The 53868-nt window shown below is 68.7% G+C and carries 59 protein-coding genes and 1 tRNA gene (2 of these 60 cut by a window edge); 18 read left to right on the forward strand and 42 right to left on the reverse strand.

The features are described from left to right. Positions 1-777 carry the final stretch of a FimV family protein gene (locus ACMV5O_RS01585; RefSeq protein WP_416161817.1) on the forward strand. Its footprint begins 882 nt before the window's first position, so the window shows 777 of its 1659 coding nt (coding positions 883-1659); the start codon falls outside the window, past its left edge; the stop codon is at positions 775-777. 30 nt (positions 778-807) lie between these two features. On the opposite strand, the gene ACMV5O_RS01590 is transcribed toward ACMV5O_RS01585, so the two are convergent. Next, positions 808-1563 carry a Nif3-like dinuclear metal center hexameric protein gene (locus ACMV5O_RS01590; RefSeq protein WP_416161818.1) on the reverse strand — a complete coding sequence of 252 codons (756 nt, stop codon included), beginning with the start codon at positions 1561-1563 and terminating at the stop codon, positions 808-810. A gap of 89 nt (positions 1564-1652) precedes the next feature. Between ACMV5O_RS01590 and ACMV5O_RS01595 the strand changes: the two genes are divergently transcribed. Continuing rightward, entirely contained in the window at positions 1653-2810 is a 1158-nt protein-coding gene (locus ACMV5O_RS01595) for a Do family serine endopeptidase (RefSeq protein ID WP_416161819.1), read from the forward strand. 49 nt (positions 2811-2859) lie between these two features. On the opposite strand, the gene tatC is transcribed toward ACMV5O_RS01595, so the two are convergent. From tatC to hisB, 10 genes are all read right to left on the reverse strand, one after another. Continuing rightward, complete coding sequence (gene tatC / locus ACMV5O_RS01600) at positions 2860-3681, reverse strand: twin-arginine translocase subunit TatC (RefSeq protein WP_416161820.1); 822 nt, start codon at positions 3679-3681, stop codon at positions 2860-2862. Continuing rightward, complete coding sequence (gene tatB, locus ACMV5O_RS01605; protein WP_416161821.1) at positions 3678-4136, reverse strand: Sec-independent protein translocase protein TatB; 459 nt, start codon at positions 4134-4136, stop codon at positions 3678-3680. The genes tatC and tatB overlap by 4 nt, the downstream gene beginning before the upstream one ends. 98 nt (positions 4137-4234) lie before the next feature. Continuing rightward, positions 4235-4471, reverse strand: a complete 237-nt coding sequence (gene tatA, locus ACMV5O_RS01610; protein WP_416161822.1) for a Sec-independent protein translocase subunit TatA — start codon at positions 4469-4471, stop codon at positions 4235-4237. A 10-nt stretch (positions 4472-4481) separates the two neighbouring features. After that, positions 4482-4829: a histidine triad nucleotide-binding protein gene (locus ACMV5O_RS01615; protein WP_416161823.1), complete on the reverse strand. Its 348-nt coding sequence runs from the start codon at positions 4827-4829 to the stop codon at positions 4482-4484. Beyond that, on the reverse strand, positions 4826-5164 hold the full coding sequence (locus tag ACMV5O_RS01620) for a phosphoribosyl-ATP diphosphatase (RefSeq protein ID WP_416161824.1): 339 nt from the start codon (positions 5162-5164) through the stop codon (positions 4826-4828). The genes ACMV5O_RS01615 and ACMV5O_RS01620 overlap by 4 nt, the downstream gene beginning before the upstream one ends. Further along, positions 5161-5556 carry a phosphoribosyl-AMP cyclohydrolase gene (hisI, locus tag ACMV5O_RS01625; RefSeq protein WP_416161825.1) on the reverse strand — a complete coding sequence of 132 codons (396 nt, stop codon included), beginning with the start codon at positions 5554-5556 and terminating at the stop codon, positions 5161-5163. Before hisI ends, ACMV5O_RS01620 begins: the two co-directional genes overlap by 4 nt. Beyond that, positions 5553-6314 (reverse strand): imidazole glycerol phosphate synthase subunit HisF, encoded by a 762-nt coding sequence (hisF, locus tag ACMV5O_RS01630; RefSeq protein WP_416161947.1) that lies wholly within the window; start codon positions 6312-6314, stop codon positions 5553-5555. Before hisF ends, hisI begins: the two co-directional genes overlap by 4 nt. Positions 6315-6333: 19 nt before the next feature. Next, positions 6334-7083 (reverse strand): 1-(5-phosphoribosyl)-5-[(5-phosphoribosylamino)methylideneamino]imidazole-4-carboxamide isomerase, encoded by a 750-nt coding sequence (gene hisA, locus ACMV5O_RS01635; protein WP_416161826.1) that lies wholly within the window; start codon positions 7081-7083, stop codon positions 6334-6336. 49 nt (positions 7084-7132) lie between these two features. After that, positions 7133-7771, reverse strand: a complete 639-nt coding sequence (gene hisH / locus ACMV5O_RS01640) for an imidazole glycerol phosphate synthase subunit HisH (protein ID WP_416161827.1) — start codon at positions 7769-7771, stop codon at positions 7133-7135. 61 nt (positions 7772-7832) lie between these two features. Beyond that, entirely contained in the window at positions 7833-8420 is a 588-nt protein-coding gene (hisB, locus tag ACMV5O_RS01645) for an imidazoleglycerol-phosphate dehydratase HisB (protein ID WP_416161828.1), read from the reverse strand. A 144-nt stretch (positions 8421-8564) separates the two neighbouring features. Here hisB and hisC point away from each other — a divergent pair, with 144 nt between their 5' ends. Further along, a complete protein-coding gene (gene hisC / locus ACMV5O_RS01650) occupies positions 8565-9638 on the forward strand; it encodes a histidinol-phosphate transaminase (protein ID WP_416161829.1) in 1074 nt (357 codons plus the stop codon). A 62-nt stretch (positions 9639-9700) separates the two neighbouring features. Here hisC and hisD read toward each other — a convergent pair whose 3' ends face one another. Together hisD and hisG are read right to left on the reverse strand one after the other, a co-directional pair. Then, positions 9701-11008: a histidinol dehydrogenase gene (gene hisD / locus ACMV5O_RS01655; RefSeq protein WP_416161830.1), complete on the reverse strand. Its 1308-nt coding sequence runs from the start codon at positions 11006-11008 to the stop codon at positions 9701-9703. 10 nt (positions 11009-11018) lie between these two features. Next, positions 11019-11663, reverse strand: a complete 645-nt coding sequence (hisG, locus tag ACMV5O_RS01660; RefSeq protein ID WP_416161831.1) for an ATP phosphoribosyltransferase — start codon at positions 11661-11663, stop codon at positions 11019-11021. A 152-nt stretch (positions 11664-11815) separates the two neighbouring features. Between hisG and rnk the strand changes: the two genes are divergently transcribed. After that, positions 11816-12223, forward strand: a complete 408-nt coding sequence (gene rnk, locus ACMV5O_RS01665) for a nucleoside diphosphate kinase regulator (RefSeq protein ID WP_416161832.1) — start codon at positions 11816-11818, stop codon at positions 12221-12223. A gap of 98 nt (positions 12224-12321) precedes the next feature. Here the strand turns inward: rnk and murA are convergent, their stop codons facing one another. From murA to ACMV5O_RS01715, 10 genes are read right to left on the reverse strand one after another with little or no spacing between them, the layout of a single operon-like run. Further along, on the reverse strand, positions 12322-13572 hold the full coding sequence (murA, locus tag ACMV5O_RS01670) for a UDP-N-acetylglucosamine 1-carboxyvinyltransferase (RefSeq protein ID WP_416161833.1): 1251 nt from the start codon (positions 13570-13572) through the stop codon (positions 12322-12324). Positions 13573-13579: 7 nt separating this feature from the next. Then, positions 13580-13837, reverse strand: coding sequence for a BolA family protein (locus ACMV5O_RS01675; protein ID WP_002928523.1), 258 nt, complete (start codon positions 13835-13837; stop codon positions 13580-13582). 12 nt (positions 13838-13849) lie between these two features. Then, positions 13850-14623: an ABC transporter permease gene (locus tag ACMV5O_RS01680; protein WP_416161948.1), complete on the reverse strand. Its 774-nt coding sequence runs from the start codon at positions 14621-14623 to the stop codon at positions 13850-13852. 37 nt (positions 14624-14660) lie between these two features. Then, entirely contained in the window at positions 14661-15557 is an 897-nt protein-coding gene (locus ACMV5O_RS01685) for an ABC transporter ATP-binding protein (RefSeq protein ID WP_416161834.1), read from the reverse strand. After that, complete coding sequence (locus tag ACMV5O_RS01690; protein ID WP_416161835.1) at positions 15554-15823, reverse strand: STAS domain-containing protein; 270 nt, start codon at positions 15821-15823, stop codon at positions 15554-15556. Before ACMV5O_RS01690 ends, ACMV5O_RS01685 begins: the two co-directional genes overlap by 4 nt. Before the next feature lie 17 nt (positions 15824-15840). After that, positions 15841-16503, reverse strand: a complete 663-nt coding sequence (locus tag ACMV5O_RS01695; protein WP_416161836.1) for an MlaC/ttg2D family ABC transporter substrate-binding protein — start codon at positions 16501-16503, stop codon at positions 15841-15843. 9 nt (positions 16504-16512) lie between these two features. Next, positions 16513-17379, reverse strand: a complete 867-nt coding sequence (locus ACMV5O_RS01700) for a VacJ family lipoprotein (protein ID WP_416161837.1) — start codon at positions 17377-17379, stop codon at positions 16513-16515. A gap of 30 nt (positions 17380-17409) precedes the next feature. After that, entirely contained in the window at positions 17410-17895 is a 486-nt protein-coding gene (gene mlaD / locus ACMV5O_RS01705) for an outer membrane lipid asymmetry maintenance protein MlaD (RefSeq protein ID WP_324541569.1), read from the reverse strand. After that, complete coding sequence (gene mlaE, locus ACMV5O_RS01710; protein WP_416161838.1) at positions 17895-18698, reverse strand: lipid asymmetry maintenance ABC transporter permease subunit MlaE; 804 nt, start codon at positions 18696-18698, stop codon at positions 17895-17897. The genes mlaD and mlaE overlap by 1 nt, the downstream gene beginning before the upstream one ends. Then, positions 18695-19516 (reverse strand): ABC transporter ATP-binding protein, encoded by an 822-nt coding sequence (locus tag ACMV5O_RS01715; protein WP_416161839.1) that lies wholly within the window; start codon positions 19514-19516, stop codon positions 18695-18697. Before ACMV5O_RS01715 ends, mlaE begins: the two co-directional genes overlap by 4 nt. 231 nt (positions 19517-19747) lie before the next feature. On the opposite strand from ACMV5O_RS01715, the gene ACMV5O_RS01720 reads away from it, so the two are divergent. The 12 genes from ACMV5O_RS01720 to ACMV5O_RS01775 all read left to right on the forward strand — a co-directional run bounded on the left by ACMV5O_RS01720 (position 19748) and on the right by ACMV5O_RS01775 (position 32572). Further along, entirely contained in the window at positions 19748-21511 is a 1764-nt protein-coding gene (locus tag ACMV5O_RS01720; protein ID WP_416161840.1) for a hypothetical protein, read from the forward strand. Further along, positions 21508-23211 carry a GspE/PulE family protein gene (locus ACMV5O_RS01725; protein WP_416161841.1) on the forward strand — a complete coding sequence of 568 codons (1704 nt, stop codon included), beginning with the start codon at positions 21508-21510 and terminating at the stop codon, positions 23209-23211. The genes ACMV5O_RS01720 and ACMV5O_RS01725 overlap by 4 nt, the downstream gene beginning before the upstream one ends. Continuing rightward, positions 23208-24407: a type II secretion system F family protein gene (locus ACMV5O_RS01730; RefSeq protein WP_416161842.1), complete on the forward strand. Its 1200-nt coding sequence runs from the start codon at positions 23208-23210 to the stop codon at positions 24405-24407. Before ACMV5O_RS01725 ends, ACMV5O_RS01730 begins: the two co-directional genes overlap by 4 nt. A 60-nt stretch (positions 24408-24467) precedes the next feature. Further along, positions 24468-25895 carry a hypothetical protein gene (locus tag ACMV5O_RS01735; protein WP_416161843.1) on the forward strand — a complete coding sequence of 476 codons (1428 nt, stop codon included), beginning with the start codon at positions 24468-24470 and terminating at the stop codon, positions 25893-25895. Next, positions 25892-27142 carry a hypothetical protein gene (locus tag ACMV5O_RS01740; RefSeq protein ID WP_416161844.1) on the forward strand — a complete coding sequence of 417 codons (1251 nt, stop codon included), beginning with the start codon at positions 25892-25894 and terminating at the stop codon, positions 27140-27142. The genes ACMV5O_RS01735 and ACMV5O_RS01740 overlap by 4 nt, the downstream gene beginning before the upstream one ends. Continuing rightward, positions 27139-27888 (forward strand): type II secretion system protein, encoded by a 750-nt coding sequence (locus ACMV5O_RS01745; RefSeq protein WP_416161845.1) that lies wholly within the window; start codon positions 27139-27141, stop codon positions 27886-27888. Before ACMV5O_RS01740 ends, ACMV5O_RS01745 begins: the two co-directional genes overlap by 4 nt. Before the next feature lie 64 nt (positions 27889-27952). Next, a complete protein-coding gene (locus tag ACMV5O_RS01750) occupies positions 27953-28591 on the forward strand; it encodes a prepilin-type N-terminal cleavage/methylation domain-containing protein (RefSeq protein ID WP_416161846.1) in 639 nt (212 codons plus the stop codon). Positions 28592-28714: 123 nt separating this feature from the next. After that, a complete protein-coding gene (locus ACMV5O_RS01755) occupies positions 28715-29704 on the forward strand; it encodes a KpsF/GutQ family sugar-phosphate isomerase (protein WP_416161847.1) in 990 nt (329 codons plus the stop codon). Further along, positions 29705-30280 (forward strand): LPS export ABC transporter periplasmic protein LptC, encoded by a 576-nt coding sequence (gene lptC / locus ACMV5O_RS01760; RefSeq protein WP_416161848.1) that lies wholly within the window; start codon positions 29705-29707, stop codon positions 30278-30280. It abuts the gene before it with no gap. After that, complete coding sequence (gene lptA, locus ACMV5O_RS01765; protein ID WP_416161849.1) at positions 30277-30858, forward strand: lipopolysaccharide transport periplasmic protein LptA; 582 nt, start codon at positions 30277-30279, stop codon at positions 30856-30858. The genes lptC and lptA overlap by 4 nt, the downstream gene beginning before the upstream one ends. 53 nt (positions 30859-30911) lie before the next feature. Then, a complete protein-coding gene (locus ACMV5O_RS01770; protein ID WP_416161850.1) occupies positions 30912-31688 on the forward strand; it encodes an enoyl-CoA hydratase in 777 nt (258 codons plus the stop codon). A gap of 317 nt (positions 31689-32005) precedes the next feature. Further along, positions 32006-32572, forward strand: a complete 567-nt coding sequence (locus ACMV5O_RS01775; RefSeq protein WP_324542371.1) for a phasin family protein — start codon at positions 32006-32008, stop codon at positions 32570-32572. Between the two features lie 89 nt (positions 32573-32661). Here ACMV5O_RS01775 and ACMV5O_RS01780 read toward each other — a convergent pair whose 3' ends face one another. The 11 genes from ACMV5O_RS01780 to ACMV5O_RS01830 all read right to left on the reverse strand — a co-directional run bounded on the left by ACMV5O_RS01780 (position 32662) and on the right by ACMV5O_RS01830 (position 43651). Further along, positions 32662-33036 carry a 4a-hydroxytetrahydrobiopterin dehydratase gene (locus tag ACMV5O_RS01780; RefSeq protein WP_416161851.1) on the reverse strand — a complete coding sequence of 125 codons (375 nt, stop codon included), beginning with the start codon at positions 33034-33036 and terminating at the stop codon, positions 32662-32664. A 94-nt stretch (positions 33037-33130) separates the two neighbouring features. Next, complete coding sequence (locus ACMV5O_RS01785) at positions 33131-33910, reverse strand: lysophospholipid acyltransferase family protein (protein WP_416161852.1); 780 nt, start codon at positions 33908-33910, stop codon at positions 33131-33133. 79 nt (positions 33911-33989) lie between these two features. Further along, positions 33990-34523 (reverse strand): D-glycero-beta-D-manno-heptose 1,7-bisphosphate 7-phosphatase, encoded by a 534-nt coding sequence (gene gmhB / locus ACMV5O_RS01790; protein ID WP_324542377.1) that lies wholly within the window; start codon positions 34521-34523, stop codon positions 33990-33992. Between the two features lie 64 nt (positions 34524-34587). Next, positions 34588-36675 carry a glycine--tRNA ligase subunit beta gene (gene glyS / locus ACMV5O_RS01795; protein ID WP_416161853.1) on the reverse strand — a complete coding sequence of 696 codons (2088 nt, stop codon included), beginning with the start codon at positions 36673-36675 and terminating at the stop codon, positions 34588-34590. Next, complete coding sequence (glyQ, locus tag ACMV5O_RS01800) at positions 36675-37601, reverse strand: glycine--tRNA ligase subunit alpha (RefSeq protein WP_416161854.1); 927 nt, start codon at positions 37599-37601, stop codon at positions 36675-36677. Before glyQ ends, glyS begins: the two co-directional genes overlap by 1 nt. A gap of 67 nt (positions 37602-37668) precedes the next feature. Continuing rightward, a complete protein-coding gene (lnt, locus tag ACMV5O_RS01805; protein WP_416161949.1) occupies positions 37669-39189 on the reverse strand; it encodes an apolipoprotein N-acyltransferase in 1521 nt (506 codons plus the stop codon). Continuing rightward, positions 39189-40028, reverse strand: coding sequence for an HlyC/CorC family transporter (locus ACMV5O_RS01810; RefSeq protein ID WP_416161855.1), 840 nt, complete (start codon positions 40026-40028; stop codon positions 39189-39191). The genes lnt and ACMV5O_RS01810 overlap by 1 nt, the downstream gene beginning before the upstream one ends. 72 nt (positions 40029-40100) lie before the next feature. Beyond that, on the reverse strand, positions 40101-40895 hold the full coding sequence (gene ybeY / locus ACMV5O_RS01815; protein ID WP_416161856.1) for an rRNA maturation RNase YbeY: 795 nt from the start codon (positions 40893-40895) through the stop codon (positions 40101-40103). After that, complete coding sequence (locus ACMV5O_RS01820; RefSeq protein ID WP_416161857.1) at positions 40885-41913, reverse strand: PhoH family protein; 1029 nt, start codon at positions 41911-41913, stop codon at positions 40885-40887. The genes ybeY and ACMV5O_RS01820 overlap by 11 nt, the downstream gene beginning before the upstream one ends. Then, positions 41914-43266, reverse strand: a complete 1353-nt coding sequence (gene miaB, locus ACMV5O_RS01825; RefSeq protein WP_416161858.1) for a tRNA (N6-isopentenyl adenosine(37)-C2)-methylthiotransferase MiaB — start codon at positions 43264-43266, stop codon at positions 41914-41916. Positions 43267-43324: 58 nt separating this feature from the next. After that, a complete protein-coding gene (locus tag ACMV5O_RS01830) occupies positions 43325-43651 on the reverse strand; it encodes a hypothetical protein (RefSeq protein WP_416161859.1) in 327 nt (108 codons plus the stop codon). Between the two features lie 236 nt (positions 43652-43887). On the opposite strand from ACMV5O_RS01830, the gene ACMV5O_RS01835 reads away from it, so the two are divergent. Further along, positions 43888-43964, forward strand: a tRNA-Met gene (locus tag ACMV5O_RS01835). 160 nt (positions 43965-44124) lie between these two features. Here ACMV5O_RS01835 and ACMV5O_RS01840 read toward each other — a convergent pair. After that, positions 44125-44772 (reverse strand): LysE family transporter, encoded by a 648-nt coding sequence (locus tag ACMV5O_RS01840; RefSeq protein ID WP_416161860.1) that lies wholly within the window; start codon positions 44770-44772, stop codon positions 44125-44127. Positions 44773-45007: 235 nt separating this feature from the next. Here ACMV5O_RS01840 and ACMV5O_RS01845 point away from each other — a divergent pair, with 235 nt between their 5' ends. Further along, entirely contained in the window at positions 45008-46036 is a 1029-nt protein-coding gene (locus tag ACMV5O_RS01845; protein ID WP_416161861.1) for a nucleoid-associated protein, read from the forward strand. A 44-nt stretch (positions 46037-46080) separates the two neighbouring features. Here ACMV5O_RS01845 and ACMV5O_RS01850 read toward each other — a convergent pair whose 3' ends face one another. The 7 genes from ACMV5O_RS01850 to ACMV5O_RS01880 form a co-directional block, all read right to left on the reverse strand. After that, positions 46081-47046, reverse strand: coding sequence for a D-2-hydroxyacid dehydrogenase (locus ACMV5O_RS01850; RefSeq protein ID WP_416161862.1), 966 nt, complete (start codon positions 47044-47046; stop codon positions 46081-46083). Between the two features lie 17 nt (positions 47047-47063). Further along, the gene (gene tkt / locus ACMV5O_RS01855) at positions 47064-49043 is read right to left on the reverse strand and encodes a transketolase (protein ID WP_416161863.1); all 1980 of its coding nucleotides are present in this window, start codon (positions 49041-49043) and stop codon (positions 47064-47066) included. Between the two features lie 88 nt (positions 49044-49131). Then, a complete protein-coding gene (locus ACMV5O_RS01860; protein WP_416161864.1) occupies positions 49132-50391 on the reverse strand; it encodes a TRAP transporter large permease in 1260 nt (419 codons plus the stop codon). Further along, on the reverse strand, positions 50388-50885 hold the full coding sequence (locus ACMV5O_RS01865) for a TRAP transporter small permease (RefSeq protein WP_416161865.1): 498 nt from the start codon (positions 50883-50885) through the stop codon (positions 50388-50390). The genes ACMV5O_RS01860 and ACMV5O_RS01865 overlap by 4 nt, the downstream gene beginning before the upstream one ends. A 68-nt stretch (positions 50886-50953) precedes the next feature. After that, the gene (locus tag ACMV5O_RS01870; protein WP_416161866.1) at positions 50954-51925 is read right to left on the reverse strand and encodes a TRAP transporter substrate-binding protein; all 972 of its coding nucleotides are present in this window, start codon (positions 51923-51925) and stop codon (positions 50954-50956) included. Positions 51926-52039: 114 nt separating this feature from the next. After that, the gene (locus tag ACMV5O_RS01875) at positions 52040-52804 is read right to left on the reverse strand and encodes an SDR family NAD(P)-dependent oxidoreductase (RefSeq protein WP_416161867.1); all 765 of its coding nucleotides are present in this window, start codon (positions 52802-52804) and stop codon (positions 52040-52042) included. A 75-nt stretch (positions 52805-52879) separates the two neighbouring features. Continuing rightward, on the reverse strand, positions 52880-53868 hold the 3' portion of the coding sequence (locus ACMV5O_RS01880; protein ID WP_416161868.1) for a transketolase family protein. It continues 13 nt past the right edge of the window; only the last 989 of its 1002 coding nucleotides appear in the window; its start codon lies beyond the right edge, outside the window; it ends in the stop codon at positions 52880-52882.

Raw genomic sequence — 53868 nt, forward strand, 5'->3', positions numbered from 1 at the left:
GACGACCGGTATCTGCTCGGCGGGCTGGCGCTGGCCGCCCTGCTGCTGACCCTGCTGTTGCTGCGTCGGCGCACCGTCAACGCCCCGCCGTCAGACCGCCAGCGCGTGACGGCGAGCACCCAGCCGACGACCGCGTCAGCCTTGTCCACGGCGGGCGTGCTGAAGTCAGGCGCCGCCGTCGCCACCCAAGCTGCGCACGCCAACGTCACAAAGTCGGTCGTCGACTGGGAGCCGCCATCGGTCGCGGCGGTCGAGACCCCGATCCTCGTCAGCGGCGACGCCGAGCGGGCGCCGAACGAAGAGCACAAGTCCGCGGTCGAGCTGGCGGACATCATGATGAGCTTCGGACGCATGCACGGTGCCGCAGAAACCCTGGCCGAATTCATCCGGGGCAATCCGAAGCAGGCGGTCACGCCCTGGCTCAAGCTGCTCGAGGTCTATCGTGCTGCCGGCTTGCGAAGCGAGTTCGACGCCATCGCACGGGAGCTGAACAAGACCTTCAACGTGAACGCAGTCAACTGGCAGAACTACGACAGCCTGCGCGCATCGCGCACCAGCCTGGAAGATCTGCCGCACATCATCGAGACCCTGCAACAATGCTGGCGCACGACCGCCTGCCAGCGCTACGTGCAGCTGCTGTTACGCGACAATCGCGAAGGCACGCGCGCCGGCTTTCCCTTCACCGTAATCGACGAGATCCTGCTGCTGTCGGCGATCCTCGAAGAGGAACTTGGCCCCTACCAGCCGGAGTCGGGCAACTACACGACGCGCCGCTGAAGCGCCCCGCTGTCCGCCCTGCGGCCCCGATCAGACCGGATTGTCGAGGTCGACGAACTCGGTCGCGAGGCCGAGCCGCTCGCGCAGGTGCGCGGCCACCGCGCGAGCACCATAGCGCTCGGTGGCGTGATGGCCGGCGGCGATGTAAGGCACGCCCGTCTCGCGCGCAAGATGCACGGTCTGCTCGGAGATCTCACCCGAGACGTAGAGGTCCGCCCCCGCCAGGATGGCCTGCTCGAAATAGCCTTGCGCGCCACCGGTGCACCAGGCGACGCGGCGCACCACGCGATCGCCGTCGCCAACCAGCAGTGGATCGCGCCCGAGGCGGGCGGCGACCGAGCGCGCAATGCATGCTGCCGTCTCCCCGTCCGCGCCCGCCGCCGGACGGCCGATCCAGCCCAGCTCCTGGTCCGCGAAGCGCGCCTCGCCCTGCCAGCCCATCAGCCTGCCGAGCTGCGCGTTGTTGCCCAGCTCCGGGTGCACGTCGAGCGGCAGATGGTAGGCAAACAGGCTGATATCGTTGGCGAGCAGCGTACGCAGGCGCTGGCGACGAAAGCCGGTGATGGTGCCATCCTCGCCTTTCCAGAAATAGCCGTGATGCACGAACACCGCGTCATAGCCGCCGGCGACCGCCCGGTCGAGCAGGGCCTGGCTGGCGGTCACGCCGCACAGCACGCGCGCCACCTCGGGGCGTCCTTCCACTTGCAGACCGTTTGGGCAATAATCCTTCAGCCGTGAAGCGTCGAGCAGAGTGTCGAGATAGTTCCTGAGCTCGATGAGTTGCATGCCGCCTCCTTCACCTCGTGCGACCGGCAGGCGTTCCTGTCGCGGCCCTGCCGGCCCTTACGAGGCCCTCGTACCTAGAGTTCAACATTATGCGCCGCTTGTGGCTCATCTTCGCGCAGGCCGTGACCGTCAGCGTGGCCGTGCTGTTCGTGCTCAACACGCTCAAGCCCGAGTGGCTGCGCAACGCCACGCCCGCAGCGGTGGTGGCGATCCTGGAAGCACCTGCCGGCGGCGAACGCGCGGCCGCCGCCGGCTCCTACGCCCCGGCGGCCCAGCAGTCCATGCCGGCGGTGGTCCATGTCTTCACCACCAAGGCTGGCCGCAGCCAGCGCCACCCGCTGTTCGATGACCCCCTGTTTCGCCACTTCTTCGGCGAGCGCCCCGACAACGGCCCGAGCCAGCGCGAATCCGGCCTCGGCTCGGGCGTCATCGTCAGCCCCGACGGCTATGTGCTGACCAACAACCACGTCATCGAGACGGCCGACGAGATCGAGGTTGCGCTCAACGATGGCCGCAAGTTTCCTGCCCAGCTCATCGGCCGCGACCCCGAGACCGATCTTGCCGTACTCCGGCTCGAGGCCGGCGACACGCTGCCGGCGATCACTTTTTCCGCCAGCGAGAGCCTGAGTGTCGGCGATGTCGTGCTCGCCATCGGCAACCCCTTCGGCGTCGGCCAGACAGTGACGATGGGCATCGTGTCGGCGCTCGGGCGCAGCCAGCTCGGCATCAACACCTTCGAGAACTACATCCAGACCGACGCCGCCATCAACCCGGGAAACTCGGGTGGTGCTCTCGTCGACAGCGCCGGACACCTGGTGGGGATCAACACCGCCATCTACTCGCGCTCGGGCGGTTCGCTCGGCATCGGCTTCGCCATCCCCGTGTCGATTGCGCGCAATGTGCTCGAGCAGATCGTCGCCCGCGGCGAGGTCGTGCGCGGCTGGGTCGGCGTTGAGATCCAGGACCTGACGCCTGAGCTTGCCGAATCCTTCGGCTACGCCGATGCGCGCGGCGCACTCATCGCCGGCGTGCTGCGCGGCAGCCCGGCCGAACGCGCCGGCGTACGACCGGGCGATGTGCTGATCGCCCTCGACGGCAAGGCGGTGCGCGACCCACGCGCGATGCTCGACATGGTGGCGGCGGTGCCGCCTGGTCAGGAAGTGGTGTTTCGCGTGCGGCGCGGTGCTCAGGAGCTGGAGTTGAAGGTCGCCGTCGGGCGCCGCCCGCCGCCGGTCGCCACCCGCTGAGCCCGCCACGGCGCGGGGCGCGCAGGCGGCCCCGCGCCGTGGTCGCCGCTCAGCCGCCCCTGCCCTTGCGCTCGTCGGCTTCGATGCGGTCGAGTTCCTTGTCCATGTCCGCGATCGAGGGCGGCACGTAGTCGGCGGCCGCCTCCTGCCGCGGCGACGGCTTGCTCATCATGCCCGCCAGCACGATGCCCAGTTCGTACAGCAGGCACATCGGCACGGCGAGCATGAACTGCGAGATCACGTCGGGCGGCGTCACGATCGCGGCAATCACGAAGGCGCCCACGATGACGTAGGGTCGCGCCTCCCTGAGCTTGGCCACATCCACGATGCCGGCCTTGACCATCAGGATCACCGCCACCGGCACCTCGAAGGTGATGCCGAAGGCCATGAACATCGACATCACGAAGGACAGGTACTGCTCGATGTCAGGCGCCGGCACGATGCTCTTGGGCGCGAACTCGGCGATGAACTTGAACACCATGCCGAACACGAAGAAGTAGCAGAAAGCCATGCCGATCAGGAACAGCAGCGTGCTGCCCAGCACCAGCGGCAGCGCCAGGCGCTTCTCGTGGGCGTACAGGCCGGGCGCAATGAAGGCCCATGCTTGGTAGAGCACCCACGGCAGCGCCATCACGAAGGCCACCATCATGGTCACCTTCACCGGCACGAAGAACGGTGTCACGACGCCGGTAGCGATCATGTTCGTGCCCTCCGGGAGGGTGTTCATCATCGGCCGCGCGAGGATGTCGTAGATGTCACCAGCCCAGGGCATCAGGCAGACGAAGACGACCACGACCGCAAGCAGGGCGCGAATCAGCCGATCGCGCAGCTCGATGAGGTGGGCGATGAAGGTTTCCTGTTGTGCACTCATGCCTGTGTCTTGTCTGCAGTGGGGCCCGGGCGCGCCGAGGAATCGAGGCCGAGTTCGAGTTGCGGACCGTCATCGGCCTTCTCCGCACGATCCTGGGCCAGCAGCTGATTGCCGCTCAGCGCCTCGGCTGCATTGGGGCCGGCGGCGGCGCCATCCGGCAGCATCGAACGCAACTCTTCCGTCGTGCGCCCGACCTCGGACTCGATGCTGGACACACCCGAGCGCACGGAAGACTCGAGCTCCTGCGCCTGCTGCTTGACCTGTTCCTGAAGCTTCTTGAGCTCCTCGAGCTGCATCTCGCGCTGGATGTCCGACTTGACGTCCGATACGTAGCGCTGCACTCGCCCGAGCAGATGGCCGGCGGTGCGGGCGACCTTGGGCAGGCGCTCGGGCCCGACCACGATCAGCAGCACGACGCCGATCACCATGAGTTCACTAAAACCGAAATCGAACATGTCTGCCCGCTCGAGACGCGCACCGCCGCTGGCGGTCCGCAGGAAAACGAAGGGGCGCTCCCGTCAGGGCGCCCCTGTTGCATCGAGACGCGAGAGGATCAGCTGCGGGTCTTGTCGACCTTCTCGCGCGCCTCGCCCTCGATGGTCTCGCCATTGACGATCTTCTGTTGGGTACTGTCCCCGGAGGCGGTCGCGTCACCCTCCTTCATGCCCTCCTTGAAGCCCTTCACGGCTCCGCCGAGGTCAGAGCCGATGTTGCGCAGCTTCTTGGTGCCGAACACCAGCAGGACGATGACCAGCACGATCAGCCAGTGCCAGATGCTGAAAGAACCCATACCGCTCTCCTTAACGCTTCAACATGGGCGGCAGGGGATCGGGGCCGCCCAGAATGTGGAGGTGCAGATGATACACCTCCTGTAGACCCACTCTTCCGGTGTTGACGATGGTCCGGAAGCCGTTCGTGCAACCCTGCTCACGCGCGATCTGCCCCGCTGCAACCATGAGACGCCCCATCGCCATCTCGTGTTCCGCCGACAGCTGCGCCATCGAGTCGACGTGCAGCTTCGGCACCACCAGGACATGCACCGGCGCGACCGGGTGAATGTCGTGAAAGGCGAACACGTGCTCGTCCTCGTACACCTTCTTCGACGGGATCTCGCCACGGACGATGCGGCAGAAGAGGCAGTCGCTCATGCCCCGGCCTCTTGGGCCGCGCGCGACCTCTTCTCATCGATCCCCGACACGCCTTCGCGGCGGCGGAACTCGGCCAGCACGTCATCGACCGACAGGCCCTGGTGGGCGAGCAGCACCATCGAGTGAAACCACAGATCGGTGACCTCCCACACCAGATGCAACCTGTCCTGGTCCTTGGCCGCCATGATGGTCTCGGCGGCTTCTTCGGCGACCTTCTTGCAGATCGCGTCCGTGCCCTTCTCATACAGGCTGGAAACGTAGGAGGAATCCGGATCGGCCTTCTTGCGCGCAACCAGGGTATCGGACACGCGACGCAGCACTTCGATATCGATCATTTGTAGATCTCCTGCGGGTCTTTCAAAACCGGTTCGACGGCCTCCCAGTGGCCGTCGGCGAAATACTTCTGGAAGAAGCAGCTATGCCGACCGGTGTGGCAGGCGATGCCACCGACCTGCTCGATCCTGAGCAGCACCACGTCGTTGTCGCAGTCGATGCGGATGTCGAGCACCTTCTGCACATGGCCGGACTCCTCGCCCTTGTGCCACAGCTTACGGCGCGAACGTGACCAGTAGATGGCTTCGCCGGTCTCGGCGGTACGCTGCAAGGCCTCGCGGTTCATCCACGCGAACATCAGCACGTCGCCGCTGGCCGCTTCCTGCGCGATCACCGGCACCAGGCCGTGCTCGTCCCACTTGACCTCGTTCAACCAGCGCGTGCTCGTGCTCACAGCCGCACCTCGATGCCGCGCGCACGCATCAGCTCCTTGGCCTCGCGCACGGTGTGCTGTCCGAAATGGAAGATGCTCGCCGCCAGCACGGCGTCGGCGCGGCCCTCGGACACGCCCTCGGCCAGGTGCTCGAGGGTGCCGACGCCACCGCTGGCGATCACCGGGATGCGCACCGCGTCCGACACCGCGCGCGTCAGCGCGAGGTCGAAACCGCTCTTGGTGCCGTCGCGGTCCATGCTCGTGAGCAGGATCTCGCCCGCACCAAGGGACTCGACCCTACGCGCCCATTCGATGGCGTCCAGCCCGGTGTTGTTGCGCCCCCCATGGGTGAACACCTGCCACTTGCCGGGTGCGGTCTGCTTGGCGTCGATCGCCACCACGATGCACTGGCTGCCGACCTTGCTCGACGCGTCATGCACCAGCTGCGGGTTATTCACCGCCGCAGTGTTCATGCTGACCTTGTCGGCGCCGGCGTTGAGCAGCCGGCGCACATCCTCGACCACCCGTACGCCGCCACCGACGGTGAGCGGAATGAAGACCTGCTCGGCCACCTGCTCGACCACGTGCAGGATGATGTCGCGATCGTCGGAACTGGCGGTGATGTCGAGGAAGGTGATCTCGTCGGCGCCCTGCTCGTCGTAGCGACGGGCGATCTCGACCGGATCACCGGCATCGCGCAACTCGACGAAATTGACGCCCTTGACCACGCGCCCGGACTTCACGTCCAGGCAGGGAATGATGCGCTTGGCCAGCATCAGCGGCGCTCGCAGGAGAGCATCATTCGGTCACACCGTTGAGCTCGTCCGCACGTGCCTGGGCGGCGGCGAAGTCGAGCGTGCCCTCGTAGATCGCGCGCCCGGTGATGGCACCGAGGATGCCTTCGTCCTCGACCGCGCACAGCGCGTCAATGTCTCGCATGTCGGTGATGCCACCGCTGGCGATGACCGGGATGCGCAGCGCGCGCGCCAGGCGCACGGTGGCCTCGATATTGACACCCGACAGCATGCCGTCGCGACCGATGTCGGTGTAGATCACCGACTCGACACCGTAGTCCTCGAACTTTTTCGCCAGATCAACGACGTCGTGGCCGGTGAGCTTGGACCAGCCGTCGACTGCCACCTTGCCGTCCTTGGCATCCAGGCCGACGATGATGTGGCCGGGGAAGGCGCTGCAGGCGTCGTGCAGGAAGCCGGGGTTCTTGACGGCGGCAGTACCGATGATGACGTAGCTGATGCCGTTGTCGAGGTAGTGCTCGATGGTGTCGAGGTCGCGGATGCCGCCACCGAGCTGCACCGGGATGTCCTCGCCGACGACGTCGGTGATGGCGCGAATGGCTGCGCCGTTCTTGGGCTTGCCGGCAAAGGCGCCATTGAGGTCCACCAGGTGCAGGCGACGGGCGCCGGCGTCGAGCCAGTGGCGCGCCATGGCACCCGGGTCTTCGGAAAACACCGTGGCGTCGTCCATTTCGCCCTGTTTCAGGCGAACACAGTGACCGTCCTTGAGGTCGATGGCGGGGATCAGCAACATACGGGGATCAGTTCAGGTGGGGCGGAGTCGTGAGACGGGCCGTCGGCGCTCAGGGCTGCCAGCGGATGAAATTTGCAAGAAGCCGGAGGCCGGCCGCGGCGCTCTTTTCCGGGTGGAACTGGGCCGCGAAGATATTAGCCCGCGCTACCGCACTGGTAAAGCGCAGGCCATAGTCGGTCTCGGCCGCGGTCAACGAGGCGTCGGCGGGCGCGACGAAGTAGCTGTGCACGAAGTAGAAGCGCTCGCCGTCCGGAATGCCGTCCCACAGCGGGTGCGGCGCAGACTGCCAGACCTCGTTCCAGCCCATGTGCGGCACCTTCAGGCGGCTGCCGTCGGCAGCCCGCATGCGCTCGTCGGGAAAGCGCACGACTTCGCCCGGCAGGATGCCGAGCCCGGGCACATCGCCCTCGGCGCTGTGCTGGAACAGCATCTGCTGGCCGATGCAGATGCCGAGGAAGGGCTTCTCCGCCGCGGCCGCCAGCACCGCAGGGCGCAGACCGCGGGCGTCGAGTTCGCGCATGCAGTCGGGCATCGCCCCCTGGCCGGGAAAGACGACGCGTTCGGCCGCGGCGACGCGCGCCGGATCGGAGGTCACGAAGACGTCGTGGCCGGGCGCCACGTGCTCGATCGCCTTGGCGACCGAGCGCAGGTTGCCCATGCCGTAATCGATGATGGCCACGCTGGTCATCGGCTTGACTCGCTATTCAGGGGGACGACGACGGCGCGTGGTCGCCGCAGGAAGGGAGGAATCAGAGCGCGCCCTTGGTCGAGGGAATGGTGCCCGCCGCACGCTCGTCACGCTCCGCCGCCATGCGCAGCGCGCGCGCAAAGGCCTTGAACACCGTCTCGCACTGGTGGTGAGCGTTGTCGCCACGCAGGTTGTCGATGTGGACGGTGACGCCAGCGTGGTTCACGAAACCCTGGAAGAACTCGCGCGCCAGATCCACATCGAAGTTGCCGATGCGGGCGCGGGTATAGTTCACGAAATAGTGCAGGCCCGGGCGGCCGGAGAAATCCACCACCACGCGCGACAGCGCCTCGTCGAGCGGCACGTAGGCATGACCATAGCGACGCAGGCCCTTCTTGTCGCCGACGGCCTTGGCGAAGGCCTGCCCCAGCGTGATCCCGACATCCTCGACCGTGTGGTGGTCGTCGATGTGGGTATCACCTTCGCAGTGGATGTCGAGATCGATGAGGCCGTGACGCACGATCTGGTCGAGCATGTGATCGAAGAAGGGCACGCCGGTATCGAGCTTGCCCTGGCCGCTGCCATCGAGATCGATGCGCACGGTGATCTTTGTTTCGAGGGTGTTGCGAGTGACTTCTGCTTGCCGCATGAGAGACTACCAGCCAAAGGGTTTCCAGCGGCCCATGATAACATCGCGCGGCAAAATGGCTGCAACGCGCAGCCTATGCAGCGGTCGCGCCTGGCGCTATCGCGTCGCCGACCTGCCACCCGAACCCACTCAGCAGACACCGCCATGAGCCGCTTCTGGAGCGCCGTCGTCCACGGCCTGACCCCCTATGTGCCGGGCGAACAGCCCAAGCTCGACAACCTGGTCAAGCTCAACACCAACGAACACCCGTGTGGCCCCTCGCCCAAGGCGCTGGAAGCCATCCGCGCGGCCACCGGCGACGGCCTGCGCCTGTATCCCGACCCCAACGCCGACGCCCTCAAGGCCGCCCTCGCCCGCCACCACGGCGTCCAGCCGGCGCAGATCTTCGTCGGCAATGGCTCGGACGAGGTGCTCGCGCATGCTTTCATGGGCCTGCTCAAGCACGACCGGCCGCTGTGCTTCCCCGACATCACCTACAGCTTCTACCCGGTTTATTGCGGGCTGTACGGCGTGACACACCGCGCCATTCCCCTCGCCGAGGATTTCTCGATCCGCGTCGAGGACTACCTGCCGCACGGCAACGAGCGCGCCGGCGCGATCATCTTTCCCAACCCGAACGCGCCCACCGGGCGCCTGCTGGCCCTGTCCGAGGTCGAGCGCATCGTCGCCGGCAATCCGGATGCGGTGGTGCTGGTCGATGAGGCCTACGTCGATTTTGGCGGCGACAGCGCGGTCGCGCTGGTCGATCGTTACCCCAACCTGCTCGTCACCCACACCTTCTCCAAGAGCCGCTCGCTGGCAGGCCTGCGCGTGGGCTACGCAGTGGGCGACGCGGGGCTGGTCGAAGCGCTCGAGCGGGTCAAGAACAGCTTCAACTCCTACCCGCTCGACCGCCTCGCGATCGCCGGCGCGGTCGCCTCGGTCGAGGATGACGACTATTTCCGCGCCAGCTGCGCCAAGGTGGTCGCGACCCGGGAAAAGCTGGTCGCCGACCTGCAGGCGCTTGACTTCGAGGTCCTGCCTTCGGCGGCGAACTTCATCTTCGCCCGGCATCCGCGGCATGACGGCGCCGAACTCACCGCCGAACTGCGCAAGCGCGCGATCATCGTGCGCCACTTCAAGGCGGCGCGCATCGACCAGTTCATGCGCATCACGGTGGGCACGGATGAACAGTGCAGCATTCTGGTCGCGGCCCTGAAGGACATCCTCGCCCGCTGAGCCCGCTTCGGACTCGCCGGCGGCGTCGCCTCGATCCGCCGGCAACGCCGCCGCAAGCCAACTCAAAGCTTCAGTCGCATCTCCGCCGAGCGCGCGTGCGCCTGCAGGCCTTCGCCGTGGGCGAGGATGGACGCCACCTTGCCCAGGTGCTGGGCGCCGGCCTGCGAGATATTCACGATGCTGGTGCGCTTCTGGAAGTCGTAGGTGCCCAGCGGCGACGAGAAGCGCGCGCTGCGCATGGTCGGCAGCACGTGGTTGGGTCCGGCGCAATAGTCGCCGAGCGCCTCGACCGCCCAATGGCCAACGAAGATCGCGCCGGCATGGCGGATGTGATCGATCCAGGCCTCGGCGTTGTCCAATGACAACTCCAGGTGCTCGGGCGCGATGCGGTTGGCGAGAGCGCAGGCCTGCTCGAGGCTGTCTACATGGATCAGCGCGCCGCGCCTGGCGAGCGACTTTGCGATCGTGTCGCGACGCGGCATGGTCGGCAGCAGGCGGTCGATCGCCGCGTGCACCGCGTCGATGAAGTCGGCATCGGTGCACAGCAGGATGGACTGCGCGAGCTCGTCGTGCTCGGCCTGGGCGAAGAGGTCCATCGCCACCCAGTCGGCGTGGCCCGAGCCGTCCGAGATGATCAGCACCTCGGAGGGCCCGGCGACCATGTCGATGCCGACGGTGCCGAACACGCGCCGCTTGGCCTCGGCCACGAAGGCATTGCCCGGACCGACGATCTTGTCCACCTGCGGGATGGTCTGCGTGCCGTAGGCCAGCGCCGCCACCGCCTGCGCGCCGCCGATGGTAAACACGCGGTCGACACCGGTGATCGCCGCCGCCGCCAGCACCAACGGGTTCTTCTCGCCGCGCGGCGTGGGCACGACCATGATCAGCTCGCCGACGCCCGCGACCTTGGCCGGGATCGCGTTCATCAGCACCGAACTCGGGTAGGACGCGCGCCCGCCCGGCACGTAGAGGCCGACGCGATCGAGCGGCGTGACCTTCTGCCCCAGGCGGGTGCCGTCGGCCTCGGTGAACTCCCAGGACTCGCCTTTCTGGCGCTCGTGGTAGATGCGAACGCGGTCGGCGGCGATCGTGAGCGCCTCGCGCTGTTCGGACGACAGGCTGTCGAGCGCGCGGTGGAGCTCGGCTTTCGGCAGCTCCAGGGCCGCCATCGAGTGCACGTCGAGGCCGTCGAAACGGCGGGTGTATTCGACCACCGCGGCATCACCGGTGCTGCGCACCGCGCGCAGGATCTCGGTCACTGCGGTATCGATGCGCTCGTCGGCCTCGGACTCGAAGGCGAGCAAGGCATCGAGCGTGGACAGGAATTCGGGTTCGTGCGCGTCAAGGCGGCGGATCGGAGTCTGGCTCATGATGCGTTCCTTACGGTTTGATCGCACCGGCGAAGGCGTCGAGCACCGGCTGCAGCAGTTCGCGCTTGAGCTTGAGCGAAGCCTGGTTGACGATCAGGCGCGAGCTGATCGGCATGATGTCCTCGACCTCCTCCAGGTTGTTGGCACGCAGCGTGCCGCCGGTGGACACCAGGTCGACGATGGCGTCGGCCAGCCCGACCAGGGGCGCGAGCTCCATCGAGCCATAGAGCTTGATCAGGTCGACATGCATGCCCTTGCCGGCAAAGTGGGCCTTGGCTGCGTTGATGTACTTGGTGGCGACGCGGATACGCCCGCCTGGCCGGATCGCCGCAGCGTAGTCGAAGCCCTTTTGCACCGCGACGCACAGGCGGCACTTGGCGATGTTGAGGTCGAGCGGCTGATACAAACCGCCGCCGCCATGCTCGATCAGCACGTCCTTGCCGGCAATCCCGAGGTCGGCCGCGCCATATTGAACGTAGGTCGGCGTGTCGGTCGCGCGCACGATGACCAGGCGCACCTCGGGCCGGTTGGTGCCGATGATGAGCTTGCGCGAGGACTCGGGATTGTCGGTGGGCACGATGCCGGCGGCGGCGAGCAGCGGCAGCGTCTCTTCGAAGATGCGCCCCTTGGAAAGGGCGAGCGTGATGCTGGACACGTGAAAAGCCTTGATCGTGAGGACCCTGCATTGTAACCCGGCGCCGCTTCTGTTAACCTTCGGCACAAGTGGCTGAACCGCAGGTGGCGGTTCGGCCTTTTCTTTTGTTTCGCCGCAGCACCGGCGCGCACTTCGAGCAGGAAACCCACAGCATGAAACCGTCGATCATCGTCTCCAGCAGCGACCTCGAGCGTCTCGAGGGTCTGCTGACCCTCCCCGCCTTCCGCAGCCGCAGCGACCTCGACGGCTTGCGCGAGGAACTCGAGCGCGCCGACGTACGCGAGCCGCAGGAGATGCCGGCGGACGTCATCACGATGAACGCCCGCGCGCGCTTCGTCGAGGAAGGCACCGGCCGCGAGTACGAGCTCACCCTCGCCTACCCGAAGGATGCCGACGCCGCCGCCCACCGCGTGTCGATCTTCTCGCCCGCCGGCAGCGCGCTGCTCGGCCTGTCTGCCGGCCAGTCGATCGACTGGAAGGGGACCGACGGCAAGCTGATCCGCCTCAAGGTGCTGGAGGTGACCTGGCAGCCGGAAGCCAACGGCCAGTACGAGTTGTAAACAACGGTCGCGCCGGCCACACAGCCGGCGAGCGCCGAGAACGACAGAAAGGGGGCCTGGCGCCCCCTTTCTGTCGTTCTCACCCTGTAGGGAGCACCTCAGGCGAGGCGCCTGACCTTGGCCCCCAGCGCGGCCAGCTTCTCTTCCAGCCGCTCGTAGCCGCGGTCGAGATGGTAGATGCGCTCGATGGTGGTCTCGCCTTCGGCCACCAGGCCGGCCACCACCAGCGAGGCCGACGCACGCAGGTCGGTCGCCATCACCGTCGCGCCTTCGAGCCTGACCACCCCCTGCACCACTGCGGTATTGCCATCGATGCGGATGTCGGCCCCCAGGCGCTGCAGTTCGACCGCATGCATGAAGCGGTTCTCAAAGATGGTCTCGCGAATCATCGCCACGCCGTTGGCCACGCAGTTGATCGCCATGAACTGCGCCTGCATGTCGGTCGGGAAGGCCGGATAGGGCGCGGTGCGCAGACTCACTGCGTTGAGCCGCGCCGGCGCCGACAGGCGGATCGCGTCGCGCTCTGAAACGATCTCGCAGCCGGCGTCCATCAGCTTGTCGATCACCGCGTCGAGGTAGCAGGACGAGGTGCCGGTGAGCCGCACCGAGCCGCCGGTGGCGGCCGCCGCACACAGATAGGTGCCGGTCTCGATGCGGTCGGGCATGATGCGGTGGGTCGCGCCATGCAGGCGCTCGACGCCGCGGATGCGAATCACGTCGCTGCCGGCACCCGAGACTTGCGCGCCCATCGCCACCAGGCAGTTGGCCAGGTCGACCACCTCGGGCTCGCGCGCGGCATTCTCGATCACGGTCTCGCCGTCAGCCAGCACCGCGGCCATCATCAGGTTCTCGGTGCCGGTCACCGTCACCATGTCGGTAAACAGGCGCGCGCCCTTCAGGCGCGGCACGGTCGCATGCACATAGCCATGCTCGACGCGCACCTCGGCGCCCATCGCCTGCAGGCCCTTGATGTGCTGGTCCACCGGCCGCGCGCCGATCGCGCAGCCACCGGGCAGCGACACCCGCGCCTCGCCGCAGCGCGCCACCAGCGGTCCGAGCACGAGGATGGAGGCGCGCATGGTCTTGACCATGTCGTAGGGCGCGACCGGGTTGTTCAGCCCCGAGGCATCGAGCGTGACGGTATCGCCCGCACGCTCGACCTTCACCCCCATCTGCCCGAGCAGCTCGAGCAGGGTGCCGATGTCCTTCAGTTGCGGCACATTGGTATAAGTCACCGGCTCCGCGGTCAGCAGAGCCGTGCACAGGATGGGCAGCGCGGCATTCTTTGCGCCGGAAATGGCGATCTCGCCCGTCAGGCGGGCACCGCCTTCGATCAGCAGCTTGTCCATCAGGCGATCACATCCCCAGTTCGCCGCGACCTTCTTCCCACTGCGCGGGAGTGAAGGTCTGCAGCTGCAGGGCATGGATCTCGTTGCCCATCAGGCGGCCGAGGGTGGCATACACCGCCTGGTGCTGGCGCACCTTGGGCTTGCCCTCGAAGGCGGCGCTGACCACGATGCCGCGGAAATGCACACCGTCCTCGCCTTCGATGACGACCAGCTCGCAGGGCAGGCCCTGCTCGATCAGGCGCTTGACTTCGCTTGCTTCAAACATGTTGTGAATCCTTTACGAACGCAGCTTGTAACCCCGGGCCAGCATCGCCAGGGTGAGCGCCGCGAGTACGACGAAACAGACGCTCACCACGCCGAGCGACAGCCAGGGCGAAGTGTCCGATTGACCGAAGAAGCCGTAGCGGAACCCGTCGATCATGAAGAAGAACGGGTTGAAATGCGACACCTCCTGCCAGAACGGCGGCAGCGAGTGGATTGAGTAGAACACCCCGGACAGCATCGTCAGCGGCATGATGAGGAAGTTCTGGAAGGCGGCAAGCTGGTCGAACTTGTCCGCCCAGATGCCGGCGATGACGCCGAAGGAGCCCAGGATCGCCCCGCCCATCAGGGCGAAGGTCAGCACCCACAGCGGATGGGCCATCGGCACCTCGACGAACAGCGCCGCCACCAGCAGCACGCCGAGCCCCACCATCAGCCCGCGCAGGATGGAGGCGATGACGTAGGCGGCATAGAACTCGCGGTAGGACAGCGGCGGCAGCAGCACGAAAATGATGTTGCCGGTGATCTTGCTCTGGATCAGCGAGGACGAGCTGTTGGCAAAGGCGTTCTGCAGCACCGACATCATCACCAGGCCGGGCACCAGGAAGCTGGTGTAGGCGACGTCGCCATACACGGTCACGTGGCGATCGAGCACGTGCGAGAAAATGAGTAGGAACAGCAGCGCATTGAGCACCGGCGCGGCGACGGTCTGGAAGCTGACCTTCCAGAAGCGCAGGGTCTCCTTGTACAGCAGGGTGCGAAAGCCGGTCAGCGGCGACTCGGCCGGCATCGGCTCGATGCGGGGGGCCGTGGGGCGGGACGGGGTCTCAAGCACGATGCATCACCTCTACGAAGACGCGCTCGAGATCGGGCTCGCCAAGCTGCAGCTCCCTCACGCCGGCGCCTGCTTCGCGCAGACGGGCGAGCAGATCCTCGACCGCCGCGTAGGAATCGAAGGCGAACGCGATCCAGCCATCGGCATCCTCGCTGCCGCCCACGGCCAGCGCGGCGGCCGGCTGGTCCACCTTCACCCGCAGACTGTGGGTGGCAAAACGCCGTAACAGATTTTCCGTGGTGTCGAGCGCCACCACCTTGCCGGCCTTGAGCATAGCGATGCGCCCGCACAGGGTCTCGGCCTCTTCCAGGTAGTGCGTGGTGAGCACGATGGTGTGGCCGTCGCGATTGAGCTTGCGGACGAACTGCCACAGGCCCTGGCGCAGCTCGACATCGACGCCTGCGGTCGGCTCGTCGAGCACGATCACCGGCGGCCGGTGCACCAGCGCCTGCGCCACCAGCACGCGCCGCTTCATGCCGCCCGACAGCGCGCGCATGTTGGCCTGCGCCTTGTGGCTGAGGTCGAGGCTGGCGAGGATTTCGTCGATCCAGTCGTCGTTGTTGCGGATGCCGAAATAGCCCGACTGCATGCGCAGCAGCTCGCGTACCGAGAAGAACGGATCGAACACCAGCTCCTGCGGCACCACGCCCAGATTGCGCCTGGCGTTGCGATAGTCGCCGACCACGTCGTGGCCCATGATCTCGAGGCTGCCGGTGTCCGCGCGCACGAGCCCCGACAGGGCAGAGATCAGGGTGGTCTTGCCGGCGCCATTGGGGCCGAGCAGGCCGAAGAACTCGCCCTGGCCGATCTCCAGGTCGACGCCGCCAAGAGCCTTCAGCGACCCATAGTGCTTGGTGACCCCGTGGATGCGGATGGCCGGAACGCTCATGCGCCGGCCTCGAGCGGCAATAGCGACTCGATACCGTAGAGGCGTGCGAGGCTGGCCATGCCCTCCGGCAGCGCACGCACCGACAGCCGGTGGCCGGCGGCACGGGCGGCACGCAACCAGTCGAGCAGCAGCGCGAGCGCCGCGGAGTCCGCCACCGTGACCTGCGAAAAATCGACGACCAGATCGCCGCGCTGCGCCCGCTGCCGGCCCTCCTCGAGAAACGCGGGCGCGGCGAGCATGGTCAGCTCGCCAGCCGGCGCAAACACGCTTCCCGCACCTGCAGTCACGACGCGCGCGCCCCGTCGGCGGTGCCCAGCCCCTGCTCGTCGGCGAGCGAACTATTGCGCGCCTCGAGCGAGCGGATCAGGCCGTCGATGCCGCCGTTGCGGATCTCCTGGGTGAAGCTGCTGCGGTAGTTGGTGACCAGGCTCACCCCGGCAACCACCACGTCGAAGACCTTCCAGCCCTGTTCGCCCTTCTCGAGCATGTAGTCGATACCGATCGGCTGCGCGCCAGGACGCACGACCTCGGTACGGATCTGCACGCGGGTGTCGGCGGCGGCGTAGCGCGAGGGCGGAAACACGACCCGTTCATCGCGGTACTGAGTGAAGGCATTGGCGTAGGTGCGCACGAGCAAGGTGCGGAAGGCCTCGATCAGGCGCCCCTGCTGCTCGGGCGTGGCCTCGCGCCAGTCGCGACCGACGGCGAGCATGGTCATGCGACGAAAATCGAAATGCGGCAGCACCAGCGCCTCGGCCAGTTCGATCACGCGCCGCGTGTCACCCGAGCGCAAGGCGGGGTCGGTGCGCACGATCTCGAGCACCTCGTTGGTCACGTCGCGAATCAGCACGTCGGGGGCCTTGGCCTCGCTGGCGACGGCCGCCGGCACCAGACCGGCAAAAAGAAGGCACAGCGGAAAGCAGAACAGGGCGATAATCTTTTTCATGTCTTTGTCTTACTGCATGTCGGTTGGGGTTGCGGACGGCACCCTGGCATGGAGGGCGAGCCGGGCGTCGGGCACCAGTTCCAGGCGCTCGACCGCCGCGGCGGCAGCCGAATCGACCTCGTCGCCGAGCGGCGCGGCGGACAGGTCGTCGAAATCTTCGTACACCCGCTCCTGCATGCCATCACTGACTTTGTAACGGCGTTGCTGCAGATAGAAGTCGCGCACGAAGGCGTAGCGGTCGAGGGCCGCCTCTTCCAGCGTGCGATCGGCGCCAAGGAGGACCGAACGGACGTGGACCACGCGGGTGGCGGTGACGGTGTTGCGCGTCGGCACGTGGTCGATGCTGAACGGCGTACGGCCGGCCATGTCGGCCGGCAGGGCGACGGTGTCGCGCACCGTACTGGGACCGAAGAACGGCAGCACGATATAGGCGCCCTCGCCCACCCCCCAGCGTCCCAGGGTCTGGCCGAGATCCTCGTCGTGCTTGGGCAGGCCCGCCTCGCTGGCGATATCGAGCAGGCCGAGCAGGCCCCAGGTGGAATTGAAGGCAAAGCGCATGAAGTCGCTCATCGCCTCGGCGACCTTGCCCTGCAGCAGGTTGTTGAGGCCGATCCAGGGGTCGGCCAGGTTGCCGAACACATTGCCCACGCCGGTGCGCACCGGGCTCGGCAGCACCGCCTGATAGACCTCGGCGGCCGGCTTGAGCACCACCTTGTCGACTTGCTCGTTGAAGCTGAACATCGCCCGGTTGTAACCCTCGAGCGGATCGTCCGGGTTGGCGGTGGTGGCACAGCCGGTCAGCAGCGACGCCGCCAGCGCGAGTGCAGCAAGGCGGGCATGGGCCGCCAGCCGCTTGACGGGGGATTGCATCTTCATTGTTGTTATCTCCAGAGACCTGCCGCCGGCTTACTGTGCGGGCGTGCTGGCCTGTGCCGGCGTGTCTGCGGCGCGATCGAACATGAACTGGCCGATGAGCTTTTCCAGCACCACGGCGGACTGGGTGATCAGCACACGATCGCCACCCTTGAGCATCTCGATGTCGGCGCCCGCTTCCAGGCCGACGTACTGCTCGCCGAGCAGGCCCGAGGTCAGGATCGAGGCCGTCGTATCGGCCGGGAACTGGTAGCGACCATCGAGTTCGAGCTCGACGACGGCGCGGTAGATCTCGGCATCGAAGCGGATCGCCGCAACCCGGCCAACGAGCACCCCCGAACTCTTCACCGGCGCGCGCACCTTCAGCCCGCCAATGTTGTCGAACGGCGCCTCGACGCGGTAGGCGTTGGATGCATCGAAACCCGAGAAACTGGCCACGCGCATGGCAAGGAAGATCAGCGCCGCAAAACCCAGCGCGACAAAGATGCCGACCCACAGGTCGAGCGTGGTACGACTCATCATAGACCCCGGAACATGAAGGAAGTAAGGACGAAGTCGAGCGCTAGGATGGCCAGCGCCGACGTCACGACGGTGCGGGTGATGGCACGCGACACGCCTTCGGCGGTCGGCTGGCAGTCGTAGCCCTCGAACACCGCGATCAGCGACACCACGGTGCCGAAGACGAGGGACTTGATCACGCCATTCAGCACGTCGTAGCGGAACTCCACCGCGGACTGCATCTGCGACCAGAAGGCGCCGTCATCGACGCCGATGACCACGACCGTGATCAGCCAGCCGCCGAAGATCCCCATCGCCGAGAACAGGGCCGCCAGCAGCGGCATCGACAGCACGCCACCCCAGAAGCGCGGCGCCACCACGCGGGCGATCGGATCGACCGCCATCATGTCCATCGCCTTCAACTGCTCGGTCGTCTTCATCAGGCCGATCTCGGCCGCAATCGCCGAGCCGGCGCGGCTGGCGAACAGCAGGCCGGCGATCACCGGGCCCAGCTCGCGCAGCAGCGACAGCGCCACCATCACGCCAACCGCGTCGGCCGAGCCGTAGCGCTGCAGGATGTCGTAGCCCTGCAGACCGAGCACGAGGCCGACGAAGAGCCCCGATACGATGATGATCAGCAGCGACAGCACGCCGCTGAAGTAGAGCTCGCGGATGGTGAGATGGATGCGTCGCACCGACTGCCCGGAGGCGAGCAGCACCGCAAGCAGGAAGCGGGTGGCGAAGCCCAGCCGCCACACGCCGTTGATGGTCAGCTCGCCGACTTGGCGCAGGCCGGCGGCCAACCCATTGAACAACCCGTTCATGCGCGCTCCCCGCCCAGCAGGCTGTCGATCGGCGGCGCCGGATAGTGGAAGGGGACCGGGCCGTCGGCCTCGGCGTTGACGAACTGATGCACGAAGGGGTCGGCCGAGGCCCGGATCTCGTCCGGCGTACCCTGCGCGACGATGCGGCCGTCGGAGACGAAATAGATGTAATCGACGATCTCGAGCGACTCGTGCACATCGTGAGTAACCATCACCGAACTCGCCCCGAGCGCATCGTTGAGGCTGCGGATGAGCTGGCCGATGATGCCGAGCGAGATCGGATCCAGCCCGGCGAAGGGTTCGTCGTACAGGATCAGCATCGGATCGAGCGCGACCGCACGTGCCAGCGCCACCCGTCGCGCCATGCCGCCCGACAACTCGCCGGGACGCAGCGCCGCGGCGCCGCGCAGGCCTACCGCCTCGAGCTTCATCATGACGAGGTCGCGCACCATGCCGGCGGGCAGACGGCTGTGCTCGCGCAGCGGGAAGGCGACATTGTCGAACACGTTCATGTCGGTGAACAGGGCGCCAAACTGGAACAGCATGCCCATGCGCCGCCGCAGCGCATACAGCTCGGCCGCCGACATGCCCGCCACGTCCCGCCCCTCGACCGTCACCGTACCGGCGCTGGCGCGCAACTGCCCGCCGATCAGGCGCAGCAGGGTGGTCTTGCCGCAGCCGCTGCCGCCCATGATGGCAACCACCTGGCCGCGGTGCACGCTGAGGTCGATGCCGCGCAGCACCTCGCGCTCGCCATAGGCGAAGCGCACGTCGCGCAGCGAGACCAGCGGAGAGGCATGTTCGGCAGACAAGGACACGATGGGCGGAGAGTCCGGAAAAAGCTGAGCATTGTAACAGAGGCGCACGCCGATGCGAGACTTCGATGTTGCAATGCAACAACGCCTCAGGCGCAGTCCATGGCCACGCCCTGCGGAAGCAGAGCTGTTCTGCTCCAGACACTTGCAACCGACCACAGGCGCGCCGCGACGTTCCCGCGATTATTCCATTCAGGTATTCCGTTTTCGTTCAAATGCAATTAGCATCGAATCATGAATCGCCCCATCAACCTTATTTCTACCCTCGCGACGAGCGCGGTGGCGGTCGCACTGGCGACGGCCTGCACCCCGCTGCAGCCCTCGCGCATGGCGGCCGGACACCTCGATGCGCAGGCCGCGCCCCTCCCCCGCACGCCCGCCGCGACGCTCGCGAGCACGAGCGTGACAGCGCCGGAGCCGCCCACCCCCTCACCGCCCGCCGCCGCCCATGACGCCGCGCCGCCGGCAGCCCCCGTCCCGGCCGCCCCCTCCCCGGCCGGCTACTCGGTGTCGGTGCGCGACATCCCGGTGCATGAGCTGCTGTTCGCCATCGGCCGCGATGCCGGCCTCGAGCTCGACCTCCACGCCGGCATCGAGGGGCGCGTCACCCTGCATGCGCTCGATCAGCCACTGCCCGCGCTGCTCGAGCGCATCGCCCGCCAGGTCGACATCCGCTACGAGCTGCGTGGCCGCCATCTGTCCGTGCGCCCCGACACCCCCTTCATCCGCAGCTACCCGCTCGACTACGTGAACCTGAGCCGCGACATGCGCGGCGCGGTCGCCACCAGCACCCAGATCGCCACCACCGGCGCCCTCGCCCAGGGCGGTGCGAACGGCGCCGGCAATGCCTCGGTGACCCAGATCGAGACCCGCGCCAGCAACGACTTCTGGGCCTCGCTCGAGGCCAACCTGATCACCCTCCTCGACGACGCCGGCGGCGGCCCGCGCTGCGGCGGCGAGGCCGGCGCGCCCTGCCGCAGCGCCGACGTCATGGTCAATCGCGAGAGCGGCGTGCTGCTGGTACGCGCCAACGCGCGCCAGCACGCGCAGCTGCGCGCCTTCCTCGACCACGTGCAGCAGTCAGCACGGCGCCAGGTCATGATCGAGGCCACCATCGTCGAGGTCACCCTCGCCGACGGCTATCGCCAGGGCATCGACTGGACGCGAATCGGCGTGCCGGGCTGGAACGTGCGCCCGCGCGGATCCGACGACGCCGGGGCCGGCCTGCCCACGCTCAGCTACCTGTCGGCCAGCACCGACATCCAGCTCGAGCTGCTCGAGACCTTCGGCACCGTCAAGGTGCTGTCCAGCCCGCGCCTGTCCGTGCTCAACAACCAGACGGCGATGCTGAAGGTCGTCGAAGAGGTGGTTTACTTCATCGTCGACAGCACCACCACCGAGTACGACGACCGCCAGCAGTCACGCATCACCGCCACCACGACACCGCAGTCGGTATCGGTCGGCATGGTGATGTCGGTGACCCCACAGATCAGCGCCGCCGGCGACATCACCCTCAATGTGCGCCCGACCATCTCCGGCATCTCCGGCTTCAAGGACGACCCCAACCCCTCGCTGCGCAACATCCCCAACCGCGTGCCGCAGATCCGCACGCGCGAGATCGAGTCCATGCTGCGCCTGCGCAGCGGCGAGATCGCGGTGCTCGGCGGGCTGATGGAGGACCGCATCGACCACGACACCGGCCGCATCCCCCTGTTCGGCGACCTGCCTGTTCTGGGCGAGCTGTTCACCCGCCGCGACAACGCGGTGCGCCGCACCGAGCTGCTCATCTTCCTGCGTCCGCGGCTGATCGACGACCCCAGCACGCAGACCGACTTCGCCGCCTACGCCGAGCACCTGCCCGACGCCGACTTCTTCACCCGCGCGCCCTCGCCCGGCCAGCGCAACTTTCCCGCCCTGCCGCTGCGCCCGCTGCTCGTCCCCGCCGGCGCGCAGGCGCACACGGCGCCAGTTCCCCTCGCCGACGCGTACCAACCATGAACGCACCGCTGCCCATCGGTCAGACCCTGCTCGCCGCCGGCCTCATCGGCGAAGACCAGTTGCGCATCGCCCTTCACGAACAGGGCACGCGCGGGCAGCCGCTCGGCCGCGTGCTGGTCGAGCTCGGCTTCGTCAGCGAGGCGGCGCTGCGCGAGACGCTTGCCGCGCGCAGCGGCCTGCCCTGCGTCGATCTGTCGAGCGCACTGGCCGACCCCGACGCCATCGCACGCGTGCCGCAGGCGCTGGCCCGCCGCCACCGCCTGCTGCCCCTGCAGTACGACGCCGCCCGCCACCGCCTCATCGTCGCCATGGCCGACGCCCACGACATCGTTGCCCTCGACCGCCTGCGCAGCGAGCTCGGTCCCGACGTGCACATCGAGCTGCGCCTGGCCGGCGACGGCGAACTCGGGCGCGCCATCGACCAGCACTACGGCCAGGCCAGCTCGATCGAGGCGCTGGTGCGCGCCCTCGAGCAGCGCGGCAGCGCCGACGTGCGCGACGCCCAACTCGTGGTCCGCCTGGTCGATGCGCTACTCGCCGATGCCGCCGCGCGCGGCGCCTCCGACCTGCATTTCGAGCCCGAGGCCGGCTTCCTGCGCATCCGCCACCGCATCGACGGCACGCTGCGCCAGGTGCGGGCGATCCACAAGGCTTGCTGGCCCGAGCTCGTCGTGCGCCTGAAGGTCATGGCCGGCATGGACATCGCCGAGTCGCGCAGCCCCCAGGACGGGCGCATCAGCCTCACCGTGGGCGGGCGCCCGATCGACTACCGCGTCGCCACCCAGCCCACGCTGCACGGCGAGAACATCGTGCTGCGCATCCTCGACCGCGACAAGGGCATCGTGCCGCTCGACGCCCTCGGGCTGGCGCCCGCGCAGGCCGCCAGCCTCGCACGCATCCTCGCCCGCCCAGAGGGCCTGATCCTGGTCGTCGGCCCGACCGGCAGCGGCAAGACCACCACCCTGTACTCGATGCTCAATGCCCTCAACACCGAGGCGGTCAACATCATGACGCTCGAGGACCCGGTCGAGTATCCGCTCGCCCAGATCCGCCAGACCCAGGTCGGCGAGGCCAGCCGGCTCGACTTTGCCGACGGCGTGCGCGCCCTGCTGCGCCAGGACCCCGACATCATCCTGGTGGGCGAGATCCGCGACGCCGACACCGCGACCATGGCGCTGCGCGCCGCCCTCACCGGCCACCAGGTGTTCGCCACGCTGCACGCCAATACGGTGTTCGGTGCGTTGCCACGCCTGATCGACATCGGCCTGCACGCCGAGCTGCTCGCCGGCAACCTCGCCGGCATCCTGTCGCAGCGCCTGGTGCGCTGCCTGTGCCCCGACTGCCGCGCACCGGCCACCGCCACTGCCGCCGAATGCGCCCTGCTCGGCCTCGCGCCCGCTGCCCCACCGCCGGTGCTACACCACGCCACCGGCTGCCCCGCGTGCGACTTCAGCGGCTATCGGGGACGGCGCGCCATCATGGAGGTCCTGCATGTGGACGCCGCCCTCGACGAGCTCATCGCCCGCCGCGCCAGCCCCGGCGAGCTGCGTGCCGCCGCTCGTGCCGGCGGCCACCGCAGCCTGGCCGAGGACGGCCTGCGCCACGTGCTCGACGGCAGGACCTCGCTGAGCGAGCTCGGCCGCGTCGTCGATCTTGCGTCGCTGGCCGCGTCCACCGCGGCTGCGGGTCGGCCGGCATGAAGCTGCACCGCTACCGCGCCGTCGACGCCGAGGGCCGCCGCCGACGCGGCCAGCTCGAAGCCATCGACCTGGATGATCTCGAGCACCGCCTGCGCGCCCACGGCCTGCTGCTCATCCATGGCGAGGCCTGCCGCCCGCGTCTGCTCGGCCGCCGCCGCGTGCCGCGGCGCGAGCTGATCCCGTTCTGCTTCCACCTCGAGCAATTGCTCGCCGCCGGCGTGCCGCCCTTCGAAAGCCTCGCCGCGCTGCGTGACGCCAGTCAGGACCTGCGCATGCAGCGTGTGGTCGCCGCCCTGCTCGCCGACATCGAGCAGGGCCGGCCGCTGTCGGACGCCGCCGCCCGCCAGCCCGCCGCCTTCTCGCCGGTGGCCGTCAGCCTGCTGCGCGCCGGGGAACAGGCCGGCCACCTGCCACAGGCCGTGCGCGACATCGGCACGGCGCTGAGCCGCGAGGAAGAACTCGCCGGCCACGCCCGCCGCCTCGCGATCTACCCCAGCATCGTGGGCGCCGTGCTGCTGCTGGCGGTCATCGTCGCCCTCACCCAGGTCGTGCCCGAACTCGAGAAGCTGCTGCGCAGCAGCGGCCAGAGCCTGCCGCTGCAGACCCGCCTGCTGGTCGGCCTGTCGCATGCGCTGCGCGACTGGGGCTGGGCATTGCTGCTGGGGATCGCCGCGGCACTGGCGATCACCGTGCAGGCGCTGGCGCGCTCGGAAGCCCTGCGCGTGCGCGCCGATGGCCTCAAGCTCGCCCTGCCGCTGGTGGGCAGCCTCCTGCGCAAGCTCGCGCTGGCCCGCTTCGCTGCGCTGTTCGCCACCCTCTACGCCGCCGGCATCAACGTCATCGACGCCCTGCGCGCGAGCGAGGACGCCACCGGCAACCTCGCCCTGCGCGAAGGCCTGCGCCATGCGCGCCGCAGCATCGAGCAGGGTCGGCCGATCTCGGCAGCGTTCGAGAGCGCCGGCGTGTTCCCGGCGCTCGTCACCCGCATGCTCGGCCTCGGCGAACAGACCGGCGCCCTCGACAACGCGCTGACCAAGGTTGCCAGCCTCTACCAGCGCGACGTCGCCGACGGCATCGCCCGCCTGCAGACCGCAGCCGAGCCGGTCATCACCCTGCTCATGGGCGGCCTGCTGCTATGGATCGCGAGCGCGGTGCTGGGCCCGATCTACGACCTCATCACCCGCCTCCCGGTCTGAACCATGACGCGCAGCCCCCTGCTCCTCAGGCTCGACGCGCACGGTCTCGACGCATGGCAAATGCATGACCGGAGCCTTGCCCGGGTGGCCCGCTTCGGCGCTGGCGAGCACGCCGCCTTGGCCACCTGGCTGTCGGCCTGGCCGCGGGCTGCGCGCTGTCGCGTGCTGGTCGACTTCGCAGATGAAGCCTTCGAGATCGAGGACCTGCCGCGCGTGCGCGGCGCGGACCGGCGCGCCCTGGTCGCGCGCCGGCTGGGCAGCTGGTTCGCCCGCCCCGAGTTCGCGCTCGCCACCGCGCTCGGCGACGCCGCCCACGAGGCCGGCCGGCGCTTCGAGCGCTTCCTGTTTTCGGGCCTGAACCGCCCCGCGCTGGTCGAGCCCTGGCTGCAGGCCGTGACCGGCGCGGGCCACCGGGTCGACCGCGTGGTGTCGGCGGCACACCTGCTCGCCCACGTCGTCGCCCCCTGCGTGACCCGCCATGCCGCGCTCGGCCAGGCCGGGCCGTCACGCAGCACCTTCGTGCTCGGCGCCAGCCGCAGCGGCCTGCGCATCAGCCTGCTGGCGGGAAGATCCTTGCTGTTCTCGCGCCTTGTCGAAGGTGCGTACCCGCCAGCAGAAGCCGAAGGCGCCGCACTGCAAGGCTGGCAGCACGAACTCGCCCGCACGCGCGATTACCTGCGCGCCCAGCGCCGCATCGAGGCGGACGAGACGCCCGGCGTGCTGCTGCTCGCCACAGCCACTGCGCCGACACGGCAGGACGACCGCGACGGGAACGGGGGTGGCGAGGGGGTTCGCGAGGGAACGGACGAAGCCGCGCCCGTCGCCATCGATCCGGCACGGCTCGGCGCGCTCGCGCTGCGCGACGAAAGCGGCGCCGCCATCACCGGCGAAGGACTCAGCGCCCTGCTGCTCCCTGCGCTGTGTCGCGCCCCCGCGCACCTGGGCTGGCCCGCGGGCCGCGGCACGGACGCAGCGGCACGAGCCGCGCGGCGCCCGCTGCTGGCGCTGGGGGCGATCCTCGTCTGCGCCGCTGCGATCGGCGGCTGGTACTGGCAGCAGTCAGCCGCGCAGGCCGCCCACGCGGCGGCGGCCGAAGCCGCAGCGGCGCGGCTGCGCGCGCTGCAGGCAAGGCGCGAGGACGACATCGGCACCCAGGCCCACGCGCAGGCGCCCGACGCACAGGACGCCGCCGTCGCGGCGCCCAGTCCGGAGGAAGAACCGACCCTACCGCCCCCGCCACCCACGGACCTCGCGGCGGAAGATTCCGCCCCCCTTCCCCGTCGCATCGACGGTATCCTGCGCCGGCCCGACGGCCGCGTGTTCTTGTGGGTCGACGGCCAGCTCACCGACCCTGCCAGCGCCGGCCTGCGCCTGGCGCCCGGCCCTGCGCTGAGCCTGTCGCCACGCGACGCCGGCCGCACGCGTCTGCGCGTGGGCGACCACTGGCCCCCAATGGCAGCCCCCGACACGGCCGGGACCCCGCGATGAAACCTGCGCTCGGCGTGCCCATGCGCGTACGCGGCCAGGCCCTGATCGCGGCCTTGCTGCTTGCCCTGTTGCTGGCTGCCGCAAGCCTGCTCGGTGGCGGCGAACTGCGCATGCGCAGCAACACAGTGGCCCATGCGCGCAGCGTGGCGGCGCTGGCGCAGGCGCGCGATGCGCTGATCGGCTATGCGATCAGCTACGACGAGCGCCACCCGGGCGAGGGCTACGGTTTTCTTCCCTGTCCGGACAGCGGCAACAGTGGCTCGACACCGATCGGCGCCTGCGGCGCGCGCGATCTCGGCGCCCTCGGCCGCCTGCCCTGGCGCACCCTCGGCCTGGCCGACCTGCGCGACGGCTGGGGCGAGTGCCTGTGGTACGCCGTCGCCGGCAGCATCAAGCACAACCCCAAGCCCTTGCTGCTGAACTGGGACAATGCGGGCCAGTTCGCCCTGCAGGCGGCCGACGGACGCATGCTGGCCGCCGCCGCGCCCGACCGCCTTGCCGTCGCCGTGGTGTTCGCACCCGGGCCACCCCTGCCCGGCCAGCTCCGCCCGTCGGCGGCCGGCAGGGCATGCAGCGGCAGCGCGTCGGCCGCCGCCGATCTCTCGAGTTATCTCGAGGGCGACTATCCGGCGACCGTCGGCGGCACGCTCACGGTCGCCGCGGGCGAGCAGCCGGACGGCGCGCAAGGGCGGCGCAACGATCTCATCGCCTGGATCGGCATCGACGACCTCTTCGATGCCTTGCGCCGCCGTGCCGACCACGCAGACCAGGTCGACGCCCTGATCACCACCGCGGCCGATGCGCTTGCCAGCCGTCTCGGCGACGCCCACTTCATCGCCGCCCACAGCGAGGACACCTCGGGCGCCTTGCGCATCGGCCTGCTGCCGGCGGGCGCCGCGCTCGGGCTGCCGGTACCGGATCGCCCTCGCCTCGAGCGCTGGCGCGACCAGTTCCGCTTCGCCGTGTGCACCGACGGCAGCGCCTGCATCGATGCCGAGCTGGATCCGCCTGCGGCGACGCTGGCCTGTCGTGGCGTGCTCCTCTTCGGTGGCGAACGCATCCGCAGCGGCGCCGGCGCACAAGCGCGCATCACCGCGGCGCAGCGCAAGGACCCGGCGCAGTACTTCGAGGGCGACAACGCCCGCCATCTGTCACAGGGCATCCCGCATTTCAGCGGCGCAGCGCGCTTTCGCGTCGCCGACCCGCTGCAGCCCGCCACCGCCGACGTCGTCCGCTGCCTGCCATGACACGCCTGTCCGCACCGCTTCTGTCCACACCGTCTCCGCGCGCGCCGCGCCGCCACGCCACAGCTAGCCCTCTGCCGGCGTCCCTGGGGGCGCACAGCCGCGGCTTCACCCTCGTCGAGCTTGCCATGGTGCTGGTCATCCTGGCCCTGCTCGGCAGCGCGCTGCTGGTGCCGCTGGGCAGCCGCATCGAGGCCCGCGATCGCCAGCTCAGCCTCGATCGCCTGCACGACATCCAGCACGCGCTCATCGGCTTCGCGCTGATCCACGGCCGGCTACCCTGCCCGAGCAGCGAGGCCGACCCGACGAGCCCGCTGTATGGCCTCGAGGACGCGCCGCCCTGCAGCTTCGCCAGCGAAGGCCGCCTGCCCTGGCGCAGCCTCGCCATGCCCGCCACCGATGCCTGGGGAGGCCCGCGCACCAGCGCCGCCGACGACTGGGCCGGCCATTGGCGCTATCGCGTCGACCCGCCCTTTGCCGCCGGGCCGATCACCGCCGCCACCGCGACTTCGGCCAACCTGCAGATCCGCGCCCACGACGGCAGCCGCATCACCACCACCGACTCGCAGGCGGTCGCCATCATCTACTCGACCGGCCCCAACCGCCGCCCCGATGGGCTCAACGCCAGCTATGCGGCCACCGGCGCGCAGTACCAGGCCGGCGCGCCGACCCCCGACTTCGACGACCTGCTGCTGTGGATCGGCCGGCCGCTGCTGATCGCCCGCCTCGCCCAGGGCGGCGGCCTGTGAGCCTGCCTGCGCGAGCCCGCTGCCAACCCGTTTCACCCACCACCCGGAAGAAGGAGAGCACGCAATGAAGAACGCACAGTCCGGATTCACCCTCGTCGAGATTGCCGTCGTGCTGCTGATCGTCGGCCTGCTGCTTGGCGGCGTCATGAAGGGGCAGGCACTGATCGACAGCGCCAAGGTGAAGAACCTCGCCCAGGATTTCCGCAGCATCCCCGCCATGGTCCACGGCTATCAGGACAAATATCGCGCCCTGCCCGGCGACGACCGCAATGCCCGCCTGCACCTGTGCAGTACCGGCGCACAGTGCACCACGGCGGGCAATGGCAATGGCCTCATCGATGGCAACTGGGACGATGAGCAGGGCAGCGAGAGCGTGCGCTTCTGGCAGCACCTGCGCCTGGCCAACCTCGCCAGCGGCAGCACCGACCCCGATGACGCCGCCTTCCTGCCCCTCAATGCCGTTGGCGGACGGCTCGGGGTGCAGCGCGGCGGCAGCGTGCTCCAGGTCCCCGGCAGCCTGGTGGTGTGCTCGGGCGCCATCCCGGGCAAGCTCGTGCGCCAGCTCGACATCGCGCTCGACGACGGCGATCCCGCCACCGGCTCGCTGCGCGCCGGCACCCTCGGCGGCAACGGCCTGGTCGCGGTGTCGGCGAGCAATCCGCTCGACGATGCCGCCAGCCACACGGTGTGCGCGAGCCTGTAGGGCGCGGGGCGGCGCGGGCGGCACGCCGGCGCTTGTTATACAATTGCGCCGCTGCCGCCGGCGCCGCGCGCCCTCTCAGGGGCATCGCGCCGCCCTTTTGTGCCCGTAATCTGCCAGGACCGCATGGACCCAACTCCCGAATCTGCCGACAGCCGCGCCGTCGCCCTTGCGCGCACTGTCCTGCGCATCGAAGCCCAGGCCGTGGCCGCCCTTGCCGATCGCCTCGGTGCTGAATTCGAACGCGCCGTCGACATCATCCTCAAGCGCCGTGGCCGGGTCATCGTCACCGGCATCGGCAAGTCGGGCCATATCGCGCGCAAGCTCGCCGCCACCCTGGCGAGCACCGGTACACCGGCCTACTTCGTGCACGCGGCCGAGGCTGCGCATGGCGACCTGGGGATGATCACCCCCGAAGACGTCGTCATCGCGCTGTCGAACTCCGGCACCAGCGAGGAGGTGCTCACCATCGTGCCCCTGGTCAAGCGCCAGGGCGCGCGCCTGATCTCGATCACTGGCCGCCCCGAGTCGCCCCTTGCGCGCGAGTCGGACGCGCACCTCGAAGCCGCGGTCGCCGAAGAAGCCTGCCCGCTCAACCTCGCCCCCACCGCCAGCACGACCGCGGCGCTCGCGCTGGGTGACGCCCTCGCCGTCGCGCTGCTCGATGCACGCGGCTTCGCGGCCGACGATTTCGCCCGCTCGCACCCGGGTGGGGCGCTCGGCCGCCGCCTGCTCACCCATGTCGGCGACGTCATGCGCGCGGCCGACGCCGTGCCGCGGGTCCGGCCCGACGCCCTGCTCAGCAGCGCCTTGCTGGCGATGACCGCGGGTGGCATGGGCATGACGGCGATCGTGGACGAGCAGGGCCAGCCGCAGGGCATCTTCACCGACGGCGACCTGCGCCGCGCACTCGAGAAGGGCTGCGACGTCCGCAGCGCGCGCGTGACCGAGGTGATGACGCGCAACCCGCGCTCGATCGGGCCGCAGGCGCTGGCCGTCGAGGCCGCCGAGATCATGGAGCGCATGCGCATCAGCCAGTTGCTGGTGGTCGACGCAGCCGGCCAGCTCGCCGGCGCGCTGACCACCCACGACCTCATGCGTGCCAAGGTGATCTGATTGATCGACGCCTGGCGCCTCTTCCCGGTCCTTGCGCTCGCCGCGCTGGCAGGGGCCTCGGTCTGGCTCGAGCGCATCACGCGCATCGAGGAGCCGGCTTTCATCGGCGAACAGACCGGGCCGGACTTCGTTGCCGAGCACACCCGCGTCGTCGGCTTCGGAGAGGACGGCCGCCAGCGTTACGAGTTGATCGCCGAGCGCCTCGAGCACTTTCCCGCGGGCGACATCACCCGCCTGCACCAGCCGCAGCTGCGCATGCAGGACGAACAGCGCGAGACGCGGATCACTGCCGCGCGCGCGGACGTGTCGCCCGGCGGCGAACGCGTCGACCTTGCCGGCGAGGTCAAGGTGCGCCGGCCTGGCGCGGGCGACGAACTGCCGCTCGCGCTCGACTCCGAGACGCTCACCGTGTGGCCCGACGCCCATCGCGCCGAGACCGACTCGCCGGTGGTGCTGGTGCGCGGCGCCAGCCGGGCCACCGCGCTCGGCATGCGTGCCGACAACCTGTTCGGCACGCTCGAACTCACCGGCGAGGTGCGCACCTTCATGCCCCGCCGCCAAGGATCATCGTCATGAAACGCTCGCACCCCACGCAGCCCTTCGCCCGCGTCCCCCGCGCCCCCTTCGGCCGCGGCCTCCTCGCCGGCGCGCTGCTCGTGCTGGCGAGCCTGTCGCTGCCCGCGCTGGCCGAGCGCGCCGATCGCGACCAGCCGGTCAACATCGAGGCCGACCGCCTCACCGTCGATGATCGCAACAAGGTCCATGTGTTCGAAGGCAGTGTCGTCCTCACCCAGGGCACACTGACGATCCGCGGCGACAAGCTGGTCGTCACCCAGGATGCGGCCGGCTTCCAGAACGGCGTCGCCACCGCCTCCGGCAACCGCCTCGCCACCTTCCGCCAGCGTCGCGACGGCACCACCGACCAGTACGTCGAGGGTGAGGCCGAGCGCATCGAGTACGACAGCCGCAGCGAAAAGGCGCGCCTCTTCAACCGTGCCCGCGTCACCAGCGGCGGCGACCAGGTGAGCGGCCACTACATCGAATACGACGCGCTCACCGAGAACTACCTGGTCACCAACGCTCCGGGCAGCCAGCCCGGCACCGCGCCCAGTCGGGTGCGCGCGGTGATCCAGCCCAAGTCCGAAGGCCAATAGACACCGCCGCGCGCGATCAAGCGCGGGGCAGCACATCCCCACGAGGAGGAACCATGAGCTTCGAAATGATCATCGCCGAGAAACGCGGCCGCGTCGGTCTCATCACGCTGAACCGGCCCAAGGCCCTCAATGCGCTCAACGACCAGGTGGTCAACGAGATCACCGCGGCGCTGAACGACTTCGAGTCCGACGAGGGCATCGGCGCGATCGTCATCACCGGCTCGGAGAAGGCCTTCGCTGCCGGCGCCGACATCGGCGCGATGGCGAGCTTCTCGTACATGGACGCCTACAAGAGCGAGTACATCACGCGCAACTGGGAGCGCGTGAAGACCTGCCGCAAGCCGGTGATCGCCGCGGTGGCCGGCTTCGCCCTCGGCGGCGGCAGCGAGCTGGCGATGATGTGCGACATCATCATCGCCGCCGATACCGCGAAGTTCGGCCAGCCCGAGGTCAAGCTCGGCACCCTGCCCGGCGCCGGCGGCACGCAACGCCTGCCGCGCGCGGTGGGCAAGTCGAAGGCGATGGAGCTGTGCCTGACCGGCCGCATGATGGATGCCACCGAAGCCGAACGCGCCGGCCTGGTCGCGCGCGTGGTCCCGGCCGACAAGCTGCTCGAGGACGCGCTCGCCACCGCGGAAACCATCGCCAGCTACTCGCTGCCGGTGATCATGATGATCAAGGAGTCGATCAACCGCGCCTTCGAGAGCAGCCTCAACGAGGGCCTGTTGTTCGAGCGCCGTGTGTTCCACGCCGCCTTCGCGCTCAACGACCAGAAGGAAGGCATGGCCGCCTTCGTCGAGAAGCGCAAGGCCAACTTCAGACACGACTGATCGCGCGGGATCTCCTGCCGGGGCTGCGGCTGGCCGCTTGCCAGCCGCGCCGCCGTCTGCGGTCATGTTCCTGCAACAGGATGACTGCATACGGCGCGGACACACAGCCCTGCATGGCACGGTGGATACGTCCCGGAATGCGCTGCGAGCGCCGTCACGAATGATTGAATCAGACAATCGAATCTCGATTGTGCGATGCACAAGATTTCGCTTGACACCCCATTCCGGGCCCGTATAATCCGCACCATGCTGCAACGCAACATGTGGCATGAAACCACGATGTGCATGCAACCCCGGCTTTCACCAAGGAGATCCAAATGAGCAACTTCGTCGCCCCCGAGCAATTCGCCGCCGCCAACAAGGCCAACATCGAAACCATGCTGACCCTGGCCAACACCGCCTTCGCCAGCGCCGAGCGCCTGGCCGCCCTGAACCTGAACACCGCCCGTTCGATCCTCGAAGACGGCGTGGCCAACACCAAGGCCCTGCTGGCTGCCAAGGACGTGCAGGAGCTGGTGAACCTGCAAGCTTCGCTGGCCCAGCCGATCGTCGAGAAGGCCGTCGCCTACGCCCGTAGCGTCTACGAGATCAGCTCGCAGAGCCAGGAAGAAATGTCCAAGGTCTTCGAAAGCCAGGTCGCCGAGCTGAACAAGGGCGTGGCCTCCGCGCTGGACAAGGCTGCCAAGTCGGCTCCCGCCGGCTCGGACGTCGCCGTCGCTGCCGTCAAGTCGGCCATCGCCGCCGCCAACAGCGCCTACGACAGCATGAGCAAGGCTGCCAAGCAGGTCGCCGAGATCGCCGAAGCCAACGTGGCCGCCGCGACCAACGCCACCGTCAAGGCCGTGAGCACCACCGCCAAGACCGCCTCCAAGAAGGCTGCCTAATACCCCACGCAGGTTCGCCTGCTGAGGTCTGCAGTACCGGAACGGCCCCTCGATGAGGGGCCGTTCTGCGTTTACCGGCCGGGCGAAGCTCAGTCGTACTTGATGTAGCGAAAGCGCTGATCCTCGTTCGGCGTGCCCTCGAGCACGCCGCCCTCGCGCCCCGGCTGCCACTGGATCACGTCCTCGATCTTCCTTGCCAGCGCGAAGTCGCGCTCGGTGACGCCCTTCGCGGAATGGGTGCACAGCTTCACGATCACGAAGGCATAGGACACGGCGAGGTCCGGGTGATGCCAGGCGGCCTCGGCCAGATGCCCCACGGTGTTGACCACCATCAGCGTGCCCTTCCAGCCTTCGGTGCGGTACTTGCGGCGGATCCAGCCGTTCTCGAAGTACCAGTGCGGCAACTCACGCTCGAGCCGCTGGCGGATTTCGCCTTCCGTCAGTGCGGTCAGTGTGTCGCTCATGTCAGCCTCCTTGGAGTTGGGGCTTTCAATGTAGCGAGCGCCGTCGCCGCCGTCCATGTCCGGCACGCGCGACAGACATGGGAAGAAAAAGGCCTCAGCCAGCCTCGCCGTCGCGCGCGCCGGCGCCCTGCGCCGGGCCGCCGGCCGCCGCTTCACCGGCATAGTGGTGCGGGAACAGGCGGCGCATCTCGCCCTCGATCCAGGCTTCGGCGCGCAGGTTGATCTCTTCGGCCTTCACCCCCTTGACGTCGATCGCCGGCCCGATGCTGACGATGATCTCGCCCGGGCGCTTGATGAAGGCGTTGCGCCGCCAGAACTCGCCGGCGTTGTGCGCCACCGGCACCACCGGCACGCCGGCACGCTTGGCCAGGATCGCGCCACCCGGCTTGTAGCGCCGCACCGTGCCGGGCGCCACCCGCGTGCCCTCGGGGAAGACCGCGACCCACAGCCCTTCCTTGAGGCGCTGGCGCCCCTGCTCGACGACTTGCGACAAGGCATCCTTGCCCGCCGCGCGGTCGATCGCGATACCGGGGATGCTGGCCAGCCCCCAGCCGAAGAAGGGCACGCGCAGCAGCTCGCGCTTGAGCACGTAGCACAGCGGCGGAAAGATCTGCTGCAGCGCAATGGTTTCCCACGCCGACTGGTGCTTGGCCAGGATCACCGACGGCACCGTGGGCATGTTCTCCGCCCCGATCACGCGGTAGCGGATGCCGAGCACGTGGCGGATGACCCACATCATCACTGGCACCCAGGAGGTGATCAGGCGATGGCGGGTCATCGGCGGCAGCCAGAAGATCAGCGTGGCGAAGATCGCGTAGGGCACGGTGATCAGCGTCAGCAGGATGGCGAACAGGAAGGAGCGGATCAGATGCACGGCAGGACTCTGCAGAAATTTGGGGCGATGCGCGCGGCACCGACGCTGGCCCGCCAGGCGGGTCGGCGCATGCGCACGCTCAGGCGGTCAGGGACGCGGCCACCGCATCGAGGTCGGGAAACACCCGGGTCGCCGGCGGCAGCTCCGGGCTCTCGTGCGTAGACTGGCCCTTGCCGGTGAGCACCAGGTAGGGCTGGGCACCGGCGGCGACGGCGGCCTGCAGGTCGCGCAGGCTGTCGCCGACGCAGGGCACGTTGGCCAGGTCCACGTTGAAGCGCTCGCCAATCTGCAGGAACAGGCCGGGCCCGGGCTTGCGGCAGTCGCAGGTCGAATCGGACGCATGCGGGCAGAAGAAGATGGCGTCGAGCCGGCCGCCGACCTGCGCCAGACTCTTCACCATGCGCTCGTTGATCGCGTTGAGCGTGTCCATGCCGAACAGCCCGCGGCCAATGCCGGACTGGTTGGAGGCCACCACCACCCGCCAGCCCCACTGGTTGAGGCGGGCGATGGCCTCGAGCGAGCCTGGAATCGGCCGCCATTCATCGGGCGACTTGATGAACTGCTCCGAGTCGGCGTTGATGACGCCGTCGCGGTCGAGAATGATGAGCTTCATCGGCATGGTCGTTCACCCCGGGTGGTTTGCCGCGCGCGCCGTCGCGGGACGGCGCGCGGGCGGGTCAGGCCGACAGGCGCGAGATGTCCGCCACCTGGTTCATCAGGCCGGCGAGCTGGGCCAGCAGCGCGATGCGGTTCTGGCGCGTCAGCGGCTCCTCCGCCATCACCATGACGTCCTCGAAGAACTGGTCCACCGCCGCGCGCAGACCGGCGAGCGCGCACAGCGCGTCGGTGTAGTCCTCGTTGGCGACATGCGAGCGCACCAGCGGCGCGACCTCGATCACCTGGTGGAACAGCGCCTTCTCGGCCGCCTCCTGCAACAGCGCGAGATCGGGCTCGCCCGGCGTGCCCTCGGCCTTCTTCAGGATGTTGACGATGCGCTTGTTGGCGGCGGCCAGGGCCTCGGCCTCGGGCAGCGCACGGAAGGCCTCCACCGCGGCGAGCTTGGCCGGCACCAGGTCGATGCGCGCGGGCTTCAAGGCCAGCACGGCGTCGATCACCGCGCCGTCGCGGCCCGTCTCGCGCAGCAGGTTCTTCAGGCGCTCGAACATGAAGTCCTGCAGCTGCGCGGCGAAGCCCTCGGCGCTGAGCAGCCCGGGCTTGAAGCCGGCGGCGGCGGTGTCGATCAGCCCGGGCAGCTCGAGCGGCAGCGGCGCTTCCATCAGGATGCGCAGCACGCCGAGCGCGGCGCGGCGCAGCGCGAACGGATCCTTGTCGCCGGTGGGCACCATGCCGATGCCGAAGAAGCCGACCAGGGCGTCGAGCTTGTCGGCCAGCGCCACCGCGGCGGCGACGTTGCCGGCGGGCAGCGCGTCGCCGGCGAAGCGCGGCTGGTAGTGAGCCTGGATGGCATCGGCCACCACCTCGCCTTCGCCGTCGGCGAGCGCGTAGTAGCGGCCCATGATGCCCTGCAGCTCGGGGAACTCGCCCACCATGTCGGTGACGAGGTCGGCCTTGGCCAGGCGCGCGGCGCGCTTCGCCGCGGCGACGTCGCCGTGCAGTTGGCCAGCGATCGCGCCGGCCAGCGCCTCGAGGCGCTCGACGCGCTCGAGCTGGCTGCCGAGCTTGTTGTGATAGACCACCGGCGCCAGGCGCGGCAGGCGCGCCTCGAGCTTCTGCTTCTTGTCCTGCTCGAAGAAGAAGCGCGCGTCCGACAGGCGCGGGCGCACCACGCGGGCGTTGCCGGCGATGATGTTGCTCGGGTCCGCCACCCGCATGTTGGACACGATCAGGAAGCGGTTGAGCAGCTTGCCGGCGCCGTCGAAGAGCGGGAAGTATTTCTGGTTGGCGCGCATGGTCAGGATCAGGCACTCCTGCGGCACGGCGAGGAACTCGGCCTCGAACTCGCCCACGTACACCGTCGGGTGCTCGACCAGCGCGGCGACTTCATCCAGCAGATCGGCGTATTCGTTGAGCAGTGCGCCCTGCTTCGCGGCCTCGGCGAGCAGCTGGCGCTCAATGTCGGCGCGGCGCTCGGCAAAGTTGGGGATGACCTTGCCTTCGGCGAGCAGCGTGGGCTCGTAGGCGTCGGCGGTGGCGATGTCGATCTCGCCGCGGCTCATGAAGCGGTGGCCGCGGGTCGTGCGGCCGGAGTCCAGATCGAGCACGCGGCCCGGCACCACGTCGGCGCCGTGCAGCAGGGTGAGCTTGTGCACCGGACGCACGAAGGTGGCGTCGCCGTCGCCCCAGCGCATGACCTTGGGGATGGGCAGGGCCTTGACCGCGTCCTGCACGATGGCCGCCAGCACGTCGGCGAGCTTCGCGCCCGGCACCATGGCGGTGTGGAACAGCGCCTCGGCCTTGCCGTCCATGCGGCGCTCGAAGCCGGAGACTGCGTCCGCCGGGATGCCCTTGGCTTCCATCTTCTTCAGCAGCGCCGGGGTCGGCTTGCCCTCGGCGTCGAGTGCCACGGACACCGGCATCAGCTTCTCGGTGACTTCCTTCGCAGCGGCTTCCGAAGCCACCTGCACCACCGTCACCGCCAGCCGGCGCGGGCTGGCGAAGGTGCGAAAGGCGGCGTCAGAAGGCGCCAGGCCCCTGGCCTTGAGGCCTTCGGCGATCTTCGTGGCGAAGGTCTCGCCCAGGCGCGGCAGGGCCTTGGGCGGCAGTTCTTCGGTGAGCAGTTCGACGAGCAGGGTCGCGGCGGTCATCACGCGGCCTCCTTTTCAGCATTCAGCATCGGGAAGCCGAGGGCTTCGCGGGATTCGAAATAGGCCTGGGCGACCGCGCGCGACAGGTTGCGGATGCGGCCGATGTAGGCGGCGCGCTCGGTCACCGAGATGGCGCCGCGGGCGTCGAGCAGGTTGAAGGTGTGGGCGGCCTTCAGCACCATCTCGTAGGCCGGCAGCGGCAGGCCGGCCTCCATCACACGCCTGGCCTCGGACTCGTAGTTGGTGAACAGCGAGAACAGGAAGTCGACGTTGCTGTGCTCGAAGTTGTAGGTCGATTGCTCGACCTCGTTCTGGTGATAGACGTCGCCGTAGGTGACCGCGCGGCCGTCGGGGCCGACCGACCACACCAGGTCATAGACGTTTTCCACGCCCTGCAGGTACATCGCCAGGCGCTCGATGCCGTAGGTGATCTCGCCCAGCACCGGCTTGCAGTCGAGGCCGCCGACCTGCTGGAAGTAGGTGAACTGGGTGACTTCCATGCCGTCCAGCCACACTTCCCAGCCCAGCCCCCAGGCGCCCAGGGTGGGGTTCTCCCAGTCGTCCTCGACGAAGCGGATGTCGTGCACCATCGGGTCGATGCCGAGCGCGCGCAGGCTGTCGAGGTAGAGCTCCTGGATGTTCAGCGGCGAGGGCTTCAGCACCACCTGGAACTGGTAGTAGTGTTGCAGGCGGTTGGGATTCTCGCCGTAGCGGCCGTCCTTGGGGCGGCGCGAAGGCTGCACGTAGGCCGCGTTCCAGGGCTCGGGGCCGATCGCGCGCAGGAAGGTGTGGGTGTGGCTGGTGCCGGCGCCGACCTCGAGGTCGTAGGGCTGCAGCAGCACGCAGCCGCGCTCGCCCCAGAACTGCTGGAGGGTGAGGATGACTTGCTGGAAGGTCGGTTTCACGAGTCGGGATTCGGTAGTCATGGTCTCGGGCAGCCTCCGGGCCGCGCAGCGCACGCAAAAGCCGTGATTTTAACGGGCTTCGGGGTGCTCAGGGGCGTCCGGCGCGCGCGCGGCGGAATCCGCCGCCTGCCGCGAAGCCCGCCGCCACGACCAGCATCGCCGCCCCGATCGCGAGCCGGTCACCCCAGCGCGCATAAGGGGTGAGGCCCTGGTAGCCCAGCACCTCGACCCGCAGCACGCCGCGCTCGAACCCGGGCAGCACGTCGGTCACGCGCCCGTCCGGCTGCACCAGCGCGGTCATGCCGGTGTTGGTCGAGCGCAGCATCGGCCGCCCGGTCTCCAAGGCCCGCACACGCGCGATCTGCAGGTGCTGGGGCTGGGCCAGCGAGTCGCCGTACCAGGCGAGATTGGAGAGGTTGAGCAGCAGCGTGGCCTCGGGCAACGCACGGATCAGCTCGGCGCCGAAGAGGTCCTCGTAGCAGATGTTGAGCGCCACGCGCTGGTCGCCGAAGCGCATCGGCGCCTGGTCGCGGGCGCCGCGGGTCTGATCCGACATCGGGATGTCCACCAGGCGGTAGAACCAGCCGAACAGCGGCGGCGAGTACTCGCCGAAGGGCACCAGATGCTGCTTGGCGTACTGCTGCACCGGCGCGCGGCCCAGGCTCAGCGCGGCGTTGTAGATGTGGCCCGCGTCGTCGCGGCGGAAGACGCCGAGCACGAGGTCGCCGCCGGCCTCGCGCGCGAGTTGCCCGAGCCAGTCCAGATAGCCCTCGGGCAGACGCTCGAGCAAGGTCGGCAGCGTCGTCTCGGGCAGCACCACGACCGCGGGCGGATCGGGCGACAGGAACTGCTCGCGCACCAGGTCGAGGTTGGCCTGCAGCACGCTGGCGAAATGGTCCGGATCCCACTTCAGGCTTTGCTCGAAATTGGTCTGCACCAGCGCGACCTGCAGCGGCGCACCGGCCGGCGCCGTCCACGCGCGCCCGAGCAGCGCCACCCCCGGGGCCAGGACCAGCACGGCGGCCAGCGCCGCCGGCCAGGCGCGGGCGCGCCAGTCCGTCATGACGACGAGCGCGGCCAGGAACGCGCTAAGCCCGCCCACGCCATACACGCCGATCACCGCCAGCCAGCCGCCGAGCGGGCTCGGCGGCGTCTGCGAATACCCGATCGCCAGCCAGGGGAAACCGGTGAACACGACGCCGCGCAGCCATTCCGACAGCAGCCACAAGGCCGCGAACAGCATCGCGGCGCGGACGCCGTGCGCCGGCTGCAGGCCCAGGCGCCGGCGCAGCGCCACGAACAATGCGCCCGCCAGCGCCGGGTACAGCGCCAGATAGGCGCAGAACAGGGCGATCGCCAGCGCCGCCAGCGCCATCGGCATGCCGCCGTAGCGCTCGAGCGCGACATACAGCCACGACACGCCCGCCGCGAAGGCGCCGAAACCCCAGGCGAAGCCAAGCGCCAAGCCTTCGCGCCAGCGCGTGGCGCTGCCGAGCAGCCAGGCGAGCACGGCCAGGCTGAGGACGGCGAGCGGAAACAGCCCGAAGGGCGCGAAGGCAAACACCGACGCGCCGCCCGCGAGCAGCGCGGCAAGCACGCGCCGGCGCATCACTCGGCGGCAGGTTCGGGCTGCGGCAGGCGCTCGACCACCAGGGTGTACACCCGGCGGCTGTCGGCGCGCAGCACCTGGATCCTCAGCCCCTCGAGTTCGACCACCTCGCCGCGCTTGGGCAGGCGGCCAAAATGACGGATGACGAGGCCGCCGACGGTGTCGTATTCCTCGTCGCTGAAATGGGTGGCGAAGGCTTCGTTGAAGTCCTCGATCTCGGTCGTGGCCTTCACGCGGTAACGGCCACTGTGGTCGAGCCGGATGCTGTCGCCGACCTCGTCGAAGTCGTACTCGTCCTCGATGTCGCCGACGATCTGCTCGAGCACGTCCTCGATCGTGACCAGGCCGGCGACGCCGCCGTACTCGTCAACCACGATCGCCATGTGGTTGCGCGACACGCGGAACTCGCGCAGCAGCACATTGAGGCGCTTGGATTCGGGCACGAACACCGCCGGGCGCAGCATGTCGCGCAGGTCGAACTCGCGCCCGGCGAAATAGCGCAGCAGGTCCTTGGCGAGCAGGATGCCGGCGACGTCGTCCTTGCCGTCGCCGATGGCGGGGAAGCGCGAGTGCGCGGTGTCGATGGCGAAATTGACGATCGCATCGATGGGATCGTCCAGATGCACGCAGTCCATCTGCGCACGCGGCACCATCACGTCGCGCACCTGCATGTCCGACATCTCGAGGGCGCCTTCGATGATGGAGAGCGCATCGGCGTCGATCAGGTTGCGATCGAAGGCCGCATGCAGTTGCGCGAGGAGTTCATCGCGATCTTCCGGCTCGCGCGAGAGAAAGGCCGAAAGTCGCTCGAGTAATGAGGGTTTAGGGGAACTGTCCATTTGGGGGGGTCGGGATCTCCGCTTCAGACCAGTTGGCCGATCGTGCCGACGGCGCCAGCGCGCCACCCGGCCTCAGGCATAGGGGTCGGCATAGCCGAGGCCGCGCAGGATGTCGGTCTCGAGCTTCTCCATCTCGGCCGCATCGGCCTCCGTCTCATGATCATAGCCCTGCAGGTGCAACATGCCATGCACGACGAGGTGCGCGAAGTGCGCCTCGAGCGTCTTGCCCTGCTCGGCTGCCTCTTTCACCACCACCGGCACGCACAGCACCAGGTCGCCGCTGAGCGGCGCGGCGCCGGTCTGCGGCAGCCCCGGCAGGTCCTCGCCGCCCGCGTAGACGAAGGTGAGGACGTTGGTGGCGTAATTCTTGCCGCGATATTCGTCGTTGAGTTCGCAGCCCTCGGCGGCGCCGACCAGGCGCACCGTGACCTCGGCGTCCTGCTGCAGCGCAGCCTGCGCCCAGCGCCGGATGTGGTTCTTCTTTGGCGCGTTCGCCTTGTCCTCGCCCTCCACCGCCTTCTGCACCGACAGCTTGAGCACCGGCGGATGTGCGCTTTCGGGCAGACCGAGCAGATCGGGCGACTCGACGAAGGCCAGGTCGTGATGCACGTCGACCCGCAAGGTCAGCAGGTTGCAGGCGCCAGGCTGCAGCGACAGCATCGGCACGGCGGCCTCGTCGTCGGCGTCGGCCTCGATCTCGAGGTCGCCCCAGGCGCGCTCGGGGAAGGCCAGCAGCAGCTTGCGACCGTCGCCGAAATCGATCTCGAGGCGCTCGGCCTTCAGCTTGGTCGCCTTGCCATCGGCGTCGAACGCGACGACCCTCGGCATGCGTGGCGTCGATGCGTCCGCCGCTTTCTTATTCGCCATCTTCGCCATCCTGCGTGTCCTTGTCCTGCTGTTGTTGAGCCCGGGCGGCGGCCTTGGCGCGCTCCACGCGCGCCGCTTCATCGTCATAAGCTTCGACGATGCGTGCGACAAGCGGATGACGCACGACGTCTTCCTTGCCGAATTCGGTGAAGGCGATGCCGCGCACCTGCGCCAGCACCGTGCGCGCCTCGCGCAGGCCGCTGCGCTGGCCGCGCGCCAGGTCGACCTGGGTGAGGTCGCCGGTGACCACCGCCTTGGCGCCGAAGCCGATGCGGGTGAGGAACATCTTCATCTGCTCGGGCGTGGTGTTCTGCGCCTCGTCGAGGATGATGAAGGCGTTGTTGAGCGTGCGTCCGCGCATGAAGGCGAGCGGCGCGATCTCGATCAGGCTGCGCTCGAAGAGCTTGCCGACGCGATCGAAGCCCATCAGGTCATAGAGCGCGTCATACAGCGGGCGCAGGTAGGGGTCGACCTTCTGCGCCAGGTCGCCGGGCAGGAAGCCCAGGCGCTCGCCCGCCTCGACCGCCGGGCGGGTGAGGATGATGCGCTCGACCAGATCGCGCTCGAAGGCGTCGACCGCGCTCGCCACCGCGAGATAGGTCTTGCCGGTACCGGCCGGGCCGATACCGAAGGTGATGTCGTATTCCTGGATGTTCTTCAGGTACTCCACCTGGCGCGGGGTGCGTCCGTGCAGCTCGGTGCGCCGCGTCAGCAGCACCGGCGCCGGCTGCGCGCCGTCGCCCGCTGCGCTGCCGCGGCTGCCGATCTCGATGAGGCCGAGCTGGACGTCGTCGAGCGACAGGTCCTTGTCGGCGCGCTCGTAGAAGTGCTTGAGCGCCATCTCGCCGCGCAGCACCTGGCTCGGGTGGCCGGTCAGGGTGAAGTGTTCGCCGCGGCGGCTCACCGTGATGTCGAAGGCGTTCTCGATCTGGCGCAGGTTCTCGTCGAGCACACCGCACAGGCGGGCGAGCCGGGGGTTGTCCACCGGCTCGAAGAAGACTTCCAGGGTTTTCGCCATTCAGGATTCCCGGGTGAGGATCTCGCCGCGCAGGCTGTGCGGCAGGGCTGCGGTGATGCGCACGTCGATGAACTGGCCGATCAGGCGGTCGCGATTGGGCGAGGACGCGGGGAAGTTGACCACGCGGTTGTTGTCGCTGCGGCCCATCATCTCGGCGTCCGCGTTCTTCTTCGCCGTGCCTTCCACCAGGATGCGCTGCACCGTGCCGACCATGGCCTCGCTGTTGGCCTGGTACTGCGCGTCGATGCGCTTTTGCAGGCGCGCGAGCCAGGCGAGCTTGGTCTCCTGCGGCACGGGGTCTTCCAGATCGGCCGCCGGCGTGCCGGGGCGCGCGCTATAGACGAAGCTGAAGGAGCCGTCGAAGCCGATGTCCTCGATCAGCTTCATGGTCTTGTCGAAGTCCTCTTCGGTCTCGCCGGGGAAGCCGACGATGAAATCCGAGGTCAGCGACAGGTCCGGCCGCGCCGCGCGCAGCTTGCGCACGATCGACTTGAACTCGAGCACCGAGTAGCCGCGCTTCATCGCCGCCAGCACGCGGTCCGAGCCCGACTGCACCGGCAGGTGGAGCTGCGAGACGAGCTTGGGGATCTTCGCGTAGCAGTCGATCAGGCGCTGCGTCATCTCGCGCGGATGCGAGGTGGTGTAGCGGATGCGCTCGATGCCGGGGATCTCGGCCACGCATTCCAGCAGGAAGGCAAAGTCGCCCTGCTCGCCGTCCTCGCGCACCAGCTCGCCGCGCCAGGCGTTGACGTTCTGCCCGAGCAGGGTCACTTCCTTGACGCCCTGCGCCGCCAGGCCGGCGATCTCGACGAGCACATCCTCGAGCGGACGCGACACCTCGTCGCCGCGGGTGTAGGGCACGACGCAGAAGGTGCAGTACTTCGAGCAGCCTTCCATGATCGACACGAAGGCGCTGGCGCCCTCGACGCGCGCCGGCGGCATGGCGTCGAACTTCTCGATCTCGGGAAAGGAGATGTCGACCTGCGAGCGCCCGCTCTGCTTGCGCGCCTCGATCAGCTTGGGCAGGCGGTGCAGGGTCTGCGGGCCGAACACCACGTCCACATAGGGCGCGCGCCTGACGATCGCGTCGCCCTCCTGGCTCGCCACGCAGCCGCCGACGCCGATGATCAGGTCGGGCTTGGCCTGCTTGAGCAGGCGGACCCGGCCGAGATCGTGGAACACCCGTTCCTGCGCCTTTTCGCGCACCGAACAGGTGTTGAAGAGGATCACGTCGGCCTCTTCCGGGTTGTCGGTCTTGACCAGCGCTTCGTGGGCACCGAGCACGTCCGCCATCTTGTCGGAGTCGTACTCGTTCATCTGGCACCCGAAGGTGCGGATGTAGAGTTTTTTCATCTTGAAAGGGAAATCAGGCTGGGCCTTGCGGCCGGCGGGGCAGGCATCGCGGCACCCATCAGCGCTTCGGCTCGGGCATTGCCGCCTCTTCCGGGGTGAGGATCCACACCCGATGCACCTGGCCGCCGTTGTCGAGCAGCATGCGCACCGTGTATTCGCCGCGGATGTGCGAGGGCAGCACGATGCGATTGGCGGTGTCGCGGATCTGCGCACCGGGGCTCAGGCGCAGCGCCTCGCCCTTCACCTGCACGACGCCGGTCGGCGAGAACTGCATCTTCGCCTTCACCGCGTCATCGGGAAAAAGCCGCGGCAAGCCAGCGAGGGCCAGCGATGACGCCAGGCCGAGCACACTGGCCACCAGTACGGAGAGGGAATGCGGGCGCAAGGACGAGCCGGACAGATCCGGAACGGTAGGGAACAGGCGACGGATGATCCCCGATCGCCCCGCCGATGTCAATGCAAAAGCCTTATAAATCAAGACGTCCGAACGGCCAGACAGGGGCGCCGCGGCGCATGCAGCGGGGCACTGTGGCAGGCAGGAAGTCCTTTTCAGCACGCAAGTTCGTGGCACGAAGCTATTGACGCACACGGAAGAGACCCGCTATATTCGCGCGCTCTGTTGGTGATGTAGCTCAGACGGTTAGAGCGACGGATTCATAACCCGTAGGTCGGCAGTTCGATTCTGCCCATCACCACCAACAAATTCAGGGGCTAGCAGCGATGCAAGCCCCTTCGCTTTTCTGCCGGGGCAGCAAGGAACCAAGGCCTCCCATCAGGTCGTCGCGACCACCCTGCGTGCGCAAGCCGATCGTCCGCGACAGAACGTTCGCTAAAGCATCCCGAAGCCGCTTCTGGGCATTACGCCCCCGGCGTGGCTTGCACCGCGCGTCGCACGGTCGCCAGCAGCAGCGCGGCCCCCACGAACAGGCCGCCGAAGCTGCGGTTGAGCAGGCGTTGCTGATGCGGCTCACGCAGCAGGCGTAGGACGCGGGCGGCGAGGCCGGTGTAGCCGGCCATGACGAACAGGTCGACGGCGATCATGGTGGCCGCGAGGATCAGGTACTGCGCCAGCAGCGGGCGCGCGGGGTCCAGAAACTGCGGCAACACCGCGAGGATGAACACGATCGCCTTCGGGTTGCTGGCATTGACGACGAAGCCCTTCATCACCAGCGGCCACGGCCGCGCCTGCGCGGCCCCGGCCGACTCGAGCGCCATCGCCGCGGGCGGCGCCACCCACTGCTTCCAGCCGAGGTAGATCAGGTAGGCGACGCCGAACCACTTGATCACCGAGAAGGCGACTTCGGAGGTGGCCAGCACTGCCCCCAGCCCGGTGGCGACGATGCCGATCTGCAGCGCCAGCGCGAGTTGCAGCCCGACGGCGTTCCAGTAGCCGCGACGGAAGCCGTAGTTCAGGCCAGAGGACATGGACGCGACCGCGCCCGCGCCGGGACTCAGGCTGATGATCCAGCAGGCGATGAAGAAGGAAATCCAGGTATCGAGCAACATGGGAACAGCGTCCAGGCAGGTTCGGCGGCGAAAGACACCTATGATAATGCGCCCGCCGCAGTGGCGCACGCCCGGCTGACCGGGCGATCGGCGACAGCACACGGGGGCGCAGGCGCCCCGACTCGGGGACAGCCCTCACGGATTGGCGACAGCCCGCGTCGATCGATACCGACCCGCAGGAGCGCGCGCCCCACCCATGCGAGAATCCGCCCCCGCCCTCCTGCGAGCCTGCTCCATGCGCACCGCCGAACGCCACCTCACCCACCTCATCGTCCATACCCTGACCAAGGACGCCGGCGCCCCCGCGCGCCTGGTCCTGCGCGACGCCCCGTGCGCGCTCGATGGCGCGGCGCTGCGCCTGGTCGAGCGCCTGTGCGGCCAGTACGAGAGTCGCGCGGCGAAGGGCGTCGGCCGCTTCGAGGAGGACGAGGAGGCCTTTCCGCTGGCGCGCTGGCTGCGCGCGCATGTGATTGACGACACGCTCGACTTCGTCGCCCTGTCGCACCAGTTCGCCGAGCGCGTGCGCGCGATCGCCGACGAGGAGGAGCTCGAGGACGGCGGCCATCTGGTCATGGCGCGCATTCGCGAAGGCGCTGGCGATGGAAGCGCAGACTGCCTGTGGGCGGCGCTGCTCGGCGAGGCCGAAGGCGTGAGCATCAGCGGCGCGCTCGAGCTGCGCGATTGCAGCCATGTGGATTTCGCCGCGCTGCACGCTGCCGGCCGCATCGACCTCACCGGCTGGCGGCGCGGCGACGAGCGCTACCTCGGCTTTCTGCGCGGACGCGGCAAGGGCGGCGCCTGGTTCAAGCGCGTGCTCGGCTGCAGCGACGTGATGGTGGCGCTGCAGGAGACGAAGAAGCTGGTGGCCACGCTCGACCGCTTCGTCGACACCGAAGGCCTCGCCCCCGCCACCCGCGACGCCGTGCTCGAGCGCGCCCACGACTACCTCGACACCCTCGGCGAAGCCGGCGCCCCGGTGGTGTTCGAGGAGCTCGCGCGCGAGGTCTTCCCCGAGCAGCCGGCACGGCTCGACGCCCTGCTACGCGCCGAGGAGACCAAGATCGCGCCCGGCTTCGTGCCCAACCGGCGCGCGATCCGCCCGCTGGTGCGCTTCAGCGCCAGCGCCGAGAACTGGAAGCTGGAGTTCGAGCGCAGCGGCCTGCATTCGGGCGCGGTGCACTACGACCGCGCCACCGTTACCCTGGTGCTGTCGGGCGTGCCGGATTACCTGAAGCGCATGCTCGAGGAGGACGGCGCGGACTGATTCCGGCCGCGCTCGCCAGGCTCATTGGCCGTCCTCGTTGGCCCTCAGTAGGCCCCCTCGACCAGGTTGCGCGGCCTGCCGCCGACGAAGTTGTCGATGTTGTCGATCAGCTGGTCCGCCAGCGCCTGCTGGGCTTCGTCCGAGGCCCAGGCTACGTGCGGGGTGAGGATCACGTTCGGGCGGCCGGCGATGCGCATCATCGGGCTGTCGGCTGCAGGCGGTTCGCCCGCGGCGACGTCGAAGCCGGCGCCGGCGATCAGGCCCTCGTCCAGTGCCTGCACCAGCGCCTCCTCATCGACCAGGCCGCCGCGCGCGGTGTTGATGATCAGCGGACGGCGGGCCATGGCGCGGAACTCGGGCAGCGCGATCATGCCGCGGGTCTGGGCGGTGAGCGGGCTGTGCAGGGTGATGATGTCGCTCGTCGCCAGCACCTCGTCCCACGGCGTGTACAGCGGACCGAGGCCGCTGCTGCCCTTGTGCGCGGCGAACAGCGGCACCATGCCGAAGGCGCGCGCGATCTCGGCCACGCGCTGGCCGAGCACGCCCTCGCCGATGATGCCCAGGCGCGCACCGCCGAGATCGTGGATGGCGTGGTTGAAGAAGCAGAACTGGCCCGAGCGCTGCCATTCGCCGGCGAGCACGTCGTCGCGGTAGGCGACGATGTTGCGGCGCAGCGCCAGCATCAGCGCGAAGGTGTGCTCGGGCACGGTGTTGAGCGCGTAGCCGCGGATGTTCGACACCGCGATGCCGCGCTGCTGGCAGTAGGCCTTGTCGATGCAGTCGGTGCCGGTGGCGGCGACCGCGATCAGGCGCAGGTCGGGGAGCTGCTCGAGCGCCGCCGCCGTCAGCGGCACCTTGTTGACGATCGCGATCGAGGCGCCGGCCAGGCGCTCGACCACCTGCTCGGCCTGGGTGTACTCGTGCACGACCAGCTCGTGCGGGAAGGACGGTGCGCGCAGGCGGATCTGCGGCGCGATGGTGGCGCGGTCGAGGAAGACGATCTTGTGCATGGAGTGCTCCTGGGGGGTCAGAGGTGACGTTGCGCTTCGGCGACGATCGCCGCCGGCGTGATGCCGAAGAGTTCATACAGGCGCTCGGCGGGGCCCGAGGCGCCGAAGCCGCGCATGCCGACGAAGCCGCCGCGCGGGCCGATCCAGGCGTCCCAGCCGAAGCGCAGCGCCGCCTCGACGCCGACGCGCACGCAGCCCTTGCCCAGCACCTGCTGCCGGTAGGCCGCGTCCTGGGCGTCGAACAGCTCCCAGCACGGCATCGACACCACGGCGGTCGGAACGCCTTCGGCCTGCAGCAGGCGGCGCGCCTCGACCGCGAGCGCGACCTCGGAGCCGGTGGCGAGCAACGTCACCGCACGGGCGCCGCCTTCGGCTTCGGCCAGCACATAGGCGCCGCGGCGCGACAGGTTGTCGTCGGTGTGCGTCGTGCGCACGGTGGGCAGCGCCTGGCGGGCGAAGATCAGGCTCGCCGGGGTGCGCCGCTGCTCGAGCGCGACCTCCCAGCATTCGGCCGCCTCGACCGCGTCGGCTGGGCGCATCACCAGCATGTTGGGCATCGCCCGCAGCGAGGCAAGAATTTCCACCGGCTGGTGGGTGGGGCCGTTCTTGCCGACGCCGATCGAGTCGTGGCTGAAGACGAACCTCACCGGCAGGCCCATCAGCGCCGCCATGCGCATCGCCGGCCGCTCGTAGTCGGAGAAGGCGAGATAGGTGACGGCGAGCGGGATGGCGCCGCCGTGTGCGGCGATGCCGTTGGCCATCGCGCCCATCAGGTGTTCTCGCACGCCGCAATGCACGTAGGCGCCCTTGCGGTCCTCGGCGGTGAAGGCGGCCAGGCTGCGCTTGTGCGAGGTCGGCGCCTCGAGGTCGGCGCAGCCGACGATGCGTTCGGGCAGCACGCCCACCAGCAGGTCATTGATCTCGGCCGAGGCGAAGATGCCGGGCTTGGGCTCGGCGTCGGCGGCGGCCTTGCGGCGGTAGTCGCCCAGCACCTCGCGCCAGCCCACGGGCAGCTCGCCCGCCTGCACGCGCTCGAACTCGGCCCGCTCTGCAGCCGGCAGCGCGGCCAGGCGCGCCTGCCAGGCGCTGTAGTCGGCATCGCTGCGGCGGCCGGCAGCGCGCCAGGCACCCAGGATGTCGTCCGGGATCTCGAAGGGCGGATGCGTCCAGCCCAGCAGCTCGCGCGTGGCCTGCGCGTCCTCCGGGTAGAGCCGGGCGCTGTGGCCGGCGCGCTGGCCCTGCACGCGCGGGATGCCGCGGCCGATTACGGTGCGGCAGGCGATCAGCGAGGGCCGCGCGTCCTTCTTCGCCAGCGTGATCGCCGCCGACACCGCGTCGATGTCGTGGCCATCGACTTCGATCACGTGCCAGTCGGCGACGCGGAAGCGCGCGGCCACGTCCTCGCTGATCGACAACGCGGTGCTGCCGTCGTCGGTGATGCGGTTGTCGTCCCAGAACAGGACCAGCTTGCCGAGGCGCAGGTGGCCGGCGAGCGAGATCATCTCCTGGCCGACACCCTCCTGCAGGCAGCCGTCGCCGACAAATGCATAGGTGTGGTGGTCGACCAGGTCGGCGCCGAAGCGCGCATTGAGGTAGGCCTCGGCCACCGCCATGCCGAAGGCGTTGGCGATGCCCTGGCCGAGCGGGCCGGTGGTGACCTCGATGCCGCAGGCCGGGTCGAACTCGGGGTGACCCGCGCAGTGCGAGCCGAGTTCGCGGAAGGACTTGACCTGATCGAGACTGATCTTGTCGTAGCCGGTCAGGTGCAGCAGCGAGTACAGCAGCATCGAGCCGTGGCCGTTCGAAAGCACGAAGCGGTCGCGATCGGGCCAGGTGGAGTTGGCCGGATTGAACTTGAGGTGGCGGGTGAACAGCGCGGTGGCGATCTCCGCCATGCCGAGCGGCACACCCTGGTGGCCTTCGGCGGCATGGACGATGGTATCGAGCGACAGGAAGCGGATGGCGTTGGCGAGTTGTCGGGGTTCGACGGAATGCATGGCAAGGGTTCTCCCTTGCCTCCCCGGCGAGGGGGAGGCAATGATGAGGTGGGAACGAAAGGAGCGGCGGCGGGGGGCGGGCGCCGGATCAGTACAAGGTGAAGGCCGGCACGAAGGAGATCAGGAGCAGCACCGTGATGGCCACCAGGTAGAAGGGCCACAGCTCACGCACCACCGCGCCAACCTTCTCGCGCGAGATCGCGGAGGCGATGAACAGCGTGGTGCCCACGGGCGGGGTGAAGAGACCGATGCTCAGATTCACCGCCATCATGATGCCGAGCTGGACCAGATCAAGCCCGATCGCGTTGCCGATGGCGACGAAGGTCGGCCCCAGCAGCAGGATGGCGGCAGGCAGATCGAGGAACATGCCCACGGTGACCATGATCAGGTTGAGCATCAGGATCACCATCCACGGCGACTTCAAGGTCTCTGCCGTCCATTCGGCGACCGAGGTCGGCACCGCTTCGACCGTCAACACGAAGCCCACCAGGTTGGACGCCGCGATCACCAGCATCACCACGCCAGTCGTGACGGCGGTATGCACCAGCGCGTCGTAGAGCCGCTTGAAGCTCAGGTCGCGATACACCAGGGCACTCACCACCAGGCCGTAGAACACCGCCAGCACGCTCACCTCGGTGGGCGTGGCGATGCCAGCCCGCAGCAGGATGACGATGAAGGCCGGCATCGCCAGCGCCGGCGCGGCCGACACCGTGGCACGCAGCACGCCCTTCCAGGTCACGCCCTCGGCCAAGCGCTTGAAGCCGCGCAGGCGCCCGGAGAAGTAGCACACCAGCATGAATCCGCCGCACAGCATCAGCCCGGGCAGGATGCCGGCGAGAAAGAGCGCGGCGATCGACTGGTTGGACACGGCCGCGTACAGGATGAGCGGGATCGAGGGCGGGATGAGGCCAGCGATGACCGAGGACGACGCCGTGGCCGCCGCAGCGAAGGCCGGGGGATAGCCTTCGCGCTTCTGCCACGGGATCAGCATCGAGCCGAGCGCCGAGGCTTCCGCCACCGCCGAGCCCGACACGCCACCGAACACGGTCGAGCCGACCACCGTGACCTGGCCGAGACCGCCGTGGAAGCGGCCCACGAGCGTGGTGGCGAAGTGGATCAGGCGCTTGCCCAGCGTCCCGCCCATCATCAGGTTGCCCGACAGCATGAAGAAGGGGATGGCCAGCAGCGGGAAGCTCTGCGTGGGCTGGAAGATCTTCACCACCGCCGCCACGCTCGGCATGCCGCCGGCAGTCACCGCAGCCAGGCCGGAGCTGATCACCAGCGCGTAGCCAACCGGCAGGGCCAGCACCAGCAGCGCGCTGAATACAAGAAGCATCACGACAGTCATACGTCCTCCTCGATGTGGTGGGCGCGGACGGAGAACGGGTCGTTCGCGATCAAGAGCCGGACCAGGGTGCTCAGCGCGGTAATGCCGAGGCCGACGAAACCGGCGATCATCGCCAGGTAGGCCCAGCGGGCCGAGATGCCGGTCACCGGATACACCTCGCTGCCGGTGATCTCGATGACATCGAGGCCGACCCAGGCGAGATAGAAGAAGGCCGCGGCGGCAAGCACCTGATGGCCGACCATCAGCATGCGGTTGGCACCGCGCCCGAGCCAGCCGTGGATGGCGGTGACGGCAATGTGCTGGCCGCGCTGGGCAGCGAGCACGATGCCCCCCATCACCAGCCACGGAAAGAGGATGTTGGGCATCTCGGTCGGCCAGCCCATGCCCTGGTTGGTGAGGTAGCGGACGATCACTTCAGCCATCAGGGAAACGAACATGACGACCAGAGCACCAATCGCAACCGCCACGCTGGCGGCCACGATCGCACCGTCCACCCACCTCACCACCCGGACCGGGGCGCTGGTCGGCGCCGCTGTATGGGGAGTGGTGTGGGTGACCATCATTACTTGCCCGCTTCCGAGACGATCAACTTGACCAGATCGGGGTACTGCGCAGCCCACTTGTCATAGACCGGCTTGGTCTTGGCGACGAAGGGAGCCTGATCGACTTCATTGAGCTGGACGCCGGCGGCGGCCAGCTTCTGGCGCAGGTCGGCATCGGCCGCCAGCGACAGCTCGCGGTTGAGCCTGCCGGCCTCGACCGCGGCGTCCTTGACCGCCTGCTGGTCGGCCTTGGACAGTCCGGCCCAGATCATCTTGCTGGCCAGCACCGGCGTGGTCTCGTACTTGTGGCCGGTCAGCGAGATGTACTTCTGCACCTCGTGCAGCTTGGACGCGTAGATGTTCATCAGCGGGTTCTCCTGGCCGTCGAACACGCCTTGCTGCAGCGCGATGTACAGCTCGGAGAAGACCAGCGGGCCGGGGTTGGCGCCGAGTGCCCTGAAGATGTCGAGCGTCATCGTGTCGGGCGGAGTACGCAGCTTGATGCCTTGCAGGTCTTCCGGGGCGACGATCGGGCGCTTGTTGTTGCTGGTGTGGCGGATACCGTTGTCCCACAGCGCGAGCAGCACCAGACCCTTGCCGTTGGCCGCCTCGTCGAGCTTGGCGCCGACCGGGCCATCGACCACCTTGTAGGCGTGGTTGAGGTCACGGAACAGGAAGGGCAGACCGATCAGGTTGAACTCGGGCACGACGCCGGCGGTGGCGCCCTGCGAGTTGGCACTGAAGGCCAGCGTACCCAGGCGCATGTTGGTGATGGACTCGACATCGTCACCGAACTGCGCGCTGCCGCCCACCTCGACCTTCACCCGGCCCGCCGTCTTCTGCTCGACCAGCTCGGCAAACTTGAGCGCCGCTTCGGAGCGCGGGTTGCCCGGCGCCGCCCCATGCGACATGCGCAATACCTGCTGCGCCCAGCTGGTGGATGCGGTCATGGCCAGGGTGGCGACGAGTGCGATCAGCGTCTTCTTCATCATGATGGTCTCCTTCTCTTGCCTTGGTTTGGGCCCGTCCGTCACTGCGGTCGCGGGCCTTACTTCGATGCGGAACACGACCCGGCACCTGCCGGGCCGGGGTGGATCAGCCGTGGATCAGCCGTGGATCAGCATGCCGCCGTTCACGTCCAGGGTGATGCCGGTGCAGTACTTGGACAGGTCGCTCGCCAGGAACACCACGCAGCCGGCGACGTCGTTGGGTTCGCCGATGCAGCCCAGCGGAATGGAATCGAGGATGGCCGCGCGCTTGTCCTCGGGAATCTTGCCCTTGTTGATGTCGGTGGCGATCAGGCCCGGGGTGATGCAGTTGACGCGGATGTTGTCGGCGCCGAACTCGCGCGCCATGGCCTTGGCCAGACCGAGCACGCCCGCCTTGGCCGCCGAGTAGTGCGGGCCGCCGAGGATGCCGCCGCCGCGCTGCGCCGACACCGACGAGATGCACACGATCGAACCGCTCTTCTGTGCCTGCATGGTCGGGATGACCGCCTGCGACATGTACAGCGTGCCACGCAGGCTGACGTCGAGCACCGCGTCGTAGTCGGCACCCGTGATGTCCACCGTCTTGCGCGGCTGGGTGATGCCGGCGTTGTTCACCAGCACGTCGATGCGGCCGAGCTGCTTCACGATCTCGGCGGCGGCGGCTTCGCACGCCGCCTTGTCGGTGACGTTGGCGACCAGGCCGATGTGCTGCGGACCGAGTTCGGCAGCCGCGGCCGCCGGGTTGGCCTGCTCGAGGTCGAGCAGCGCAACGCGGGCGCCTTGCGCCGCCAGCATGCGGGCGGTGGCGAAGCCCAGGCCGTTGAGACCGGCGCCACCGGTGATGACGGCGACCTTGCCTTCGAGGAGGAGGGAGTTCGACATGAATGGAGTCCTTTTCAATTGGGCGCCGCGTGGGGCGCCGAGTGTCGGTGGAAAGCGGGGTTGGGGAAAGACGGGTTATCCGAGCCAGCCCTTGAGGGTGGCGGCGATGGCTTCGGCAGAGATGCCGTAGCGGTCGTGCAGGGTGGGCAAGGCGCCGGCGTCGAGGAAGGCGTCCGGCAGCGCGACCTGGCGGAATTGCGGCGTCACGCCGGCGGTCAGCAGCGCGGTCGCGACCGCCTCGCCGAGGCCGCCCACCGAGGTGTGGTTCTCTGCCACCACCACCAGGCGACCGGAGCGACCCGCTTCACGCAGGATGGTCGCGGTGTCGAGCGGCTTGATCGTCGGCACGTGCAGCACGCCGACGTCGACCTTGTCCGCTTCCAGCGCCTTGGCCACTTCAAGTGCCCGCATGGTGAGGATGCCGGAGGAGATCACCAGCACATCCTTGCCATCGCGCAGCAGCTTGGCCTTGCCGAGCTCGAACGTGTAGTCGTACTCGTCGAGCACCAGCGGCACGTTGCCGCGCAGCAGGCGCATGTACACCGGGCCGTTGTGGGCGGCGATCTGCGGCACCGCCTGCTCGATGTCGAGCGCGTCGCAGGGGTCGATGATGGTCATGCCGGGGATGCCGCGCATCAGCGCGATGTCCTCGGTGGCCTGGTGGCTGGGGCCGTAGCCGGTGGTCAAGCCGGGCAGCGCGCAGCACATCTTGACGTTGAGGTTCTCCTCGGCGATCACCTGATGCACGAAGTCGAAGGCGCGCCGGGTGCCGAACACCGCGTAGGTGGTGGCGAAGGGCACGAAGCCTTCCTTGGCCATGCCGCCGGCTGCGGCCATCAGCAGCTGTTCGGCCATGCCCATCTGGAAGAAGCGCTCGGGGTAGGCCTGGGCGAACAGGTGGAGGTCGGTGTATTTGGCGAGGTCGGCGGTGAGGCCGACGATCTCGGGGCGCTTGGCGGCGAGCTCGACCAGGGCCTTGCCGAAGGGCGCGGCCTTGACGCGCTGACCTTCGGAGGCGATCGAGGCAATCATCGCCGAGGTGGTCAGGCGAGGCTTCTTGGCGG

Source organism: Thauera sp. WH-1 (assembly GCF_047806685.1).
GTDB lineage: Bacteria > Pseudomonadota > Gammaproteobacteria > Burkholderiales > Rhodocyclaceae > Thauera.

What these genes read in the sequence shown, in the direction of transcription:
- ACMV5O_RS01590 (WP_416161818.1), bottom strand. Translation starts at nt 1,563, where the DNA reads ATGCAACTCATCGAGCTCAGGAACTATCTCGACACTCTGCTCGACGCT.
- ACMV5O_RS01595 (WP_416161819.1), top strand. Translation starts at nt 1,653, where the DNA reads ATGCGCCGCTTGTGGCTCATCTTCGCGCAGGCCGTGACCGTCAGCGTG.
- tatC (WP_416161820.1), bottom strand. Translation starts at nt 3,681, where the DNA reads ATGAGTGCACAACAGGAAACCTTCATCGCCCACCTCATCGAGCTGCGC.
- tatB (WP_416161821.1), bottom strand. Translation starts at nt 4,136, where the DNA reads ATGTTCGATTTCGGTTTTAGTGAACTCATGGTGATCGGCGTCGTGCTG.
- tatA (WP_416161822.1), bottom strand. Translation starts at nt 4,471, where the DNA reads ATGGGTTCTTTCAGCATCTGGCACTGGCTGATCGTGCTGGTCATCGTC.
- ACMV5O_RS01615 (WP_416161823.1), bottom strand. Translation starts at nt 4,829, where the DNA reads ATGAGCGACTGCCTCTTCTGCCGCATCGTCCGTGGCGAGATCCCGTCG.
- ACMV5O_RS01620 (WP_416161824.1), bottom strand. Translation starts at nt 5,164, where the DNA reads ATGATCGATATCGAAGTGCTGCGTCGCGTGTCCGATACCCTGGTTGCG.
- hisA (WP_416161826.1), bottom strand. Translation starts at nt 7,083, where the DNA reads ATGTTGCTGATCCCCGCCATCGACCTCAAGGACGGTCACTGTGTTCGC.
- hisH (WP_416161827.1), bottom strand. Translation starts at nt 7,771, where the DNA reads ATGACCAGCGTGGCCATCATCGATTACGGCATGGGCAACCTGCGCTCG.
- hisB (WP_416161828.1), bottom strand. Translation starts at nt 8,420, where the DNA reads ATGCGGCAAGCAGAAGTCACTCGCAACACCCTCGAAACAAAGATCACC.
- hisC (WP_416161829.1), top strand. Translation starts at nt 8,565, where the DNA reads ATGAGCCGCTTCTGGAGCGCCGTCGTCCACGGCCTGACCCCCTATGTG.
- hisD (WP_416161830.1), bottom strand. Translation starts at nt 11,008, where the DNA reads ATGAGCCAGACTCCGATCCGCCGCCTTGACGCGCACGAACCCGAATTC.
- rnk (WP_416161832.1), top strand. Translation starts at nt 11,816, where the DNA reads ATGAAACCGTCGATCATCGTCTCCAGCAGCGACCTCGAGCGTCTCGAG.
- murA (WP_416161833.1), bottom strand. Translation starts at nt 13,572, where the DNA reads ATGGACAAGCTGCTGATCGAAGGCGGTGCCCGCCTGACGGGCGAGATC.
- ACMV5O_RS01675 (WP_002928523.1), bottom strand. Translation starts at nt 13,837, where the DNA reads ATGTTTGAAGCAAGCGAAGTCAAGCGCCTGATCGAGCAGGGCCTGCCC.
- ACMV5O_RS01680 (WP_416161948.1), bottom strand. Translation starts at nt 14,623, where the DNA reads ATGCCGGCCGAGTCGCCGCTGACCGGCTTTCGCACCCTGCTGTACAAG.
- ACMV5O_RS01685 (WP_416161834.1), bottom strand. Translation starts at nt 15,557, where the DNA reads ATGAGCGTTCCGGCCATCCGCATCCACGGGGTCACCAAGCACTATGGG.
- ACMV5O_RS01695 (WP_416161836.1), bottom strand. Translation starts at nt 16,503, where the DNA reads ATGAAAAAGATTATCGCCCTGTTCTGCTTTCCGCTGTGCCTTCTTTTT.
- ACMV5O_RS01700 (WP_416161837.1), bottom strand. Translation starts at nt 17,379, where the DNA reads ATGAAGATGCAATCCCCCGTCAAGCGGCTGGCGGCCCATGCCCGCCTT.
- mlaD (WP_324541569.1), bottom strand. Translation starts at nt 17,895, where the DNA reads ATGAGTCGTACCACGCTCGACCTGTGGGTCGGCATCTTTGTCGCGCTG.
- mlaE (WP_416161838.1), bottom strand. Translation starts at nt 18,698, where the DNA reads ATGAACGGGTTGTTCAATGGGTTGGCCGCCGGCCTGCGCCAAGTCGGC.
- ACMV5O_RS01720 (WP_416161840.1), top strand. Translation starts at nt 19,748, where the DNA reads ATGAATCGCCCCATCAACCTTATTTCTACCCTCGCGACGAGCGCGGTG.
- ACMV5O_RS01725 (WP_416161841.1), top strand. Translation starts at nt 21,508, where the DNA reads ATGAACGCACCGCTGCCCATCGGTCAGACCCTGCTCGCCGCCGGCCTC.
- ACMV5O_RS01730 (WP_416161842.1), top strand. Translation starts at nt 23,208, where the DNA reads ATGAAGCTGCACCGCTACCGCGCCGTCGACGCCGAGGGCCGCCGCCGA.
- ACMV5O_RS01735 (WP_416161843.1), top strand. Translation starts at nt 24,468, where the DNA reads ATGCATGACCGGAGCCTTGCCCGGGTGGCCCGCTTCGGCGCTGGCGAG.
- ACMV5O_RS01740 (WP_416161844.1), top strand. Translation starts at nt 25,892, where the DNA reads ATGAAACCTGCGCTCGGCGTGCCCATGCGCGTACGCGGCCAGGCCCTG.
- ACMV5O_RS01745 (WP_416161845.1), top strand. Translation starts at nt 27,139, where the DNA reads ATGACACGCCTGTCCGCACCGCTTCTGTCCACACCGTCTCCGCGCGCG.
- ACMV5O_RS01750 (WP_416161846.1), top strand. Translation starts at nt 27,953, where the DNA reads ATGAAGAACGCACAGTCCGGATTCACCCTCGTCGAGATTGCCGTCGTG.
- ACMV5O_RS01755 (WP_416161847.1), top strand. Translation starts at nt 28,715, where the DNA reads ATGGACCCAACTCCCGAATCTGCCGACAGCCGCGCCGTCGCCCTTGCG.
- lptA (WP_416161849.1), top strand. Translation starts at nt 30,277, where the DNA reads ATGAAACGCTCGCACCCCACGCAGCCCTTCGCCCGCGTCCCCCGCGCC.
- ACMV5O_RS01770 (WP_416161850.1), top strand. Translation starts at nt 30,912, where the DNA reads ATGAGCTTCGAAATGATCATCGCCGAGAAACGCGGCCGCGTCGGTCTC.
- ACMV5O_RS01775 (WP_324542371.1), top strand. Translation starts at nt 32,006, where the DNA reads ATGAGCAACTTCGTCGCCCCCGAGCAATTCGCCGCCGCCAACAAGGCC.
- ACMV5O_RS01780 (WP_416161851.1), bottom strand. Translation starts at nt 33,036, where the DNA reads ATGAGCGACACACTGACCGCACTGACGGAAGGCGAAATCCGCCAGCGG.
- gmhB (WP_324542377.1), bottom strand. Translation starts at nt 34,523, where the DNA reads ATGAAGCTCATCATTCTCGACCGCGACGGCGTCATCAACGCCGACTCG.
- glyS (WP_416161853.1), bottom strand. Translation starts at nt 36,675, where the DNA reads ATGACCGCCGCGACCCTGCTCGTCGAACTGCTCACCGAAGAACTGCCG.
- glyQ (WP_416161854.1), bottom strand. Translation starts at nt 37,601, where the DNA reads ATGACTACCGAATCCCGACTCGTGAAACCGACCTTCCAGCAAGTCATC.
- lnt (WP_416161949.1), bottom strand. Translation starts at nt 39,189, where the DNA reads ATGCGCCGGCGCGTGCTTGCCGCGCTGCTCGCGGGCGGCGCGTCGGTG.
- ACMV5O_RS01810 (WP_416161855.1), bottom strand. Translation starts at nt 40,028, where the DNA reads ATGGACAGTTCCCCTAAACCCTCATTACTCGAGCGACTTTCGGCCTTT.
- ybeY (WP_416161856.1), bottom strand. Translation starts at nt 40,895, where the DNA reads ATGGCGAATAAGAAAGCGGCGGACGCATCGACGCCACGCATGCCGAGG.
- ACMV5O_RS01820 (WP_416161857.1), bottom strand. Translation starts at nt 41,913, where the DNA reads ATGGCGAAAACCCTGGAAGTCTTCTTCGAGCCGGTGGACAACCCCCGG.
- miaB (WP_416161858.1), bottom strand. Translation starts at nt 43,266, where the DNA reads ATGAAAAAACTCTACATCCGCACCTTCGGGTGCCAGATGAACGAGTAC.
- ACMV5O_RS01840 (WP_416161860.1), bottom strand. Translation starts at nt 44,772, where the DNA reads ATGTTGCTCGATACCTGGATTTCCTTCTTCATCGCCTGCTGGATCATC.
- ACMV5O_RS01845 (WP_416161861.1), top strand. Translation starts at nt 45,008, where the DNA reads ATGCGCACCGCCGAACGCCACCTCACCCACCTCATCGTCCATACCCTG.
- ACMV5O_RS01850 (WP_416161862.1), bottom strand. Translation starts at nt 47,046, where the DNA reads ATGCACAAGATCGTCTTCCTCGACCGCGCCACCATCGCGCCGCAGATC.
- tkt (WP_416161863.1), bottom strand. Translation starts at nt 49,043, where the DNA reads ATGCATTCCGTCGAACCCCGACAACTCGCCAACGCCATCCGCTTCCTG.
- ACMV5O_RS01860 (WP_416161864.1), bottom strand. Translation starts at nt 50,391, where the DNA reads ATGACTGTCGTGATGCTTCTTGTATTCAGCGCGCTGCTGGTGCTGGCC.
- ACMV5O_RS01870 (WP_416161866.1), bottom strand. Translation starts at nt 51,925, where the DNA reads ATGATGAAGAAGACGCTGATCGCACTCGTCGCCACCCTGGCCATGACC.
- ACMV5O_RS01875 (WP_416161867.1), bottom strand. Translation starts at nt 52,804, where the DNA reads ATGTCGAACTCCCTCCTCCTCGAAGGCAAGGTCGCCGTCATCACCGGT.